Here is a 56,766-nt window from a genome sequence, read left to right on the forward strand (position 1 = left end):
GCCGATCGAGCGCATCGTCGAATTTTTCAGCCCGCCGGGCAGCACCTGGATTTCCCCGGACACGATGCAAATGCTCGGCTTGCGCGAAGGCGATACACCGCAAACCGTGAACGGCCAGACCCTGCCGCCGCTGCTCGCGCAGAAGGACATGGCGCCGGGCCTGTTACTGGTCGATATCGGCGTAGCGCAAAGACTGCTCGACCAGCCTGAGCAATTGTCTCGGCTGCTGTTGCCCAAGGATTTTCATCAGGAATTACCAGCGAGTTTCACCGATCGCTTGCAGCTCAAAAGCAGCGGAGAAGAAAACAATCTCGCGCGGCTGACCGAGAGCTTTCACCTCAATCTTGATGCCCTTGGATTTTTGTCATTTCTGGTCGGCCTGTTCATCGTCCACGCCGCCATCGGCCTCGCTCTGGAACAGCGCCGAGCCTTGCTGCGCACGTTGCGTGCCTGTGGCGTCAGTGCGCGAATGCTGATCGCGTGTCTGGTGGTTGAACTGGGTGTGCTGGCGCTGATCGGTGGATTGTTCGGTGTGATCAGCGGCTATTGGCTGGCCAGCGTGCTGCTGCCGGACGTCGCCGCCAGCCTGCGCGGTCTGTATGGCGCGGAAGTGGCGGGGCAGTTGCGTTTGAGCCCTTGGTGGTGGTTCAGCGGCATCGGTCTGAGCCTGCTTGGCGCCTTGCTGGCCGGGGCCAACAGTCTGCTGCGGGCGGCGCGCCTGCCGTTGCTGGCGGTGGCTGATCCGCAGGCGTGGCATCAGCAATATTCGCGCTGGTTGCGCCGACAGGGTTGGCTGGCGACAGCGCTGCTGATGATTGCGCTGGCGGCGCTGATCTGGGGCGACAGCCTGAGCAGCGGTTTCGTGCTGATGGCCGGGCTGTTGCTCGGTGCCGCGCTGGCCTTGCCGGTGCTGCTCAGTGCGTTGTTGAACCCGTTGCTCGGGCGTAGTCGTTCGGTGCTCGGCCAATGGTTTCTCGCCGACTGCCGCCAGCAACTGCCAGCCCTGAGTCTGGCGCTGATGGCGCTGCTGTTGGCGCTCGCCGCCAACATTGGCGCCGGCAGCATGACCGCCGGTTTTCGCCAGACCTTCAACGACTGGCTCGAACAACGCCTGAGCGCCGAGTTGTACGTCAACCCGGCCAACCCGGCGCAGGCCCGCGAGATGCACAGTTGGCTCAAGCAGCAGCCCGACGTGACCGCTGTGCTGCCCAACTGGCAGGTTTCGGTGACGCTTCAAGGCTGGCCGGCCGATGTCTACGGCATCATCGACCACTCCTACTATCGCCGGCATTGGCCGTTGCTCGACAGCAGTGGCAGCGATCCGTGGGGCAAACTGGCCACGGACGATGCGGTGATGCTCAGTGAACAACTGGCACGACGCCTGAAGTTGCGGCCGGGCGAGCATCTGAACATTCCCACGCCGAACGGCACATGGTCGCCGCGCATCGTCGGCATCTACGCCGACTACGGCAATCCGAAGGGGCACGTGCTGATCAGCAGTGAGCACCTGCTGCGCGGCTGGCCGCAACTCACGCCGAACCGCTTCAATTTGCGTATCGATCCAGCGCAGATTCCGGCGCTGCTCAACGCCTTGCAGGCGCGCTTTGCGCTGGATGACAACCGCATCGTCGATCAGGCGCGGCTCAAGGGCTGGTCGGTGCAGGTCTTCGAACGCACCTTTGCCGCGACGGCGGCGTTGAACAGCCTGACCCTGGCCGTGGCTGGCGTGGCGCTGTTCATCAGTCTGCTGACCCAGAGCCAGAGTCGCCTCAGTCAGCTCGCACCGCTGTGGGCGCTGGGCGTGACGCGCAAACAATTGATGCTGCTCAACCTCGGCCAGACCTGGCTGCTCGCCGTATTGACGTTGCTGTTGGCGCTGCCGTTGGGCATTGCTTTGGCATGGTGCCTGGATGCGGTGATCAATGTGCAGGCGTTCGGTTGGCGCTTGCCGTTGCGGGTGTTTCCGTTGCAGTTGTTGCAACTGATGGGCCTGGCCTTGCTGGCGACTCTGTTGGCTTCGGCATGGCCGATGTATTCGCTGTACCGCACACAACCGGCGGACTTGCTGAGGACGTTTGCCCATGAGGACTAAATGGCTCGTGCTGATGATTGCGCTGCTGCTCGGTGGCTGCGATCAGCCTGCACCCGAGGAGAAGGGTTTTGCCGGCATGGGCGATCAGGCGCAATCGTTCACCCCGGTGGTGCCCGGTCGGGTTTTCAGCTTCCCCGCCGATCACGGCGCGCATGATGGTTTTCGCATCGAGTGGTGGTACGTCACCGCCAACCTCAAGGATCAACAGGGCAATGATTTCGGCGTGCAATGGACGCTGTTCCGTAGCGCCCTGAAACCAGTCGCCGAGCAGGCCGGTTGGGGCAACCAAACGATCTGGCTGGGCCATGCGGCAGTCACTTCGCGCTCGGTGCACCACGCCGCCGAGCGCTACGCCCGGGGCGGAGTAGGCCAGGCCGGCGTGCGCCTGGCGCCGTTCGAGGCGTGGATCGATGACTGGATGTTTGCCAGTCAGGCGCAGGATCCGTTGCGCGATATGCAACTCAGTGCTCGTGACAAGAATTTCGCTTATCAACTGCGCCTCACCTCCAGCCGCCCGCTGGTGCTGCAAGGCGACAACGGTTTCAGCCAGAAATCCGAAGAAGGCCAGGCGTCGTATTACTACAGCCAGCCATTTTTCCAGGCCAGCGGCACGCTGCAGATCGACGGCCAGACCTATAACGTCAGCGGTCCGGCATGGCTCGATCGCGAGTGGAGCAGTCAGCCACTCACCGCCAATCAGACTGGCTGGGACTGGTTTTCCCTGCATCTGGACAGTGGCGAACATGTGATGCTTTACCGCATGCGGCAGAAGGACGGCGCGCCTTATCTGACCGGCACCTGGATCGCCGCCGATGGGCAGATTCAGACGTTGCACAGCGAGCAGATCAGCCTTGTACCGCAGGACACGGCCAAGGTGGCGGATCGACCGATGCCGGTGAAATGGTCGATCCGCATTCCCGACAAGCAACTCGATATCAGCGTTGATGCGCTCAATCGCAATGCGTGGATGAATTTGCGTATCCCGTACTGGGAAGGGCCGGTGAAGATTGATGGCAGCCATCCTGGCCAAGGCTATCTGGAAATGACCGGATATTAACGGTAGGTGCAGTTTCCCTGTGGGAGCGAGCTTGCTCGCGAAGGCTTTTTGTCGAGCGATGATTTGTTCTGCTTGACCGGGTACATATCCGTTGCTGCGGTAACGGCTGCTTAGGGTTTCGCCCTTACGGCGACTTACTTTTTTACAAGCGCCAAAAAAAGTAAGCAAAAAACGCTAGCTCCTACGTTCGGCCCTCGCAGGCTCGGGTTCCTTCGCTGCGGGATCGATCCGGGCGCAGCGGCTACGGTTTGCTTCGCTGCACCTCCTTCCGCTGTGTCTGGCTTCGCCAGACGGTCGCTGCGCTCCCACGCCCGGATCAATCCCTCCACTCAGCCTTCCGACGTCGCCGGTGGATCAAGATCAAGATCAAGAGCAGGCGAGCTGACACTCGGCCTATAGGTGAACGTGGGACTGTAGGAGCTGCCGAAGGCTGCGATCTTTTGCTCTTGCTCTTGCTCTTGCTCTTGCTCTTGCTCTTGCTCTTGCTCTTGCTCTTGCTCTTGTAGGAGTGAGCCTGCTCGCGATAGCTATCTCAAAAACACCGATGAATTACAGCTTAACCCCAATCCCTGTGGGAGCTGGCTTGCCAGCGATGGCGTCAGCAAGGTCACCACTAATCAAACCGCTCGGAACTCTCCCTTCGCCAATACGCTCTACCCAGAAACCCGCCATTTTCGGACTCACCCATGAGCGACGACGTGCAACTCCCAGACCTCGACACCTGGCAGCGCCTGTTCGACGATCAAGCCTACTGGCAGAACTCCCCTGACGCTCACTACCTCCATCTGCAACGCATCGCCGATGACCTGCTCGGCCAAGGCGCAATCGATCTTGAGCAATGGCAGTTGATGCGCGCCAAAGCCGACGATCTGCACAAGCAGTCACCCGAGGTCAACGTCGCCCGCGAACTTGAAGATCCCGAAGCCTGAGGACTCCTGCCATGAATACCACCAGCAACCAGAACGACAACCCCGACGAACCACGCCCGGCCGGTGAAACCGAGCGCGACAATGATGCCCTGCGCCCGACCGATCCCAAGCAGCGGCAGGACAGCGGCAAGGACACGCCGAGTGGCGAATCCACTGCGCAAGAGACCGCCAAGCCACATACCCGTGGGCCACAAACCCAAGTCAAGCCCTGAACAGCGTCTATGCTCACTGGCACGCCCGCCGCTGAAGTGTTTTCGGTGGCGGGTGTCGCCATTTCATCACAGGGAAAGTAATGCATATGAAGCTCGACGCTCTGGCCAAGGCCATCACTCTCGCAACGCTGCTTTCTGCTGCCAGTTTCGGCGCTTTAGCTGCCGACATTCCGTTATCCGCCGTCGTTGAGGCCGATTCCGTTACCACCAAAGTGCTCGCCGTCGACCCGGCCCATCACCAGGTCGTGCTGGAAGGCCCCGAGGGACGTCAGGTCCACGTTCAGCTCAGCGACAAAGCGAAAAATCTTGCCAATCTCAAAGTAGGGGACCTGGTGAAGATCGAGGTGCAGCGATCTGTCGCCGCTTATCTCGATACAGACGTGGATAAAGGTCTGCCAGGCACCACCGAACGTACCGGCGAACTGCGCAAGGCCCCGGGCAGCGATAACCCGGGCGGCGAGGCCTATCGTCAGGTTCAGGTGCAGCTGAAAATCAGCAAAATCGATTTGAAGACCAATCAGGTCACCCTCCAAGATCCGTCCGGACAATCGAAGACGCTCGATGTGAAGAAGCCGGAGATTCAGGCCAAGTTGAAAGATCTGAAAGTAGGGCAGAGCGTTATTGTCACTTATACCGATATCCTGAAAGTGACCAGTCAGCACGATAGTTGAGTATTAACTCTACAAGTTTATTGCTCTTGTACAACTTTATGTATGAGAGCAATCATATAAAGGTTTTTGTAAGACAATTCCCGGGATAAATCGGTAAAACACAGTTTTTAACTTTTCAGTGCAAAAATTTCATGTTTGCCCATGACGACAGGTCCACTTGTTTGAATTAAAATCCTCGGCGTTCGCCCAGTGTCAGGGCTCTTTACCGGTGCAAGGATTGCCAGGCCGTAACACTGGGCGAACTCCACTACTGGCGAAAGTTGTATACAGAATCTGCAAACAAAAAGGGCGACTTTGCAGTCGCCCTTTTTTATTGTTTTCGATCAAGTCGAAGCCTGCATACCGGTTTTGCCATGCTGCCCCTGCAAGCGCTTGAGTGTCTGCTGGTACATTTTTGTACGGCGATGATCCTTGCCATATGTGCCTGCCGCCGCGACGGTGCCGGCCTGGATGTGATCAAGGTAGCGGAAGATCTTCCGCGGCGAGAGAAACCTGACGCCATAGCCCAACCCGACCATTCGATCCTGAAGCGTGTAACCAGGCACCTCCTCATCCATGCAGAAGTGCAGCCCGAGCGACTTCATCAAACGCGCATTCCACAGCGTACAGAAACTTTTCAGATGCGTTTCTTTATACGGGCGTGGTGGTTTCGAACGCAGGCCGAAATGAACTTTTAGCCGACGAACATGATGTTTGCAGAACCGCGAAGTTAACCGCCAGGTATCACGCAGTAACCCACGATCAAGTTGCTCAACACAACCGACCGCCGCCATGTCCGCACTTTTCGTGCATTCGCGCATCATCATCGCGAACACTTCCATGTCGTAGACAAAGGTATCGGTGTGCAGCAGAAACAAATAATCGGTCTCAACTTTCGCCAAGGCCAGATCCAGCGCCTTGCCATGGGCAATATGCCCCATTTCCTTACCGGGCGACGGCCGCTCGATCAGATTGATCCAGTCCAGCGAACGCAAATAATCGAGGCTGGCATCCGCCGAATCGTTATCCACCACCCACACTGGAATGCCCTGCGCCTGAACATGCTCGCGCAACAGTTCCAGACACATGCGGGTGATGTCCGGGGTTTTGTAATTGACCAGAACAAGACTGAAGTCGGGATGCGGCTGGGTAGGCAGATCGAAGGCTTTCATGTCGGAGGGACTCATCACGGCTCAAGACGACAGGTTGATGAGCCGGGATGCTAGCGAGGGAAGCTTAGGTGAAGCTTAATTTGCCGATCTGATTGGTTTGTGAAAACAAGCGGGATAATTCAGATCCGACATTGTTTTCCAATAGATGCAGCGACCATTTGGTTTTGTCGCTTGTCCTGAACGGCGGTCCATCCGCAAAACCTGTGGGAGCGAGCCTGCTCGCGAAGGCGTCTTTCCACTCACATCATCGGCGACTGTTACACCGCTATCGCGAGCAGGCTCACTCCTACAATAGAACGGCGCAAATTCAGGTCAGTTTGATCCGCAGCACTTCGGCACATTCCTCAATCGACCGCCGTTGCGTCTCGGCATACAACCCCAACTCATCAATGGTCGAACGCCCCAGCGCCTGTTCGAAAGCATGTCGATTGGAGTGTTCGGCGTAATGCGCCTGTGCGGCATCCCCCAGGTTCGACTGAAAAATCCCCGCCGCGCTCACCGGCAGGAAATCTTCGTACACCAGCGGCTCCGCTTTCACGTAGCCTTCGCGCAATAAATCCTCCAGTGACGATTCGCCAAGTCCGTGCGCCGCGATGCCCTTTTCCGTAGCGAAATAACGAAAGTACGCCAGCCCCTGTTCGCGCATGCCCTCGATGCTGTCAGGAAATTCGGCAAAGTGCTGCGTCATCAGCGCGTCGTAGCGTGCGGCATTGGCTTCATTGGGGAAGTCGCCCAGTTCATCGCGAGCGGCATTCAACAAGCGGTCATACAGCGCGCGACCCTTGGGTGTCAGAGCTGCGCCGCGTTGTTCGATTTCGCCGAAGCGCGCGCTGTGGCTGCCACGGGTTTCGGGCTGATCGGTGAAGGCGATCGGCTCGTCCAGCGCTTTGAAGCTGGTCTGGCGCAGCAGGATCGGGCAATTGCGGCGTGGTGGACCTTCGATCACCGCTTTGGGTGTGATGCCATGGGCAGGCATCTGCTCCTGAACGGTGTCGATGTCCAGCGTGCGTGGGGTCAAGTGGTTGATGTGCGGGCCTTTGAACGCAACGACATCGGCGATCAAGCGGTGCTGGGCGCTGAGTTTCTGGTACTGCGCGGCGCTGACGGTGGCGCTGTGGTGCCAGCGAAAAGTCTCCAGTGCCTGTCGGACGAATTCTGCGGCTTCGTCGTCATTCAGTCCGCCTGCCGTTTCCGCCTGTTCAATCAGGCGCAACGCCTCTTCAGTAAAAATCGAACGACGGGCCAGTACCGACTCGGCAAACGAACGCAATTCGGCGTCTTCAATCAGCTCCAGGCGCAGCAACGAGGTGAACACGCGAAACGGGCTGACCTGCAGCGCTTCTTCATGCACCGCGCGAAACGCCGTTGAATGCACCGGCACACCGGCCGGGGTCAGGTCGTAATAACCCACTGGTTGCATGCCCATCACCGCGAACAGGCGGGCGAGGGTAGCCAGTTCGCTTGCGGTGCCGACGCGAATGGCGCCGTGGCGTTCCATGTCCAGGCGTTCGATTTCGCCGGTGCGCTTGAGCTGTCCGGCGATGTCAGGCTGACGTGCCAGCACTTCGCGGTTGGTTTTTTCCACCAGTTCCATCAGCGCACCGTACAGCGGCACCTCTTCGCGGTACATGTCGGACATCGCTCGGGAGAAGCGTTGGCGGATCAGGTCGGGGCTGACGAACGGCTGCACGGTCATGAAAAAAATACCTGCCACGGTGACGAAATGGATGCCGGAAAAGATCGCAGCCTTCGCCCACGCGGGCAAACGAAGAATCCTACGAACTTCATTCTGCCAACGACTGATCCACCAGCTCGATCCAGTGTCTGACCGGCGTGCGCCCGGCGCTCGCCAGATGGCTCTGACAGCCCACATTGGAAGTGACGACCAACTCCGGTTGGCCGCTTTCCAGGGCGTTGAGTCGATGGTCACGCAGTTGCCGCGCCAGCACCGGTTGGGTCAGCGAGTAAGTGCCCGCCGAGCCGCAGCACAAATGGCCATCCGGTACCGGCGTGAGGTTGAAGCCGAGTCGGGTCAGCACTGTTTCCACGGCGCCGCCGAGTTTCAGTGCGTGCTGCAAAGTGCACGGGCAATGCACGGCGATGCGCCGTTCGCTGGCGGCGCAGACCTGTTCCAGCGGTTCCTGCGCGATGACTTGCACCAGGTCCCGAGTCATTTCGCTGATCTGCCGGGCTTTCAACGCGTAGATCGGATCGTCCGCAAGCAAATGCCCGTAATCCTTGATGAACGCGCCACAACCGCTGGCCGTTTGCACGATGGCTTCGGCGCCATTCTGCAAGTGCGGCCACCAGGCGTCGATGTTCTGTCGAGCGCGGTCGAGACCTTTGGCCTGGGCGTCGAGGTGATAGTCGAGCGCGCCGCAGCAACCCGCCTCGCTCACCGGAGTGACGCTGATGCCCAGACGATCGAGCACCCGCGCGGTCGCGTCATTGGTGTTCGGCGACAGACCCGGTTGCACGCAGCCTTCGAGCAACAACACCCGGCGCGGATGCCGAGGAGCGGGGCGCGACCCCATAACACCCAAGTGCTGCGGCAATTTGCTTTCCAGCAGGCGCGGCAGCAGTGGTCGAAAGGTCGCGCCCATGCGCAGCAAGCCTTTGAACAGCCCCGGATTCGGCGCCAGCGCGCGCAAGCCTTCGCGCAGCAAGCGCTGAGCGGCAGGGCGCGTCACCGCGCTGTCGACTACCGCGCGGCCAATGTCGAGCAGGTTGTGATAATCGACGCCGGACGGGCAGGTGGTTTCGCAGTTGCGGCACGACAGGCAGCGATCCAGATGCAGTTGCGTCTGCTCGGTGGCCGGTGCGCCTTCCAGCACTTGCTTGATCAGATAAATGCGCCCGCGCGGCCCATCGAGTTCATCGCCGAGCAATTGATAGGTCGGGCACGTCGCGTTGCAGAAGCCGCAATGCACGCAGGTGCGCAGGATCTTTTCCGCTTCGCCAGCCCGGGGCAATTTTCGCGATTGCTCGCTGAGGGTGGTTTGCATGGCTAGACCTCCGCGTACATGCGCCCGGGGTTGAACAGCCCTTGCGGGTCGAGTTGTGCCTTGAGTTGCCGGTGGTAGCGCAACAGGGTTGGCGCCAAGGGTTGAAACGGCGAGTCGGTGGCACCGTGGGTAAAGCACGTTGCATGGCCGCCCAAGGAATGGGCGAGTGCGTGAATCTCAGAGCTTTCGGATTTCACCCAGCGTTGCGCGCCGGCCCAGTCGATCAGTTGCTCGCCGGGCAACTCGAGAGGGCCGAGATTGTTCGGCAATGACAGGCGCCACAGCGGCAAACCTTCGTCGAAAAAACTCAGGCGCTGTTCGTTGAGGTCGCGCCAGAAAACCGAGTCCAACGGCTCACCACCGAGCCGTTGATGCGCCGCCGTTACCGAACCTTCGCCGCCTTCCAGACGCAGATACAGACTCTGGCCATCGTGACATGCCGCGCTGATCGGCAGCGGTTGCTGGCCCCATTCGGCAAGTTTGCTCAAGGCCCGAGCGCAGTCGATATCAAGGCGAATGCTCAAGCACTGGCGCGGTTTCGGCAGGACTTTCAGCGACACTTCGGTGAGCACGCCGAGGCAACCGAAACTGCCGGCCATTAGTCGCGACAGGTCATAACCGGCGACGTTTTTCATCACTTCGCCGCCGAAGCGCAGATGTTGACCGAGGCCGGTGATTACCCGCGTGCCGAGAACGAAGTCGCGTACCGAGCCGGACCACGGCCGGCGTGGCCCGGACAGTCCCGTGGCGACCATACCGCCGACCGTGGCGCTGTCGGCGAAGGACGGCGGTTCACAGGGCAACATTTGCCCGGCCTCATCCAGCGCCGCAAGCAGCTCGGACAACGGCGTGCCGGCACGTGCGGTGACCACCAACTCGGTCGGATCGTACTGAACGATGCCGCGATGAGCACGGGTGTCGAGCACTTCGCCGGCCACCTCGCGACCGAGAAACGCCTTGCTGTTGCCGCCCTGAATCTTCAGCGGCGTGGCATTGGCCCGCGCGGCGTTGACCTGATCGAGCAGGGCGTTGGCGGCATCGAAATCAGCCATCAGAATCGCTCCAGCTCGGGGAAGGGCAGTTGCCCGGCGTGAATGTGCATCGCGCCGAATTCGGCGCAGCGATGCAGGGTCGGAATGTTCTTGCCGGGATTGAGCAGGCCCTGCGGATCGAACGCGGCTTTCACCGCATGAAACAGCAGTAACTCGTCGCTGTTGAACTGCGCGCACATCTGATTGATTTTTTCGCGGCCGACGCCGTGCTCGCCGGTGATGCTGCCGCCTACCTTGACGCACAGTTCGAGGATCTTGCCGCCCAACGCCTCGGCCCGATGCAGCTCCCCTGGCTGGTTGGCGTCGAACAGAATCAGCGGATGCATGTTGCCGTCGCCGGCATGGAACACGTTGGCCACGCGCAAGCCATATTCCTCGCCGAGGCTAGCGATACCTTGCAGCACAGCGGGCAATTCGCGGCGCGGGATGGTGCCGTCCATGCAGTAATAATCCGGCGACAACCGGCCGATCGCCGGAAACGCGTTTTTGCGCCCGGCCCAGAAACGCACACGCTCGGCCTCGTCCTGGGCCTGGCGCACTTCAGTGGCGCCGGCCGCTGTCATGACTTCCCGTACGCGCTGGCAATCGTCGTGCACGTCGGCTTCGACGCCGTCGAGTTCGCACAACAGAATCGCCTCGGCGTCGACCGGGTAACCGGCGTGGATAAAGTCTTCGGCGGCGCGAATGGCCAGGTTGTCCATCATTTCCAGACCACCCGGAATGATCCCGGCAGCGATGATTTCGGCAACCGCGCGGCCGGCCTTTTCCACTGAATCGAAACTGCCGAGCAGGACCTTGGCGACTTGCGGTTTGGGCAGCAGTTTCACCGTGACTTCGGTGATGATCCCCAGCAGGCCTTCGGAGCCGGTGAACAAGGCGAGCAGGTCAAAACCGGCTGAATCGAGCGCCTCGGAGCCCAGCGTCAGACGTTCGCCCTCGATGGTCAGTACTTCGATTTTCAACACGTTGTGCACGGTCAGGCCGTACTTGAGGCAATGCACGCCACCAGCGTTTTCCGCGACGTTGCCGCCGATCGAACAGGCGATCTGCGACGACGGATCCGGTGCGTAATACAAGCCAAATGGGGCCGCCGCCTGGGAGATAGCAAGATTGCGCACCCCCGGCTGAACCCGCGCGATACGTGCAGCGGGGTCGATGTGCAGAATGTTGTTGAATCGCGCCATCACCAGCAGCAGGCCCTTTTCCAGTGGCAGGGCGCCGCCGGACAACCCAGTGCCGGCACCCCGCGCGACCACGGGCACGTTGTACTGATGGCAGAGTTTCAGCAGGGTTTGCACTTGCTCCAGGCGCCGGGGCAGGGCGACCAGCATCGGCGTGGTGCGGTAGGCGGAGAGACCGTCGCATTCGTAGGGTTTGAGTTCATCTTCGCGCCAGAGGATGTCCAGGTCCGGCAGGGCTTGTTGCAGAGCCTTGAGCAATTCGCCCTTGTTCACCTCGGGCAACGGACCGTCGAGGCGTTCGTCGTAAAGGATGTTCATGGGAACTCCAACCTTCTGTCTCCGCTGATCGTTCCCACGCAGAGCATGGGAACGATCAGGTGCGCAACCTGGGGCATTGCGAGTATCCATCTTCATCGCTGTCGTTCCAGAAACTCCCCGTACCGCCGCGCGGTATTTCCCGGCTGTTCGACCATCGGCATGTGCCCGACGTGATCCCACACATCCACTTCGAGATTGGCGATGCCTTTGCTCCACACCGGCACGCTGCTGACGTCGATCAGGCGATCCTTGCGCCCCCACAGCAACAGCGCCGGGCATTTGATCTCGGCCAGTTTCGGCTCCATCGGCGGGCTGGCGCGGAAGTCGCGGAAGATTTCTTCGAGCTCGTCACGTTGTTGCTCGTAGCGCTGGGCGACGGCGTCCAGCACCAGCTTCGGCACCCACGGCGGCGACTCCATGGTCATCGCGTAGAAGCGCTGAAATTCTTCGCGGGAGTTGATCAGGAACGGGTTGTGCCCGCGCGCCAGATGGCGCTCCATGTCGCTTGGCTCCGGAGCGGTGACGCCGGCCGGGTCAATCAATGCCAGCGAGGCGATTCGCTCCGGATAGGTCGCTGCCAGCCACGCGGCAATGTAGCCGCCCATGGAGTTGCCAATGACGTGGACTTTCTCTACGCCGCAGACATCGAGCAGCTGAATCATGCGTTTGGCCTGAACCGCAATGTCGTAACCGCCGCCAGCCTTGAAGCCAGTCTCACCGTGGCCGGCCAGATCCGGAATGATCACCCGATACTGACGGACGAAGTGCCGGGCGCAGCGCAGCCAGAGGTTTTTATCGGCGCTGAAGCCGTGCAGCATCAGGATCGCGCTGGACGCCTCGTACGGCCCGCCTTGCCAGGTCGACACGGTCATCTCGGCGATCGGCACTTCGATCTTGTGCAATTTGTACAACCTGGCCTCGCTGGCCATGGCCAGGTCGTACAGCCAATGGCCGACCGCCGGGTAACTCAACCAGCTCCAGGCCACGAAAACCGCGAGTGCGACAAACAGCAAAAGCATCGACGTCTTCCTTTTACGTGTTCAGGACAAAATATGGTCGGCCGGTTTCAGCGCCCGGGTCAGCAGGTGATAGCTGAAACTGAAGCCGGGAAACATCGCGATCACATGACCGCTCTTGCTCTGGTACCAACTGTGGCAACCACCGGACTTCCACACCGTGCGCTGCATTTCCCGGTGGATCATTGCAGTGTAGGTACGTTCTGCGTCACGGCGCACTTCGATGCTGCGCAGGCCTTTGGCCCGTACGGTGCGGATGCAGTCGAGGATGTAATTCATCTGCGATTCGATGATGAACAGCGCCGAGGTGTGGCCAATGCCGGTGTTCGGCCCGGTGACGATAAACAGGTTGGGGAAATCCGGCAGGCTGGTGCCGAGGTACGCGCGCGGGTATTCGGCCCAGACATCTCTGAGTTGCACCGCGTTTTTGCCGCTGACCGGGTAAGAAATCACCCCGTCGGTGGCGTCGTAACCGGTCGACCAGACGATCAGATCAACATCGAGATGCTCACCGTCCACGGTGTTGATCCCGCTTTCGTCGATCGAAGCGATGCCGTGCTCGCGACTGTGCAACGTGACGTTGGCGCGGCTCAGCGCCGGGTAGTACGTGCTGGACACCAAAACGCGTTTGCAGCCGATGGTGAAGTCCGGAGTGAGTTTTTGCCGCAGCAGCGGGTCCGGAACCTGGCGCTTGAGAAAACGCAGCGCATGTTGTTGGACCAGATGAATCGCCGGTCTCGAGTATTTGAAGGCGATCACCCGGGTTTCGAATTGCCAGTAGATCAGCCAGCGCAGCAGCTTGTACGCCGGCTTCAGACCGAGCAGCCAGCGTTGGAAACGGCCGAATTTGCGATCGGCACGCGGCAGCACCCAATGCGGCGTGCGCTGGAATACATGCAGGTGTTCGACTTGTGGCGCAATCGCCGGGATCACCTGCGCGGCGCTGGCACCACTGCCGACGATCGCCACGCGTTTACCGCGATAGTCGTAGCTGTGATCCCAATTGTTTGTGTGAAAAGTCTTGCCTTGAAAGCGATCCATCCCAGGAAAGTTGGGGATGACCGGCTGACTCAACGGCCCGGAAGCATTGATCAGGAATTGGGTTCGGAAAGTACCTCTGGCGCGGGTGTGCACCAACCAACGCTTTTCCGCTTCGTCCCATTCGACCCGCTCGACATCGGCCCCCAGCTCCACGCGGTCGCGCAAACCGAACTGCTCGATCAGCTGTTCGGTGTAGCGACGCAGTTCCGCCTGTTCGGCGAACATCTGCGACCAGCGGTAGGGCGCGAATGACAGCGAATACAGCGGCGACGGCACGTCCACCGCTGCGCCGGGGTAGGTGTTCTGGCACCAGGTGCCGCCGAAAAAATCGCGTCGCTCGAGAATGCGAAAGTCGTCGATTCCGGCCTTGAGCAGGTTGACCGCCGCGCACTGGCCGCCGAAACCGCTGCCGATGATCAACACAGCGTAGGTATGCATGTGCCCCCTTTTTATAGTTGTTTTTCCATTTCCCCTCTTTCATTTATAGCCAACTCTGGGCCGCGCGTGCGGCGCTGATAGCGCTCTATTCAGGCCGCTGGCCGGTGATGGCTATTTAGCGGCGCCCTGATAGACTCCGGACACATCCTTGTCGGGATGTAACCATGCATCGCGCGGTCGAGGCCCTTATGGGAAATACGCGAGGAAAGGGACTTTCACTGGCCAGGAGGCTGTACAGGTCGCGGGTGTTCGGGCTGCTGCTCGGGCTGATGTGTGTCAGCGTGGCGATGCACGCGCTCGATCCGCCGCTGTGGGTGTGGGGCCTGATGCTGTTCAACGGCCTGGTCTGGCCGCATCTGGCCTTTCTATGGGCGCGAAGCTCGAGCGTGCCGTTTCGCGCCGAACACCGCAATTTGCTGATCGATGCATTCATGGGCGGCTTCTGGGTCGCCGCCATGCAGTTCAATCCCTTGCCCAGCGCTACCACGATTTCGATGATGGCGATGAACAACGTCGCCATCGGTGGCGGGCGGTTTTTGCTGGCGGGCACGGCGGTGCAGTTGCTCGGTATGGGCGTAGGGCTGGTGGTGTTTGCGCCGGCGTTCATCCCGCCAACAACGCCGCTGCAGCTGTACGCCTGTTTGCCGTTGCTGTTGCTGTATCCGCTGGCGCTGGGCTGGATCTGCTTTCGCCAGGCCTCGACCCTCGGTCGGCACAAGCGCGAGCTATTGGCGTTGAGTCGCACCGACAGCCTCACCGGCCTGCTCAATCATGGCGCGTGGAAGGATCAGCTGAACCTCGCGTTCCAGCGCTGCAAACGCCAGCAGCAGGGCGCGGCGATTGCGCTGATCGACATCGACCACTTCAAAGCGATCAATGACACCTATGGGCATGTCGCTGGCGATATCGTCCTGCGCCAGTTGAGCAAACTGCTCAAACAGAATCTGCGCGCCACGGATGTGGCCGGGCGCTATGGCGGGGACGAGTTCTGCGTGATTTTGCCGGAGCTGCCACTGTTCAACGCGGCTCAGGCGATGGAAGCCTTGCGCGAGCGTTTTGCGGTGATGGGCTACGAGCAGAACCCGGCGTTGAAGGTCAGTCTGAGCATTGGCCTGGCCGCGTACGACCCGAGCCATGCCGACGCCACGCGTTGGCTGGATGAGGCCGATCAGGCGTTGTACGAAGCCAAGGCCAGTGGGCGCAATCGGGTGATCTGCAACAGCGACAACAAGCCGAGGCAGGCGCTGCTGGATTCGGTCTGACGGGCGAGCTGATACCTGTGGGAGCGAGCCTGCTCGCGAAAGCGCTGGGTCAGGCGGTATCAATATCGTTTGCCACGACGCCTTCGCGAGCAGGCTCGCTCCCACCGGGGTATGTGTTGTCGGTTAGATCAGTGTCGCATCCGCTATAGAGCCTCGTGCCGATGTCGGTTACGGTTGAATCCCTCCGACACGAAACAAGGACTGCTTCATGACGTTCTCCTTTCCCCGCTCTCTGCTGGCCGCCAGCCTCGGTCTGTCCCTCGCATTCTCGGCCGCAAACGCCGCCGAACCGCACAAACAAGTGCTCGCCGATGCCCAGCAGTATCAGCCCGAAGCCCTGAAAATGTTGGAGCGACTGGTCAATATCGACTCCGGCTCAGGTTATGAGCCGGGCCTGAAACAGGTCAGCGACATTGCCATCGATGAACTGAAAAAACTCGGCGCCACCATCGAACTGGTGCCCAACACCCCGGAAAAATCCAACCACGTGCTGGCCACGCTCAAAGGCACCGGGAAAGCGAAGATTCTCCTGATGGCTCACATGGACACTGTGTTCAAGGAAGGCTCCGCCGCCGAGCGGCCTTTCCAAATCAAGGACGGCCGCGCCTACGGGCCGGGTGTAATGGACGACAAGGGCGGCATCGTCGCCGGCATCTACGCATTGAAAGTGCTGAAGAACCTCGACTTCAAGGATTACGCGCAGATCACCTTCCTGCTGGATGCCAGCGAAGAAACCGGCTCGGACGTCGCCACCGACCTGATCAAGAAAACCGCCAAACAGCACGACGTCACCCTCAACCTCGAACCGGGGCGCCCGGCCGATGGCCTGGTGGTGTGGCGCAAGGGCAGTGCGACGGCGCTGGTCGAAGTCAAAGGCAAGGCCGCCCACGCCGGCGTCGCGCCAGAGTTGGGACGGAACGCGGCGATGGAAGCGGCGCATCAGATTCTGCAACTGGGCAAGCTCGGTGACGAGGCGAAGAAGACCACCATCAACTTCACCGTGCTCAAGGCCGGCGATCGCACCAACGTGATTCCTGATCAGGCCACGGCCAAGGCGGATGTGCGCGCGGCAGTGCCGGAGGAATTTGATCGCATCGAGAAGGATCTGGCGCGGGTCTCGCAGGACAAGTTGATTGCCGATACCGAAGTGAAAACGTCCTTGCAGCGCGGTTTGCCGCCGATGCCGCAGACCGCTGAGTCCGATCGCTTGATGGCCATGGCTCAAGGCATTTACGGCGAAATTGGCCGCAAGCTGACCGAGGAGGGCAGTGGTGGCGCGGCGGATGCCAGTCTGTCCGCAGGCGTAGGGACGCCGACGCTGGATGGCTTCGGCATTGTCGGCGGCAATATTCATACGCCGGAGGAATATGCCGAAGTGGCGAGCGTGGCGCCGCGGATTTACCTGTTGTCGCGGATGATCATGGAGTTGGCCAAGCCGCGGTGATGGGGTTGGTGGTGTGAATGCTTGGGATGGGGTGTCAGTTGACTCACCCCTCACCCTAGCCCTCTCCCCCAGGAGAGGGGACTGACCGTGTTGTTTATAGTCAATGCGGCAAGCTTAAGATTTTCTGCTGAATTCAATTTCGCATTCAACACGGTCCACCACGTCGGCGCAGATCCAGAGCATTCCCCAATCAGTCCCCTCTCCCTCTGGGAGAGGGCTAGGGTGAGGGGCTTTTGTGGGAAAAGTGGCAGTCGAGGACGGCGCACAAAAAATACCGAAAAGTCCGACAGAAGCTCTCGTTGCGGCCGTCGGGCGCGGCTCTTATAGTCTCGGTTCGCAGATAACTCTGCGACGATCTTGGCCGGTCGAATACAGAACCTGACCTTTCTGGAGTGAACTCTATGACCGACCAAGTAATGCCGCGCTATCTCCCCATCGACACCTACGACGCCGAATCGCCGGTGCTCTTCATCAATACCCATACAGAACTCAGCGACATGGCCGCCTGTGCGATGCACCGGTTTGTGGTCGTGCGCGATCTGGCCGACACTTTCGCCAGCCTCAACCTCAAGGGCATCTCCGATTGTGATCTGACGCGGGTGACCAGCGCGGTTCATCTGCTGATGCGCGAGGGCTGCGCGATTCTGAATGTGATTCAGGCGCGGGCGGCGCAGCGGGAGGAGGGGTATAAGACGCCGGTTTAGCGGTGCCGCAATAGACGCTTTCGCGAGCAGGCTCGCTCCCACAGGGGACCGCATTTCAACTGTGGGAGCGAGCCTGCTCGCGAAGGGGCCGGTGCAGCGAATGCATCACTCCTTGACGCTCATGTATTCCTTGGCCCAGAGAATGTATTCCTCCGGCTGGGTATAGGTGTGGGTCAACTCGGTCGCGCTCAGATCGGAGGCCTGGGTGAAGATCTGCCGCTGTTCGCGCAGGCTGTCGTAGGTTGCTTTGATCGCGGCGAAGTAGGCGCCATGGCCGTCGATGGTCACGCGTACGCCGAGTTCGGCCAGGCGTTTGTCGTCGCGCAGGGCCGGGTTGCCGTAGGTGACCAGCATCAGCGGCACGGTCAGATGCTCGGCGATCTGTTCCAGCTGATCGAAGTCCTGCACGCCGACCATGCAGATACCGTCAGCGCCCGCCGCCTGATATTGGCGGGTGCGGCTGATGATTTCCTGATTCGGCAGAATGCCGGCGTTGGTGCGGGCGATGATGGCCATCTCGGTGTCGACCCGGGCTTCCAGCGCCGCGCGGATCTTGCCGACGCCTTCGGCCACGGTGATCAGGTCGGTGGATTTGCGCCCGAATTGCGCGGGCAGCAGGGTGTCTTCGATGGTCAGTGCAGCGACGCCCGCGCGTTCCAGTTCGACGATGGTGCGCATCACGTTAAGAGCGTTGCCATAGCCGTGGTCGGCGTCGGCGATCACTGGCAATTGGGCGACGCGGCCAATGCGCGTGGCCTGTTCGGCGAATTCGCTGAGGGTGATCAGGGCGAAGTCCGGCGCGCCAAGCACCTGCAGGGAGGCCACGGAACCGCCGAGGATACCCACTTCAAAACCCAGGTCAGCGGCGATGCGGGCGGACATCGGGTCGAATACCGAAGCCGTGTGGTAGCAGGTGTCGGAGGCCAGCAGCTGACGGAAGTTACGGCGCAAATCTTGATGGGAAAGCCTGGTCATACGAGTTCCACCAATACATAAGGAATGGAAAGGCTTGAGCAAAGGTGTCAACGCCGAAGAGTGAAAAGGCTATCACGCGAATGGGTCAAGAATCATGACGAATTTGCGCGGCAGGACTGGCGGCTGAAAGGTTTAATCTCCCGTGCCGGAAATATCAGGCCGCCACGGCATGTTGCTGTTGATGGGGCAGGAGCACTGCGCGCACTGAATTGCCCGGCTGCAGTTGCAGGCGTTTGGCAGTGAGGCGATCGACAACCAGGCTGTTGCCCACCAGTCGCCCGGGGGCCACGGTGATACGGCAGTTTTCCAGCCGGCGGTTGTGAATCAGCCATAGCGGCGCCTGCTCGTCCGGGGGGCCGAGGCTCAAGGTCAGTTCGAGGCTGTCGCGCACCGTGCGGATGCTGCGGATCGGCGCTTCGATGACCGGGCCACCGTCGAAAATGTCGATATAGCCTTTGTGCGTGAAGCCCTCGGCCTGAAGAATCTTCAACGCCGGCTGGGTGTTCGGGTGAGTCTGGCCTATCGCCGCCTGCGCCTGTTCGGTGAGCAGGCAGGTATATAGTGGCTGGCGCGGCATCAGTTCGGCGATAAAGGCTTTGTTGCCCAGACCGGACAAGTGATCGGCGTGGGTGAAATCCATCTGGAAGAAGTGCCGGCCAAGGCTGTCCCAAAATGGCGAGCAACCGTTTTCATCGGCACTGCCGCGCAACTCGGCGATCATCTTCTCGCCAAACAGGTGCGGAAATTCGGCGACGAACAGTAGACGACCCAGCGACAACAGGCGGCCATTGCTGCCGTTGCGCTGGTCATGGCGCAGGAACAGCGAGCACAGCTCCGATTGGCCGGTCAGTTCGTTGTTGAGGAACAACGTTGGGATCTGCCGCTGAATGCCCAGGTCCGGTGCCGAACTGACGGTCACCCCAAGCCGATAGTTGTACCAGGGCTCGCGCAGGCCAACGGCGCCGGCCATTGCGCTGACACCGACCACGCGCTGCTCATCATCCTCGAGGACAAACAGGTAATCGGCATCGGCGCGCTCCACCTGTTCGGCGAACGCCCGTTGCGCCCAGCGCACCCGGTGCGCAAGTCGGTCCTCGTTGGCCGGAAGGGTGGTGAAACCTGGTCCAGCCTGTTCGACGAGGGTCATCAAGGCAGGCAGGTCGCTGACTTTTACCGGACGGACAATCATGCTCCAACTCCTTTGGCGTACCGATTCAGGCGCGGATGGCTAACGCGGCTCACAGAGCGACCAGCCGTATCGAGCTGCCTTCGCTGACTTTCAGTGCCGCGCAGATGGCGGGTGTCAGGGGCAGCGGTTGATCAGGGTGATAGTCGAGTTCGGTGACAATCGCGCGGTAGTCATGCAGGGCGTCGTTGCTGAGCAGGTAACGGCCACGGGCGTCGGTCGATACTTGTTGGCGGACAATGGCCGTTTGGCTGTCAGCGATCGAGCGAATGTTTGCGGTACGCGCATACAGGGTCGGGCCGGCGTCGAACAGGTCGATGTAGCTGTTGGTTTCGAAGCCTTCCCGCGCGAGGATGTCGAACGCTTCCTGGCCGTCCGGGTGCACGCGGCCGATGCAATCCTGCGCCGCTTGCGGCAGCATCGGTACGTAGATCGGGTATTGCGGCATCAGTTCGGCGAGGAACGTGCGGCTCTGCAACCCGCAGAGGCGCTCGGCTTCCGCGTACGGCAGGTCGAAAAAGTGCTTGCCCAGCGCATCCCAGAACGGCGAGTGACCCTGCTCGTCGCTGTAGCCGACGATCTCGGTGATCACCGCTTCGGAGAACCGCTGTGCATGCGCAGCAATGAACAGCAGGCGCGCTCGCGACAACAGTTCGGAAAACGGCGTACGCACCAGCGCGGCGTCAATGTGGAAACCGCGCAGCAAGGTATGCCCGCTGAGGTCATGGCACAGCGACAGCGCCGGCACGCCATGCTCGATGTTCAATTCCCGCGAAGCACTGGTGAAGTGGCGATTGCGCAAGCTGTAGAACGGCTCCTTGAAACCGGCGGTGGCAAGGATTTCCGAGCAGCCGACCAATTGCTGGCGTTCGAGATCTTCCAGTACAAAGAAATAGTTTTCCGGCCCCTGGGCTGTGGCGGCGCTGTCGAAAGACGCGCACGACGCGGCGATTTTTTCGCGCAGGTGTTCGCTGTCATCCGGCAGCGAAGTCACACCGATCAGGCTCTCGCGGGCCAGGCGCTGTAGCTGGGGCAGATCATTCTGCTCGACTGGGCGTAAGACCAGCATGGATGTACTCCTGTATCAAAAGGTTCGGCCGATTCGCCGAACCTGACTATCACTGTCGGTGTCCACGCGTTGAATCGGCGGTCGCCTGATTTGTTGTCAGACGCCGCTCTTTTTCTTGTCAGCCTTTGCTCGGATCGGGCAGCGCTGTGCTGGCGCCGAGCTTGTTGAGGAAGAACAGGTACACCAGGCCCACGGCAATCCAGATCAGGCCGAGTTTCTGCGCATCGACGCCCATGTTGTACATGATGGCGGCGACGATGATGAAGCCGATCACCGGGCAGAGCAGATGGCGCACAAACTGCCCCGACTTCTGCCGACGCCAGTAGTGGTTGATCACCGTCAGGTGCAGCAGCATGAAACCGCTGAGGGCGCCGAAGTTGATCAGCGAGGTGAGGATGTCGACCGCGTCGATGAACAGGTAGCAGATCAGCAGCGACAACGCCGCCACCAGATAAATGCTCAGGTACGGCGTGTTGTGTTTCGGGTGGACCTTGGCCAGCACCTTCGGCAGCTTGCCGTCGCGGGCCATGCCGAACAGCAGGCGCGATACGGCGGCCTGCGAGGTGATTGCCACGGCCACGCCCCAGGCCAGCGCCGTGGCGACGGCTGTCAGGGTCGCCAGCCAGCTGCCAGCGGCGATTTCAGCGATTTCATAGAACGCGGTGTCGGCGGATTTGAAGCCCATGCCCGCCGCCAGATCGGTGGCAATCCAAGTCTGTACGACGAAAATCGTGCCCATCACCGCCAGGGTGATCAGCGCTGCCTTGCCGACGCTGCGGCCCGGATCTTCCTTGATTTCTTCGGCGAGGGTGGAGATCGCGTCGAAGCCGAGGAACGACAGCACGGCGATCGACACCGCTTGCATCAGCAGGGCGAAGTTGAAGGTTTGCGGGTGATACAGCGGCGCCAGCGTCAGCTCACCGTTACCGCCACCGTTGTGCAGGGCGTTCCAGGCGTAGAACAGGAAGATGCCCAGCACCACCAGTTGTGCCAGCAGGAACAGCATGTTCATCCGCGCGGTGAAGGTGATGCCGCGCAGGTTGACGAATGTTGCGCTGACCAGAAACGCCAGAATGAAGCCGACCTTGGGAATGTCCGGGTACAAATGGTTGAGCGCCATCGCCGAATACAGGTACAGCAGCGGCGGAATCAGCAGGTAATCGAGCAGCATCAGCCAGCCAGCGATGAAGCCGACGTGTTGATTAAGGCCGCGTTGCGCGTAGGAATATACAGAGCCGGCAACCGGAAAGGCCTTGGCCATGCTGCCGTAACTCAGCGCGGTGAACAGCATCGCCACCATGCCGATGATGTACGCCAGCGGCACCATCCCCGGTGCTTCGGCGTTGACGTAGCCATACACACCGAACGGGGCGATGGGGATCATGAAGATCATCCCGTACACCACCAGATCGGTCAGCGTCAGGCTACGTTTCAACTCTTGCTTGTAGCCGAATTCTTCAATTTCCATGAAGCGCAACTCCTTGTCAGCCATCGGTCGGTTTATGTTTTATCGGTCCGTCATTTACAGCAAAGGTGCGAGGTAGCCGGCCCAGCGCGACACTGCTTCGGGGCTGCGCAGCAGATCGTTGCGCACCTCGATCAGCACCGCCTCAAGCCCCCGGGCATCGCCGTGCACCGGCACGGTCATGTCGCCCAAGGGATCAATTCTGTACGGTTGGTTGCCCGCCACTTTCAACGGTTGCGCTTGCAGGCCGTCGAGCAAACGCAGGGCATAGTCTTTGGCCTGGCCGAACAACACGCCGACTTCCAGCGGTCGCGGCTGGCCGTAATACACCGGGGTGAAACTGTGAATACCGACCACCCGCACCGGCAGACCTTTGGCAATGCGCTCGTCGATCAACATCTGCAAGCGCGCATGAAACGGTTTGAACAGGGTCTGCCGGCGGTACTCGCGGGTCGCTTCGTCGAGTTCGCGGTTGCCGGGTATCGGGTAGATCTCGCTCTGCAGCGGGATGCTGTCCGGCGCATGGCGCGGTCGGTTGAGGTCGATCAGCAGCCGTGAATAGTTGGCGCTGAGCAGGGTAGCGCCAAGCTGTTCCGACAACTGTTCGGCCAGTTGCAGCGCGCCGATGTCCCAGGCGATATGTTCGCGTGCGGCCGCCTCGTCCAGGCCCAGATTGTTCAGGGCGTCGGGGATGTATCGACTGGCGTGTTCGCACACGAGGATCAACGGATTCGTCGAGTCCTCGCGGCTCAGGGTGTAGACCGGGCGGGTATACAACCCAAGCTCGGCGGATTCAGTACAGGCGTGCATAGTGCTCACACAGGTCAGCGGGCGAGAGCTGTTCCGTCAGCGCCAGTTCCTCGGTTTTCAGGGCGTAATACGTGTCGAGCAACGGCTTGGGCAGCCATTCATTGAACGCTGCACTGTCGCGCAGGCAATCCAGCGCCTGGGCCAGCGAGGCGGGCAGGGCGACGATGCCCCGGGCCTTGCGTTGCTCGTCGTTGAGTGAATCGGGAATTTCATCGGTGATCGCGTTCAGCGCCAGACGTTGTTCGATGCCCAGCCGCCCGGCAATCAGCAGCGCGGCCATGGCCAGATGCGGCGAGGCGGTGGCGTCCATGGCGCGGAATTCCAGGTTGAACTGCTGCGCAGCGGATTTACCCCCCAGGGTCACGGTCGGGCAGATGCGCAGCGCCGCTTCACGGTTCTGCTGCCCCAGACACGCATACGACGCGCTCCAGTGGTGCGGCTGCAAACGCTGGTATGACGGCGGCGTCGGCGCGGTGAAGGCGCACAGCGCCGGTAGAAAATGCAGGACTCCGGCAGCCCAATGCTGGCCGATGCTCGACAGGCCGTTGCTGGTGCCGGCGTCGTACAACATCGGCTGGCCGGCCAGGTCGAGCAGGCTGACGTGCAGGTGCACACCGTTGCACACCGCCTCGGCGGCAGTCTTCGGCGCAAAACTCAGGTCGAGGCCCATTTGCCGGGCGATTTCCCGGGTGATTTCGCGCACGTTGACCGCACGATCCGCCGCCGCTACGCCAAGAGTCGGGCGGCAGGTGATTTCGTATTGGTGCTTGCCGTATTCCGGCAGAAACATTTCCGGCTCGACGCCGCCGGCGCGCAGGGCGCTGAGCAGCCAGCCGCCGAATTCGGCGCCCTGGCGCTGCGCTTCGAGAGAGAACGCCGCGTGTTCGGCAATGCCTGCGTGCAGGTTGAATTCATGTTCGAAGGCGGCGTTGACTTGCAACCCCAGCTCATCGTGATAGCGCTCGATTTCATCGCGCAGCAATGTGCGTGGGCAGGCGCCCCACGCCTGACCGTCAGTCTCGCGAATATCGGAATGGATGAAATCCAGCACCGGTGCATTGGCGTCCGGGCCGCTGCCGACAGTGACGCGGCTGCTCAGATCCGGAATCAGCCGCAGGTCGCCATACGCGCCCCACGGACTGCTCGAAGCGATGATGTCCTGCGGCGTCAACGCGCTGTTGGCGGGGACCCAGCCGCAACCCGCTGCCTGGTAATGCTCCAGCTCATCGGTAGGAAACGAGCGGCCCCGGGTGATGCCGATCAGGTCAGTTGTCACCAGCGTGGTCATCGGTAAAGGCGTCAGGCGCGGGCTCATGGCTGCATCTCCCGCAGACGACCGAGCACGGTGTCGGTGTCGGTGATCCAGCAGTAACCCTTGATCGCGTTGAGGCAGGCGTGATGGCGTTCAGCTGTGTAAGTGGCGCAGGCATCCTCCACCAGCGTGACCAGATAGCCACGGTCGGCGGCATCGCGCACGGCCATGTCCACGCATTGGTCGGTGACGATGCCGGCGATGATCAGATGGCGGGTCTGCAGATTGCGCAGCACGTAATCGATGTTGGTTGAATTGAACACCCCGGAGGAGGTCTTCGGCAGCACGATTTCGTTTTCGGTCGGGGTCAGTTCAGCGATGACCTGAGCTTGCACGCTGCCCTTGGGCAGGTGCATGTCCGACAGTTTGTGATCCAGCGAGCGGTCGCGACCGTCGGCGGTCAGGCTTTCGATAATCGTGTGCAGCACGTTCTGCTGCGCCTGACGAAAGGCGCCAAGCAGCCGTTGCTGATTGGGCACCACTTGGCTGCGCGTGCGCTGGAGAAAATATTCGGCATCCGCCCCGCTCAGGTGCGGGTCGAATTGCGGTTCGAGCCAGGCGCGCTGCATGTCCACCAGCAGCAAAGCGGTGTGGTCGACCACAAACGGCAAGTCTCGCGGCGAACGGTGGGGAAGGCTGAACATCCTTATTTGTCCTCCAGCAGGTGAGTCGCAAAATCGTTGCGCAGGGCATCGATGCCTTCCAGGCGATCGGCCGGGTCCGGCACGCGCAAGGTCAGGCAGGCGATCAACGCCTCGACCTGCGCCAGCGCCGGCACCATGGTGTCGAACGGCGACGCCGATTCCACCGGCGCGCTGATGATCAGGTCGGCCAATTCGCGCAGCGGCGAGGCGTAGACATCGGTGAACAGCACCACCCGCGCGCTGTTGTTCTTCGCCGCCTGCGCAACGCGCAAAGCCTGGGTCTGGTAGCGCCGGTAGTCGAACACCAGCACCACGTCCTGACGTTGCAGATCGTACAAACGGTCGGGCAGCAGGGCGTTATCTTCCAGGGCGAAACAGCCGGGACGCAGCAGACGCAAGTGGTTGAGCAGGTAGTTGGCGAGCAGAATGCTGAAGCGGCCACCGAAACAGTAGACCTGATGGCGGCTGTCGAGCAGCCATTCCACGAGGATGCGCACGTCCTCAGGCTGGGTCAGGGCTTGGGTGTCGACCAGCAAACGCTGGCTGTCGGCCAGGTAATGCGCCCAGGCATCGTCCTTGTTCTGCTGCGAGCGCGGCTGCAACAAGGTGCGCGGTGAACGCAGGCGATGGTCCATGTCGCTGAGCAGGGCTTCCTGGAATTCGGCATAACCGCCGAAACCGAGCTTTTTCACCAGACGCACGATGGTCGGATCGCTGACACCGGCATGTTCGGCCAGTCGCGCCATAGGCCCGAGACCGTTGCGTGGATACTGATCGAGCAGGGCGCGAACGACTTTGCGCTCCGACGGCGTCAGGTCCAGGCCGGGGTCGGTGATCAGGTCTCTGAGAGGGGGCATCCTGGCTCCTGCTGGATGGGGTGTCGAATTCGTTTCACAATCCGTTAAACGAGTATTTATGTAATGGGTGCTACATGTCTAGCTAATTTTTGTACAGGTTTTCCGAGCACCAAAAGTGTGCAAGGTGCCCGTGTAATAAGGGCTACGTCGAAGTAACGCGCTGTTGTAGTCCTTTGCCAATTGTTGTGTCAGACATTGCCTATCCCAAGCTCAGCGACGGGCCGGTGACAGCCCTGAACGCCGAGGTTTTACGGCACAATGCGACGCGTATCGGCTGTGTGCCATTGTTTGTTTTATCTTTCGACCGAGAACCTGCTTGTGCCAAGTAGCCGTTTGACACTGATTTGCCATGCGCGAACCATCGCACAGAAACTGGCGCGTTTTCCTACGAACGAGCCTGTTGAAGAGTTGCATTTAGCTTCTGACGCGTGGAGGGCGCGATTCGCCCCGCCACGGCGACTGATTTGCGCGCCTGAACTGCGTACCCGGCAAACGGCAGCGTGGTTTGGCGTCGATGCGCAGATTGATCAAGCCCTGCGCGATTGCGATTGGGGACGCTGGCACGGCCAATCGATCAAGGATCTGCAAGCCAATGAAAACCAGGCTGTGCAAGCCTGGCTAGCCGATCCTGAAGCCGCACCCCATGGCGGCGAATCGGTCAGGCAACTGACGCAGCGGGTCTCAATGTGGCTGGACTCCATCGCCGAAACCCCTGGACATGTAGTGGCAGTCACCCATCCGTTCGTCATGCGCGCGGCGCTGATGCAGGTGCTGCAAGGCGCGGCGTTCAATGCAATCGACATCGAGCCACTGGCGATGATCGACTTGCGCTTCAATGGCATCTGGCGGCTACGCTTGCCGGGCATGGCCCTTGACGAGGAATTCTGATGAAACAGCTGCTGGTCATCGGCATTGGCGCCGGCAATCCGGACTACATCACGATGCAGGCGGTGAAAGCGCTGAATCGGGTCGATGTGTTCTTTTTGCTGGATAAAGGCCAGAGCAAGCAGACGCTGATCGATCTGCGCCGCGAGATCTGCGAGCGCTACATCACTGACCACGCTTATCGCTTTGTCGAAGCCAGCAGTCCGGAGCGCGAGCGCGGCGATGTCGACTACAGGGCGAGCGTCGATGCACTGAACCTCGCCAAGCAGCAGACCTTCGAACGGCTGATCAATGAAGAATTGTCCGACGGCCAGTGCGGCGGATTCCTGATCTGGGGCGATCCGGCGTTATACGACAGCACATTGCGGATTCTTCAGGCGATTCAGGCATCAGGCCGCTGTGAATTCGACTATGAAGTCATCCCCGGGATTACCAGTGTTCAAGCCTTGGCTGCGCAGCACAAAATACCTTTGAACACGATTGGTCGCTCAGTAGAAATCACCACAGGCCGGCGATTGGCGGCGGGGCAGGTGAGTGAAGCGGACAGTCTGGTGGTAATGCTCGATGCCGAGGATTCGTACCAGCGGGTGGCGGATCGGCAGACCGAGATTTTCTGGGGCGCTTACCTGGGCACGCCGGACGAGATACTGCTCAGCGGCCGGCTGGCGGAAGTGGCCGATGAGATCGAACGGGTGCGCAAGGCGGCGCGAGCGGAGCATGGGTGGATTATGGATACCTATCTGTTACGCAAGCCTTGAGTGGTTGGCGCCTGATCAAGCGCTTTCGCGAGCAGGCTCGCTCCCACAGGGAAATGCGTTGCAGAATGTGGGAGCGAGCCTGCCCGCGAAGGGGGCAGAACATTCACCACCGATTGTAGACAGGCAAAAAGAAACCCGGTGCAACGCAAATCGCACCGGGTTTTTTGTTGCCAGCCAACAGCGGATGTCGTGGATCCGCCGTCAACCTAGAACTCCGTATCAGCCGCGTTCCAGCGCCAAAGCCACGCCCTGACCGCCGCCGATGCACAAGGTCGCCAGACCTTTTTTCGCATCGCGCTTGAGCATTTCGTGCAGCAATGTCACCAGCACGCGGCAACCTGATGCGCCGATCGGGTGACCGAGGGCGATGGCGCCACCGTTGACGTTGACCTTGTCCAGATCCCATTGCAGGTCTTTGGCCACGGCCAGCGATTGCGCAGCGAACGCTTCGTTGGCTTCAATCAGGTCGAGCTGGTCGATGTTCCAGCCGGCCTTGTCCAGGCAGCGGCGGGTCGCCGATACCGGGCCGATGCCCATGATCGCCGGGTCGACGCCAGCGTTGGCGTAGGCGGCAATCCTGGCCAGAACCGGCAGGCCCAGCGATTTGGCTTTCTCGGCACTCATCAGAATCACGGCGGCGGCACCGTCGTTCAGCGACGAGGCGTTGCCAGCGGTGACGCTGCCGTCCTTTTTGAACGCCGGACGCAGTTTCGCCAGAGATTGTGCGGTGGTATCGCCGCGTGGCTGCTCGTCGACCTTGAACGCGACCGGATCGCCTTTGCGCTGGGGGATCAGGATCGGCGTGATTTCATCAACGAAGCGCCCGGCCTCGATCGCAGCGGCGGCTTTCTGCTGAGACGCGGCAGCAAAGGCGTCCTGCTGTTCGCGGCTGATCTGGTATTTGTCGACCAGATTCTCGGCAGTGATGCCCATGTGGTAATCGTTGAACGCATCCCACAGGCCATCGCTGATCATGGTGTCGACGATTTGCGCGTGGCCCATGCGCAGACCGGTGCGCGCACCCGGCATGATGTAGTTGGACAGGCTCATGTTTTCCTGACCGCCGGCGATGATCACCTCGGCGTCGCCGCAACGGATCGCTTGCGCGCCCAGGTGCAGAGCCTTGAGGCCGGAACCGCAAACCTTGTTCAGGGTCATGGCCGGTACGGCGTGGGGCAGGCCAGCCTTGATTGCGGCTTGACGTGCCGGGTTCTGGCCAGCGCCAGCGGTGAGCACCTGGCCCATGATCACTTCATCGACCTGCGCACCGTCGAGGCCGGTCTGCTCGAGCAACTGGCGGATCACCGCCGCGCCCAGGTCTACTGCGGATACATTGGCCAGGGAGCCCTGAAAACTGCCGATCGCAGTACGCGTGGCGGCAACAATGACGACGTCTTGCATTTTCGAATTCCTCACTGGGCAGCGAACTGCATTTCCGGTACGTGATCCGGGACGATCAGTTTACCAGCGGTTTTGGCGACGATTTCCTCAACACTGACGCCAGGTGCGCGTTCCTTGAGGACAAAAGCGCCATTTTCGATTTCCAGATACGCGAGGTCGGTCAGCACGCGCTTGATGCAGCCGGCACCGGTCAGCGGCAGGCTGCATTTGGCCAGCAGCTTGGACTCACCATCCTTCGAGGCGTGGGTCATGATGACAATGATGTTGTCGGCGCCGGCCACCAGATCCATCGCGCCGCCCATGCCCTTGACCAGTTTGCCGGGGATCATCCACGAAGCGATGTTGCCTTCCACATCCACTTCGAAAGCGCCGAGCACGGTCAGGTCGACATGGCCGCCGCGGATCATTGCGAAGGATTCGGCGGAATTGAAGATCGACGCGCCGATCCGCGCAGTCACCGTTTGTTTGCCGGCGTTGATCATGTCGGCATCGATGGTTTCTTCGGTCGGGAACGGACCCATGCCGAGCAGGCCGTTTTCCGATTGCAGCATGACTTCCATGCCTTCGGGGATGTAGTTGGCGACCAGGGTCGGAATGCCGATGCCGAGGTTCACGTAGTAGCCGTCCTGCATTTCGCGGGCGACGCGCTGAGCCATTTGTTCGCGGGTAAGTGCCATGTTGTTGTTCTCCGAAGGCCTGAATTATTTGCGGATGGTGCGCTGTTCGATGCGTTTTTCGAACGTGCCGCAAATGACTCGATCGACGTAGATACCCGGGGTGTGGATCTGCGTCGGGTCGAGTTCGCCGGGCTCGACGATTTCTTCGACTTCGACCACGGTGATCTTGCCGGCGGTAGCGGCCAGCGGGTTGAAATTCTGCGCGGTGTGACGGTAAACGACGTTACCGAAATGGTCCGCCTTCCAGCCTTTGACGATGGCGAAATCGCCGGTGATGGATTCTTCCATCAGGTATTTGCGCCCCTTGAACTCGCGCACTTCCTTGCCTTCAGCAACCGGGGTGCCAACGCCAGTGGCGGTGAAGAACGCCGGAATGCCGGCGCCGCCTGCGCGCATCTTCTCGGCGAGGGTGCCTTGCGGGGTAAGGATGACTTCGATCTCGCCCTTGAGCAGTTGCTCTTCAAACAGTTTGTTCTCGCCGACGTAGGAGGCGATGACTTTGCTGATCTGGCGGTCGGTGAGCAGCACGCCAAGGCCGAAACCATCAACGCCGCAGTTGTTGGAAACCACGGTGAGGTCACGGGTGCCCTTGCGCTTGATCTCGGCGATCAGGTTTTCCGGAATGCCGCACAGACCAAAGCCGCCGGCGATGACTGTCATGCCGTCTTCCAGCCCGGCCATCGCTTCCTCGTAGGAATACACACGCTTGTCGAAACCTGCCATAGGCACCTCTTTTATTATTTGCGGGCGGCTGGCTAGCCGAATGACTGGAGTGTCTCTCTGCTGGATATATTTGTTAAGTTGATTTTTAAGGTGGATTGATTGATAAATCTCACCAATACGCGTTCGGCGATGATCGTTCCCACGCAGGAGCGTGGGAACGATCAGGGCCATCGCATCACGGCTTGCAGCTTGACGCTTGCAGCTTGCAACTGGAGCAAAGCGACCATGACCATCAAACAGATCCGGGCCTTTCTCGCCGTGGCCCATAGCCTCAGTTTTGCTGTGGCCTGCGAGCGTCTGCATTTGTCGCAATCGGCGCTCAGCCTGACCATCAAGGCGCTGGAAGAGGGCCTGGGAGGGCGTCTGTTCAGCCGTAACACGCGTAACGTGGCGTTGACCCCGGAAGGCGAGTCCCTGCTGCCGCTGGCGCGCCGCTTGATCGCCGACTGGGACAATGCCGAAGACGAAATGCGCCAGCGTTTCAGCCTGCAGCGCGGACGCGTGACGCTGGCGGCGATGCCGTCATTTGCCGGCAATCTGCTGCCGCCGATCCTCAAAAGCTTTCGCGCGCGTTATCCGAACGTCAACGTGACGGTCAACGACGTGATCAACGAGCAAGTGCTGGAAATGGTCCGCGATCGTCAGGTTGAACTCGGTGTGGCGTTCGCGCCGATGCAGAGCACGTCGATGACATTCACGCCTTTGTATGTCGATCGCTTTGTCGCCGTGGTGCCGGCCGATTCAGCGCTGGCCGGTCGCGCCGACATCGATTGGCAGACCTTGCTGGAGCAACCGTTCATCACCCTGCAGCGGCCATCAACGGTGCGGGTGATGCTGGAAGAGCATTTGCAGGCGCGCGGAATGAAGTTGCCGGTGGAGTTCGAGAGTCATCAATTGGCAACGGTCGGGCGAATGGTTGCCAGCGGGCTTGGGGTCAGCGCGGTGCCGGCATTGTGCGCGGGGCAAATGTGCGAGCTCGGTGCGCATTGCCTGACCTTGAATGATTCTGTGGAGCGGGCGATTGGTGTGTTGACCGAGCCGGGCAATGACCTGTCGGCGGCGGCGCAGGCGTTATTCGAGATTCTCAAGGCTGAGGATTTGCAGCGACAGTTCGATTTTCCCCTCACCCTGGGAGCGCGGAAACAGAGCGCCGAACGCTGATTCAGTGTGGGAGCGAGCCTGCTCGCGAAGAACGATAATGCGGTCTAAGCCTTGGCCACGCGCCACAGATACCAGGCCGCGACCGTCCGATAAGGCTTCCACGCCTGGCCAATCCCGATCATCTGTTTGCGCGTCGGCTGCACCTCCAGTCCCTTCAAGCGCCGATATCCCTCACGTACGCCAAAATCATCCGCCGGCAGGATGTCCATGCGTTCGAGGCTGTAGATCAACAGCATCTCCACGGTCCAGCGGCCGACACCGCGCAAACTGGTCAGGCGTTCGATCAGGGTTTCATCGTCCATCGCCCGTGCAGTCGGGTAATCCGGCACCACGCCGTCCAGCGTCGCCTGGGCGATCCCTTGAATCGTCGCAATCTTGCTCGCTGAAAAGCCACAAGCACGCAGTCGCTCGACCTCAGTCGCGAGAATCTGCTCCGGGCGTGGAAACACCTGACCGGGAAACAACCCCACTAAACGCCCAAGGATCGCATCGCCGGCCTTGGCGTGCAGTTGCTGATAGGCAATCGCCCGTACTAGCGATTCATACGGGTCGCGCGCTGGATGTGGTTGATGCAGGCACGGGCCGACGGCGCTGACATGGCGCAGCCAATCAGCGTCTATCGCGGCCAGAAAAGCGCTGGCCATCTCATACGTGTCAGCCATGTTGCGGTGATACGGACGTACTCATCGAAATCCCTGTTTGCGCGTTGGATCGCATGGCTCAAAAAGCCAATTGTTGAGTCATTTGCAGCGCGGCGTTTTCCAGCCTGAGCAGGAACGCCTTGCGCGGTTGTCCGCCACCATAACCGGTCAGCGAACCGTCTGCGCCGATCACTCGGTGGCACGGCACCACGATCGACAGCCGATTGTGCCCGTTGGCCAGCCCGACGGCACGGCTGGCGCCGGGTTTGCCCAGGCCTGCCGCGATGGCGCCGTACGTGCTGGTGTGGCCATAGGGAATTTGCAGCAGCGCCGCCCACACCTCACGGGCAAAAGCGCTGCCGGGCAGGTGCAGCGGCACGCTGAACTGAGTGAGTCTGCCGGCAAAGTAATCCGCCAGTTGCACCTCGATCTGCTGCAAGTGGGCGTTATGCCCCGGTGCAATCGCGTAGCCGTTACGGTTTTGCAGCGCTTCAACTTCACGGGTCAGCGCCGGGCGATCGAGAAATTCCAACAACACCAGCCCACGGCGCTCGGCCATGGCGATCATTGGCCCCAGCGGCGTGGTCAGGCGGGTGAACAGCAACGGTTCACTATTGGCCGCGCGGCCCGGGGTGATGTGGAAGGACTTCTGAAACGCATCGCGAAAACCGCTGAGCGACTCGTAGCCGGAGTCGAACGCCGCGTGATCGATCGACGTGCCTTGCCTGATCCCGCCCAGGGCCATGCCGAGGCGCCGTGTGCGCAGCCAGGCGTGGAAGGTCATGCCAAAATGCTGCTTGAACCAGCGCCGCAGTTTCAGCGGTTCGATGCCCTCGGCGAGCAATTGCGCATCGCTCCAGCGCCGTTCGGGATCGGCGTCCACCGCGTTGAGCAGGCGCTGCACCCAGTCCGGGGCAATGGCTGCCGCGTCTAGCGGTTTGCAGCGCAGGCAGGCGCGATAACCGGCGCACAGGCATTCGTCGGCGTGGGCGAAGAATTCGACGTTCTCCGGTTTCGGCTTGCGCGCCGTGCAACTGGGGCGGCAAAAGATCCCGGTGGTTTTCACGGCGGTGAAGAATACGCCTTCATAGGCAGTGTCGCGCTCGAGCATGGCGCGAACCATTTCGGCGTGGGGCGGCAGGACAGCGGCTGGTATGTTCATGACGTGAGAGTAAATCCGCTTTGTCGATGGCTCCACCGAAAAATCGACAGTGAATTTTTTCCCTTGTGCAGCACAATGAGCGGGTCGCCGCTTTCGAGGAAGCCAACTCATGCATCCCTTTTCCATTCAGCACATCGATCATATCGTCCTGCGCGTCGCCGACCTGCAGTGCAGCATCGATTTCTACGCCAGGGTGTTTGGCGCCGAAGTGGTCAGGCATAACCAGCCGCTGGGGCTGGTGCACCTGCGGGCCGGTACGTCGATGATCGATCTCGTCGATTTGGCGGGCGAACTCGGGCGCAAGGGCGGCGGCGCCGCTGATGCGCACAAGCGCAACGTCGATCACTTCTGTCTGCGCATAGAGCCGTTCGACGAAGCCGCGCTCATCGCCCATCTGCAATCGTTCGGGCTGACCGTTGAACAAGCCGCCAGGCGTTTTGGCGCCGAGGGTTACGGCTTGTCGCTTTACTGTTTCGACCCGGACGGCAATCAGGTCGAACTCAAAGGCCCGTCCGAGAGCGATCAGCCAGCGGTTTCCTGAAGCAGCAGCTCGGCCACTTGCCCGAGGGCCGAGCGGCCGTTTTGCGGTTGTTCAGACGCCAGATTGAACAGCGCCAGTTGCCGATCGGCGCTGGTGCCGCTGTCGATGATCGTCCGCGCACGCTCGAACAGCTGCGCTGCACCCAGTATCTGCGCCGTCTCGGCAAAGCGCTGCTCGGCCAGTTCCAGCCATTGCGCGAGCGAACAGTCGCCGTCGATGCCTTCGACCAAATAGCGCCCATGAATTCCCAAGCGTTTGGCCCGCCAGCGATTTTCCTCCAGCATCGAACGTGCGGTCTGGTCATAGAGCAATCCTGGCCGCCGCTGCGCACTGGCGTGAGCCACCAGAACGCGAAAGAACGCCGCAAGGGTCAGCGCATCCTCGACCCGAGGGCAAGCGTCAGTCATACGCAGTTCCAGGGTCGGAAAACGCGCGGCCGGGCGCACGCCCCACCAACACTCGCCGGGCTGGCTGATCGCGCCGATACGCATGAGAAACGCCAAGTGTTCTTCGTAATGGCGCTGATCGGCAAACAGCGGCGGGATGCCCATGCGTGGCCACTCGTCACACGCGGTCTGCCGATAGCTCATGAAATCGCTGGCGGCGCCATCCCAGATCGGCGACGAACAACTCAGCGCCAACAGCAGCGGCGTCCACGGCAGGACTTCGTTCATCACGGCGATGCGATCCAGCGGCTCGATCACCTCGACGTGCACATGCAGCCCCGACAACACGCTGCGCCGGGCAACATGGCCGTAGCGCTCGAACAGATGATGGAAATGTTCCTCGTCGGTCGGAACCTGCTCGCGCCAGTCGGCCAGCGGATGACTGCCGGCGCTGAGCACGCCCAGAGCAAACGGTTCAAGGGCTGCACCCAAGGCCTGACGGCTGCCACGGAGAAAATCGCCAGCGTGCACAAAGTCGCTGAACACCGGCGAAGCCACTTCGATCTGCCCCTGAAACATCTCCGTGGCAAACCACACACCCAGCGCCGCCCTGCAAGCCTCGATGGCCTGTGGCGGCGGACTGCCGACCATGCGCAGGCTCTGCAGGTCAGTGAGAAAGTACTCTTCCTCAATGCCGAATCGCGGGTGGCTCATGACGGTGCTCGAGCAAGTGTTTCTCTTGAGAACCGTGCGCCGTTGCGGTGGTTCACGCCAGGCGACCAGTGCCCCGCGAATGCACCGTTGGTCTTGTCCATTGCACTTGAGCGGCCAAGGCGTTTCCAAACAAGTCCGATCAACGTGTTCTGGAGGCAGACATGAGCAACCCATCCAGCAACGACAAAGCGCTTAATCAAACCGTCAATCCCAACGACGACGGCTTCGCCATCGGCACGGCCGGGCGCGATGAAGACCCCAACGCCACCACCGACTGGGATGTCAGCCGCGATAACGAGGATGTCATGACGCCGGACGATACTCGCGGTCTGCCCGGTTATCCCGGCGCCGAAAAAAACAATCCTTCGAAACCCGTTGCCGACAGCAGCGTACCGGCCAACGGCGATCCATCGGTGCAGAACGACGGCGCTGATTGAGGTGGTCAGCAGTGGCAGGATAATGGCGTCGGTCGAACTTTTCTGATCCGGCGCCACTCTGAACCTGTCATAGGGTCGCAGTTCGACAGAAAAAACGCTTCGGCAGGCAGAAAAAGCCGCGTGGCGTGATAAATTCCCCCCACGTCGAGCCCACCCAGAATGGCCCCTGCCGGGTCCCACCAAGAGCGATCTACATGCAAGCAAAGGCCCGTGAGGTTTATGTGCCACCGGTGCTGCAAGATCTGCGGGCCGGCACAGCCGAACTGCACATCGCACTGGAAAAACGCCTTCCTTTTTTTACCGATACCCTCGATACCCCCGCATTCGAGCGCTTGATGGCGGCCTATTACGGTTTTTATCAGCCGCTGGAACGGGCGTTGCTCGCCAGTGGCGCTGTCCCGGATGATTTCGATCTGACGCCTCGTTTGAAGGCCGAGACCTTGCACGCCGACCTGCGCGCGCTGGGCGCGACGACCAATGATTTGCCGCTGTGCGAGGACTTGCCGGTGATCGACTCCAGCGCCGCCAGTCTCGGTGTTTTGTACGTGCTCGAAGGCGCCACTCTCGGCGGGCAGATCCTGCGTCGGGAGATCGCCGCGCGGCTGAATCTGGACGCCGACAATGGCGCTGCCTTCCTCGACGTCTACGGCGCGGCCACCGGGCGGCGCTGGCGTGAGTTCATCGAATACCTGAGCAACCGGCCCATGGCGGCCAGCGAACGCGCGGCCGTGGTCAGCGCAGCACAAACCACATTCAGCTGTTTCGAGCAGTGGCTCGAGCGCCAGGAGGTACTGGCATGAACCCGCAAGACCCACAAGCCTTTGAAGAACTGCTGGCCAACTGTGCCGACGAGCCGATCCGCTTTCCTGGCGCGATCCAGCCCCATGGTTTGCTGCTGACCCTGACCGAGCCTGCGCTGCAGATCATTCAGGTCAGCGCCAACGTCGAAACCCTGCTGGCCCGCGCGCCCGAATCGCTGATCGGCCAGCCGCTGCACAGCCTGATCGGCGCCGAACACACCGCGCACGTGCTTGAAGCCTTGCAGCAGACAGCGTTTTCCGAGGCGGCGCCGCTACGATTCGAGCTCAACGGCACTGAATTCGAAGGTTTGCTGCACCGCCATCAGGGCGTGCTGATTCTCGAGCTGGAAATCCATGTGAAGAATTTCCAGCCGCGCAACGTCGCCGGCGTCAATACCCACCTGGGCCGCATGCTCCAGCGCCTGCAAGCGGCGACCACGCTGCAGGCCCTGTACGACATCAGCGTCAAGGAAATCCAGGCGATGACCGGTTACGACCGGGTGCTGATCTATCGCTTCGAGGAAGAGGGCCACGGTCAGGTCATCGCCGAAGCGTCCGATCCGTCGATGGAAGTGTTCAACGGCCTGTTCTTCCCGGCTTCGGACATTCCCGAGCAGGCGCGCGAGCTGTACCGCACCAATTGGCTGCGGATCATCCCCAACGCCGATTATCAGCCAGTGCCACTGGTGCCGAAGCTGCGCCCGGACACGCAAACGCCGCTGGACCTCAGTTTCGCCACGCTGCGCAGCGTCTCGCCGATTCACTGTCAGTACATGAAGAACATGGGCGTGCTGTCGTCGATGAGCATTTCCCTGCTCAAGGGCGACAAGCTCTGGGGCCTGATCAGCTGCGGCAATCGCCAGCCGCTGCACGTGCCGCATGAATTGCGCATGGCTTGCCAGACCATCGGCCAGGTCCTGTCGTTGCAGATCAGTGCCATGGAAACCCTTGAACTGACCCGCCAGCGTGAAGAGAAGGTCGAAGCGCTGGCGCGGCTCAATCAGGCGATGGTCGATTCGCCGCAAAATGTTTTCGACGGCCTCGCCCAGCAGCCAGCGACGCTGATGGCGCTGGTCAATGCCGGCGGCATCGCGATCATCGAAGACAAGCAGTTGCACCGTTACGGCAACTGCCCGGCGCCGGAAGAAATTCGCGCGCTGCACAAGTGGTTGCAGGCGCGCGGCGAGCCGGTGTTCGCCAGCCATCACCTGTCCAGCGTTTACCCGCCGGCGGCGCAGTATCAGTCTGTGGCCAGCGGTGTGCTCGCCATGAGCCTGCCCAAACCGGTGGACAACGGCGTGCTGTGGTTCCGTCCGGAAGTGAAGGAAAACATCAACTGGAGCGGTGACCCGCGCAAGCCGCTGGATCTGGAAAACTCCGACGCCGGGATGCGCCTGCGTCCGCGTACTTCGTTCGAGATCTGGAAGGTTGAGATGGCCGGGATCTCCACCAAGTGGAGCCACGGTGACCGGTTCGCCGCCAATGACCTGCGCCGTTCGGCGCTGGAAAACGATCTGGCCCGTCAGGTACGTCGCGAGCAGGCGGCTGTGCAGGCGCGCGATGATCTGGTGGCGGTGGTTTCCCACGACCTGCGCAACCCGATGACGGTGATTTCGATGCTCTGCGGCATGATGCAGAAAGCCTTCAGCTCGGAAGGCGCGCACACTTCGCGGCGTATCTCCACTGCAATCGACACCATGCAGCAGGCCACGGCGCGGATGAACACGTTGCTGGAAGACCTGCTCGATACCTCGAAAATCGACGCCGGGCGCTACTCCATCACCCCGCAGGCGCTGGAGGTCGGGCACATCTTTGAAGAGGCACAAGCGTTGCTGTCGCCGCTGGCCCATGACAAGGACATCAGCATTTCCTTCCAGGCCGATCCTGACCTGCGCATCCACGCCGACCCTGAGCGGTTGTTTCAGGTGCTGTCGAACCTGGTGGGCAACGCCATCAAATTCACCCCGCGCATGGGCACGGTCGGCGTGCACGCCAAATCGGTGGGTGACGAGATCGTGTTTATCGTGCGTGACAGTGGTGAAGGCATTCCCAAGGAGCACTTGCCGCATGTGTTCGACCGCTACTGGACGATAAAGGAAGGCAACCCGACCGGCACTGGCCTGGGTTTGTACATCACCCAAGGCATCGTCGAAGCCCATGGCGGCCAGATCGTCGCCGAGAGCGAGCCGGGGCAGGGCAGCGAATTCCGCTTCACCGTGCCGCGCCTGGCCTGAGTGCCCCTGTAGGGGGAGTTTGCTCGCGATGGCGTCAGTCCTGACAAGTCTGTTGTGACTGACCGAACGCTTTCGCGAGCAGGCTCGCTCCCACAGGTCTTGTGGGGGGGGCGAGATTTGAGTCTCACGCAAAACCTTGTGGGAGCGAGCCTGCTCGCGAAGACGTCAGCTCAGCCAACACTGGGCGACTGACCCACCGCTCCCTCAGAAGATTCGCAGCCTCAGGGTCATTTTCTTCAATACCGCAAATCCCCCGCCCGCTACCGTAGCCACCTCGTTCCTCGTTTGAAGCAGGTGTGCAATGAGTCTGATTCTTTCCATGGCGGCGTTTGCCCTCGCCGCATCCATCACCCCCGGGCCGGTCAATATCGTCGCCTTGAGTTCCGGCGCGCAGTACGGTTTCCGCGCCAGCCAGCGGCACGTGGCCGGGGCGACGTTGGGGTTTGTGCTGTTGCTGGTGCTGATGGGCTTGGGCCTGCATGAGGTGCTGCAATTGTGGCCGTTCATGACCCGCGTGGTGCAATGGGCCGGGGTGGCGTTCCTGTTGTTCATGGCCTGGAAACTGGCCAGCGATGACGGCCAACTGAACACCAGCGAGTCCGGCCGTGCGCCGTCGATGCTCTATGGCGCGGTGATGCAATGGCTCAACCCCAAGGCCTGGCTGGCATGCGTCGCCGGCATGGGCGCGTTTGTCGCCGACGGCGAGGCGCGGCTGGTCTGGCAATTTGCGGCGGTGTATCTGGTGATCTGCTATCTGTCGGTGGGCTGCTGGGCGTATGCCGGGACGTTTTTGCGCGGGTATCTGAGCAATGCGGCAGGGATGCGCTGGTTCAATCGGTTGATGGCGTTGTTGCTGGCGGTGAGTGCGCTTTATTTGCTGTTCACTTGACTGACAGGCCCACCACAACCCCCTGTGGGAGCGAGCCTGCTCGCGAATGCGGTGGATCAGTCAGTGAAGTGTTGAATGACACACCGCTTTCGCGAGCAGGCTCGCTCCCACAAGGGGGGCAGTGTTCAACTTTGAGTATGAAGTCAGCCGCGATACTGCCCCGGCGTTGCCGCCAGATGTTGTTTGAACGCTCGCTGAAAATGCGCCTGATCGGCAAACCCGGCCTGGAGCGCGACATCGGCAATCAATTGGCCGCTGCGCAAGCGCTCGCGGGCGAACTGGATGCGCTGGTTGACCACGAACGCATGGGGCGTCATCCCGTAACGCTGCTTGAACGCGCGAATCAAGTACGACGGCGACAGCTGCGCCGCCGCGCAAATTGCCTCGAGGCTGAGCACTTCTGTGCAATGTCCACGGATGAAATCAGCGGCGCGTTCCAGCTTGAAATTCGGCTCATCGACGGGCTCATCCGCCGGATTCAGGCGGACCTGCAAATCACTGAAAAACTCTACCGCCGCGCTTTGTTTCACCAGCGCCTCCATTTGGTCGTCGAGCAAAACCTCATACAACCCCATCAACTTGCCGAACAGCTCGGCATCAGCCAGATGCGTGTCGCTAAACCGCCGAAATTCCAGCTCCCCGGCAAACCCCAACTGATGTTGCAAATCCGCCAGCCACGGCGTTTCGACATACAACATCACGTACGACCAAGGCTGATCATCGATCGGATTGCAGGCGTGTACATCGCCGGGATTCATCAGCACCACGGTGCCTGCTGCCACTTCATACTGCGCCTGCTCATGCACATAGGTGCTGCGCCCGGCGGTGATTGCTCCGATGGAAAAGTGCGCATGGGAATGCCGCGCATAACAGACTTCACGCCCATCCGCGATCGCCCGCGCTTCGATGAAGGGCAGGGCGTCGTCGCGCCAGAAGCGCGGGGCTTTCTCGGGGTTTTTCGCTGTGGCGTGTTTCATCGTGATCGTCCCGGCAGGTCAGCGTCCGAGTGTATTAGCTCTGGCCGGCGAATGCCCGTTGCAGTGCGGCAACATTGAGTTCTTTCATCTGAAACATCGTCTGCATTGCAGCGCCGACTGTTATAGGCTCTGGGGGCGTGACACCACGAGCGCGATGGAGCTGAACCATGACTGCATTTACCGGCGGATGCCTGTGCGGCGATGTGCGTTTTGAAGCCTCTGGCGAGCCTTACCGGGTCGGGCTGTGCCATTGCCTGGACTGTCGCAAGATCCACGGTGCGCTGTTTCATGCCTCGGCGATTTTTCCTGAGGACGCGGTGACCATCAGCGGTGAAACCCATGAGTATCAAGGGCGGCACTTTTGCCCGCGCTGTGGTTCGTCGGTGTTCAATCGCAGTGGTGATGAGGTCGAGGTGAGCCTCGGCGCGCTGGATGCGCCGGATCAGTTGAAGCCGACCTATGAGAGCTGGATTGTGCGGCGTGAATCGTGGCTGCCGGATTTTCCGCTGGCCAGGCATTACCGTGGTGATCGTGAAGGCGAAGGGCGGGCAGAGGGATAGGGGATTGATTCAGCCTTCAGCACGCTTGCGATTTCTGTGGGGGCGAGTCTGCTCGCGAAGGCTTGTTGTCAGGCGGTGGGGGTGTTTTTGAGTGGGTACATATCCGTTGCTGCGGTAACGGCTGCTTATGGTTCCGCCCTTACGGCGGGTCACTTTTTCCAAACGCCGAAAAAGTAACCAAAAAGGCTTGCTCCTGCGTTCGGCCCTCGCAGGCTCGGGTTCCTTCGCTCCGGGACTGATCCGGGCGCAGCGGCTCCGGTTTGCTTCGCTGCACCTCCTTCCGCTGTGTCTGGCTGCGCCAGACGGTCGCTGCGCTCCCACGCCCGGATCAATCCCTCCGCTCAGCCTTCCGACGTCGCCGGTGGATCAAGATCAAAAGCAGGCGAGCTGACACTCGACCTAAGGCGAACGCGGAGACTGTAGGAGCTGCCGAAGGCTGCGATCTTTTGCTCTTGCTCTTGCTCTTGCTCTTGCTCTTGCTCTTGCTCTTGTAGGAGTGAGCCTGCTCGCGATAGCTATCTCAAAGATACGAATGAACAGCAGATCTACCCTGATCCCTGTGGGAGCTGGCTTGCCAGCGATGGCGGCCTTCCAGCCGACCAGTCTCTGACGGATATACCCAATCCCAACTGTGGGAGCTGGCTTGCCAGCGATGGCGGCCTTATAGCCGACCAGTCTCTGGCGGATATACCCAATTCCAACTGTGGGAGCTGGCTTGCCAGCGATGGCGGCCTTATAGCCGACCAGTCTCTGGCGGATATACCCAATTCCAACTGTGGGAGCTGGCTTGCCAGCGATGGCGGCCTTATAGCCGACCAGTCTCTGGCGGATATACCCAATTCCAACTGTGGGAGCTGGCTTGCCAGCGATGGCGGCCTTATAGCCGACCAGTCTCTGGCGGATATACCCAATTCCAACTGTGGGAGCTGGCTTGCCAGCGATGGCGGCCTTGTAGCCGACCAGTCTCTGACGGATATACCCAATCCCAACTGTGGGAGCGAGCCTGCTCGCGAAAGCGGAGTGTCATTCGCAGATAATTGGACTGGAGAGACGCCTCGCGGGCAAGCCCGCTCCCACAGGGGATCAGTGTTTGCCGATTGCAGTAAGCCTGATTGAGGCGGTTACCCGCGAATAAACGCCAACAAATCCGCATTGATGGTTTCCGCTTGCGTCGTCGGCATGCCATGCGGAAATCCCGGGTACGACTTCAGTGTGCCGTTGGGCAGCAGTTTCGCCGATAACGGTGCGGAGTTGGCGTAAGGCACGATCTGGTCATCCTCGCCGTGCATCACCAACACCGGCACGGTGACTTTTTTCAGGTCTTCGGTGAAGTCGGTCTGCGAGAAGGCGATGATGCCGTCGTAATGCGCCTTGGCCCCGCCGATCATGCCCTGGCGCCACCAGTTGGCGATGATCCCTTCCGCCGACTCGGCGCCCGGGCGGTTGTAGCCGTAGAAAGGTCCGCTCGGCACATCGCGATAGAACTGCGCGCGATTCGCCGCCAACTGCGCCTGAAAGCCATCGAACACCGATTTCGGCAAACCGCCCGGGTTGCTTTCGGTCTGCACCATCAACGGTGGTACGGCGCTGATCAACACCGCTTTGCTGACCTTGTCCTGACCATGCCGGGCGATGTAATGGATCACTTCGCCGCCGCCGGTGGAATGGCCGACGTGGACAACGTCGCGCGTACCCAGATGATTAACCACTGCCAGCACATCGTCGGCGTAGTGATCCATGTCGTGGCCGTCCCAGACCTGGCTCGAGCGGCCATGCCCGCGTCGATCATGAGCAATCACCCGAAAGCCCTGTGCCAGGAAAAACAGCATCTGCGCGTCCCAGTCATCCGAGCTGAGCGGCCAGCCGTGGTGGAAGTGGATCACCGGCGCGTCGCGCGGCCCCCAGTCCTTGTAGAAGATGTCGACGCCGTCTCGAGTGGTGACAAAGCCCATATTCGTTACTCCTGACCTGTGATGGACAACCGCGAGGTTCGCGGACCGGTTGCGCAGAGATACGACGACTCAGTGCGAGCCGTTATCAACTGTAGGAGCAATGCCGGGGTCTGCATGACCGCTGGTCACAACGTGTGGCTTGCTGCGCAAATTAGGCTTTGCTGAAAGGGATAAGCGCGGGCGTCCGTAGGTTTTTGCGACCACAGCGACGCCCCTTCGCACCACCGTGAGCCTGAGGAAATCCGCTGATGCTGACCCTGAATATCAATGGCAAGGACCAAGAGCTCGATGTACCCGCCGACATGCCGCTGCTCTGGGTTCTGCGCGATATCGCGCACCTGACCGGGACCAAGTTCGGCTGCGGCATGGCCCAGTGCGGCGCCTGCACCGTGCACGTCGACGGCGCGCCCTTACGCTCCTGCATTACCCCGGCGACTGCCGTCGCCCATGGGCAGAAAATCCTCACCATCGAGGGCTTGTCCACCGATGGCTCGCACCCGGTGCAGCAGGCCTGGGCCGAGCTGGACGTGGTGCAGTGCGGTTATTGCCAGTCCGGGCAGATCATGTCCGCCGCCGCGTTGCTGGCGAAAATTCCCAAGCCCACCGACAGCGATATCGATCAGGCGCTCTCCGGCAATATCTGCCGCTGCGGCACCTATCCGCGCATTCGCGCTGCGGTCAAACGCGCCGCCGAAATCGGCTGAGTCATTCTCTGGGAGAGGAACGATGAACAGTCCTGTATCGCGTCGCGGGTTTCTCAAGGGCAGCGCACTGTTAAGCGGCGGCCTGATGGTGGCGTTTGTGGTGCCCGGGGCCAACCGCTTTGCCCGGGCGGCAGAAAATCAGAACAAGACGTTCGCACCCAACGCGTTTCTGCGCATCGCGGCGGACAACAGCGTCACCGTGCTGCTCGGTCATTCGGAAATGGGCCAGGGCATCTGGACCGGCCTGACCATGCTGATCGCCGAAGAACTGGACGCCGACTGGTCGAAAATCCGCGTCGAGCACTCGCCAGCCTCGGCGGCGGATTACGGCTTGCCGGCATTTGGCGGCATGCAGATCACCGGAGGTTCGACATCGACCTGGATGGAATTTGACCGCTATCGACTCGCCGGGGCGACGGCGCGGCAGATGCTCGTGGAAGCGGCTGCGAAACGCTTCGACGTCGCGCCGTCGACGATTCGCACGGAGTCCGGCGTGGTCATCGCCGGGGACCAACGCGCGACCTACGGCGAACTGGCCGATGCCGCCGGGCAACTGCCGGTGCCGGACCCGAAAACCATCACTTTCAAGGAAGCCAAGGACTGGAAAGTCATCGGCAAACCGACCAAGCGCCTCGATACCCCGGAGAAGATCACCGGCCGCGCCAAGTTCGGCATGGACGTGCAGTTTGAAGGCCTGATGACCGCGATGGTCGCCCGCGCGCCGGTGTTTGGTGCCACGGTGAAATCCTTCGAAGGCGCCGCAGCGCTGGCCATTCCCGGCGTACACAAGGTTGTGCAGGTGCCCAGCGGCGTAGCGGTGGTGGCCGAGCATTTCTGGGCGGCGAAGCTGGGCCGTGATGCGCTGAAGGTCGATTGGGACCTGGGGCCGTTGGCCGACATGAGCAGTGAAAAACTGCTCGAGAGTTTCCGCAAACTGGCGGCGACGCCGGGCACTTCCGCCACTCAGGCGGGGGACGCCAAGGCCAATTTCGGCAAAGCCGCGAAAAAAATCGAGGTCGAATACAGCGTGCCGTATCTGGCCCACGCGCCGATGGAACCGCTCAATTGCACGGTGAAAATCAGCGCCGGAAAATGCGAGATCTGGACCGGTACGCAATTTCAGACGCTGGACCAAATGGTTGCCAGCAAGATCACCGGGCTCAAGCCCGAGCAGGTCGAAATTCACACGGAATTTCTCGGCGGTGGCTTCGGTCGCCGCGCCAATCCGACTTCGGACTTCGTCGCCGAAGCGGTGCAAGTGGCGAAAGCGGCGGACCTGCCGGTGAAAACCGTGTGGGCGCGCGAAGATGACATTCGCGGCGGCTACTACCGCTCGATGTACCTGCACAAGGCGCAGGTCGGACTGGGTGCTGATGGTTTGCCGATGAGCTGGCAGCATGTGCTGGTCGGCCAGTCGATCATGGCCGGGACGATGCTCGAGGCAGCGATGGTCAAGAACGGCATCGATGCCACCTCGGTCGAGGGCGTGGCCGACAGTCCGTATATCAAGGATCTGCCTCATCATCAGGTCGAGCTGCATTCGCCGCAGACCGGCATCAATGTGTTGTGGCTGCGTTCGGTGGGCCACACCCACACGGGTTTTGTCATGGAATCGCTGATCGATGAACTGGCGACGGCGGCGGGCAAGGATCCGGTGGAGTACCGACGAACGCTGCTCAAGGCGCACCCGCGCCACCTCGGCGTGCTCAATCTGGCGGTGGAGAAGGCCAATTGGGGCGCACCGTTGCCGGACGGCCATGCCCTCGGCGTGGCGGTGCACGAGTCGTTCGGCAGCTACGTGGCGCAAGTGGCCGAGGTGTCGCAAGACAATCTGGCGATCCGCGTACATCGGGTGGTCTGCGCAGTGGATTGCGGCATTGCGGTGAATCCGCAGAGCATCGCCGCGCAGATGGAATCGTGCATCACTTTCGGCCTCGGCATGGCCCTGCACAGCAAGCTCACCGTCAAGGATGGCGGCGTCGTGCAGTCCAACTATCACGATTATCAAGTGCTGCGGCTCAACGAAATGCCGGTGGTGGAAGTGCACATCGTCCCCAGCAGCGAAAAACCCGGCGGCATCGGCGAGCCCGGCGTGCCACCGACCGCGCCGGCGGTGGCCAACGCAGTGTTCGCCTTGACCGGGCAGCGCCTGCGCGAACTGCCACTGCAATTGTCGGGGGTGTGAGATGAAACGACATCTTGTGTTGGGCACCGTCGTGTTGCTGGGCATCGGTGGCTATGCCTCGGACCTGTTTGCCGAGGATCAGCAGGCCTTGAAAGCCTTCGACACGGTGCAGAAAGTCTTTCAGAGCCCGCGCTGCCAGAACTGCCACATCCCCGGCGATTCGCCGTTGCAGTTCGACGCCGGCATCCCTCACGCGATGAATGTAGTGCGCGGCATGGATGGCAAGGGCGCCGCTGGTTTGCCCTGCGCCACCTGTCATGCTGAAAGCAATCCGCCGGCCAGTTATGGCCCCCATGCGCCGCCGGGTGCGCCGCACTGGAGCCTGCCGCCAGCGGCACACAAAATGGCCTGGATCGGCCTGCCCCCGGACAAGCTCTGCGCGCTGATCAAGGACCGCGCGAGCAATGGTGATCGTGATTTCGCCGCGCTGTTAAAACACGTCAGCGAAGACAAACTGGTGCTCTGGGGCTGGAATCCCGGGGCAGGGCGCGCACCGGTGCCAGTGCCGCACGATATCTTCGTCGCGCAATTCAAACTCTGGGCCGATGCCGGCGGGCCGTGTCCGGTGGCGCAAATGTGAAGCCTCGGCGATTTAGCGCTACGCTCAACGCATGACTGTCTACGGAGTGTGCGCATGCTGGTGCCCGGAAAACCTGCCAACGAAGCTTCCCGAATTGACGCGCTGCATGGCCTGAATCTCAATTCGGAGCCGGAGGAACGTTTCGATCGCCTGACGCGCTTGGCCAAGCGTTTGTTCAACGTGCCGATTGCTCTGGTCACGCTGGTCGACAAGGATCGCCAATGGTTCAAGTCATGTGTGGGGCTGGATGCCACCGAGACGTCCCGCGATGTCTCGTTCTGCGGTCATGCGATTTTGCAGAACGAGCTGATGCTGGTCCCCGATGCGCTGGAAGATTTGCGCTTTCATGACAACCCGTTGGTTACCGGAGCGCCGAATATTCGCTTTTACGCCGGTTATCCGTTGACGGTCCCCGATGGCAACAAGTTGGGCACCTTGTGCCTGATCGACACCAAGCCTCGGCATCTCGATGACGAAGAGCGCGCGCTGCTGCGCGACCTCGCGGAGATGGCCGAGCAAGAGCTGACGGCGGTGCAGATGGCAAGCATGGATGAACTGACGCTGCTGTCCAATCGCCGTGGTTTCAAGCAACTGGCCCAGCATGCGCTGGATGCCTGCGCACGTTTGAACCGACCGGCGACGCTGTTGTTTTTCGATCTCAACGACTTCAAGCAGATCAACGATCTGTACGGGCATGCCGAAGGCGACAGTGCGCTGAAGACCTTCGCCGATGTGTTGCGCATTGCCTTTCGCGAGAGCGATGTGGTCGGGCGCTTGGGTGGTGATGAGTTCGTCGCGTTGCTGACCGGCTCGAGCCACGTTGAAACCACGCGGATCATGGCGCGGCTCAAGGAAATCCTCGAAGAGCGCAACGCCACGCTGCACCGTGGTTACGCGATTCGTTTCAGCGTCGGCCAGATCGAATACGACCCCAAACGCCACGAAACCGTTGATCGCCTGCTTGCCGATGCGGATGGCGCGATGTATGCGCACAAGCAAGCTCTGAAAGGCTGTTAGTAACGGCACCATCGCTGGCGAGCCAGCTCCCACAGAGTCCAGTGACGTTAATGAGGTGTGAGTTCACCTTGAATTCCTGTGGGAGCGGGCTTGCCCGCGATGGCGGTGGGTCAGGCAGTTTGATGCTGGCTGATGGAATGTCTTCGCGAGCAGGCTCGCTCCCACAGGTCTCGATGGCGCGGAGGATTTTTCAGTTCAGCACGATCTCTGTGGGAGCGAGCCTGCTCGCGAAGGCGTCAGTCGATCTATCGCCGGATTCGCCAGTGCTCAGCGCTTGGGCGGGCTCAGCTTCTGGTAAAACGTCAGCCATTTCTCGTGACTCGCAACGGCATCCTCGAGTTCGGGCACGCGCAATGCGTCTTGCAAGGCTTGTGCTTTAAAGGCATCGAACAGATGCCGGACAGCGGTGCTGGCGATGGCGTTGACTGTGTTGGAGGCGAAGGTATCGGGCACGGCGGCGCGCTCCTGTTGCGCCAGGGGTGCGCCCTGAATATCGAGGCGAGTAATGAACGCGTTACAAGTGGCATTCAAGCGAGGCTGGTAGCCGTGCCTGTAGGCTTCGGCGTCGACGGGCAGCGATTTCGCCGCATCATTTGCCCCCGATGGTTTGAGTAATGCAAGGTCGATATCGCGACGCAGCACCACTTCATTCCTGCCAGTGAAAATCTCGAAGACTCTGGCTGGACTCCCACGCAGCAGCGCCAAGATGCCGAATGGCGCAGTGCTGGCGTCAGCCAGCTTGTCCGTGGCTGCCGATACTGGCCGCAGGGCGAGCAGTTCCAGCTCGTGATCTTCGATGTCGATTCGCTGCGCGAACGGCAAGCGACAGAACGCTTCCTTGAGAAATGCGATATGTGCGTCCTTCATTTGCCTCAGGCGTGCGCTCAGTGCCGCATGGAAGTAGGTTGCCACATTGTGCAGTCTGGGCAACGAGGCAAGCATGGGGGCCAGTTGCAACTGTGCATTGCTCGATTGCCATCCCGCCAGCTTCCCTGTCAGCTTGCCGGCGACATGCAATTCGCTCAGCGAGTAATGCGCTGAAAAGGTCTGCGGGTTGGCGTCTGCAACAAACAGCGCCTTCTCCGTGAGGTAGGGGGAATCGCTGAACACCTTGCGCAGATCGGCCAGGGCAACCGTGACGGGAGTGGGCGGTGCCGAAAGGAACGCCCGCCGATAAAGATCGTTCAACAGGCGATTGTGGTTGCGGAACAGGACATCGGCCTGCTTCAGCGTCGTGGCGTCATAAACAGTCACCGGAAATTCGGCATTGCGCTGGATCAGCCCTCTGGCAACCGCCCAGTCAACGACCAGTGAGGCACAGGAATCCTCGCGCAGAAATTTGTAGAAGTGCGTGGGGGCCGGGCCTTTGGTCAGTTGGTTCAGTTGCTCATAGCTCATCAGGCGTGCCACACCCGGCATTTGGCTTTCGATATACAGCACGACCTGCTTCAGCCTGACCCAACGCGAACAACTCATGTAACAGAGTGATGGCGGAATATGCCGGGTCAGAAACTCCGGCGCTATACCGGACAACAACAGATGGGTGGCCAACGTCTTGTTTTTGACCGATGCAAGAGCGGGCTGCCGATCAATGAAGCGGCGTACCTCGTCATAGCTGTCGCCCCAGAAATCACGCCCCTCCAGACGTTGCTCGACAATACGGTTCAAATCTTCACCCGCGTTCGGCTCCAGGCTGAGAATCAATGCAGCGAGCAACAGGCGATCGCGGTTGGTGGCCAGCAGGCGTTTCTCCTGCGCCGGAGCGCCCAGAGTCTTCACCAGCAGATTGCCCAGCGTTTGCGCGCGCGGTGTGATCAGAATACGGCTGATCAGGTAGTCGGCTTTTGCCTGGAGCGTTTTGAGCGGCAGATCGGTATCGACACCCTCACTGAGGTAGTCGATCAACGGCGGCGAGTCTACGGGTAAAAACGCCTGTGTGGTGTCGATGATGCTCTGACGCTGTTGCGCCGTGAACCGTTCGGTTTGTGTCCACGGCTGGCCGAGCAGATACCAGTGATTCATATGCCCGGGGCGGGTGTGCAGATTGATCCTGAACCATTTCACCAGCGCGAGGGCTTGCTCGACAGTGTTCGGCAAAAGCAGATTGTAGAAGCGCAACATTTGCCCAAGGGTGACTTTACCGCTCGAGCGCAGGGCGCCGCCGGCTTTGCTTGCCTTGGCCTTGAGCTGGTCGCGAAAGAGTTTCAGATCAGCCTGTTTTTCCACCTGCGCCGTCAGGGTGACCCAGCCCTTTACGCTGGCAGTACCGACATGACCGGATTCGGTGACGAGCAATTGACTGTCGGCAGGCAGTCCGTGCTGCTGCAGGATGGCTTGAAAATCCTCATCGGCGCTGAGTGTCTGCAATTGACGCTGGCCATACTTCATCCGTCCCGCCAGCGCGGAATCCGGATGGGGCTCGCTGATTTCCTCGTAATCGATCTTGGCCTTGGGCGCTTTGTTCCAGCTCAGCGCTTCAAGGCGTCGCACGATGTGCCGGTTATCTTCCAGAGCGCCAAATTCTTCACGATAACTGCGGATGGGGTCGTTGCTTTGCACGTAATCGCTGACGTAGGGCAGCGCCGGCCAGCTTTGCTGGCGCAGGCGTTGCGCAAGTGCCCTGGCTTCGCGAGCATCTTGCGGCAACGCAAACTCATAGCGGCCCAGAAGCTCGCCCAGTTTGAGGCGCGGCCCTCTGGCCGGCGCGGAAACAGAGGCCGAAGTGAGGGTTACCGGCGTGTCGAGAAAGCCTCGCTGCTCGAAAGGGTCGCTCGCCAGCAACACTTCATCGATTCGATCGGCGATCGCCCGAAAGTCTTCCAGTTGCGCGTTGCGTTCCTTCACTAGCGCCGACGTGCTCTGGCCGTTTTCATCGATGGCCGCCAGACCGGTTTTCTTCAGCTCGGCGAGGATGACTCGGGCCTGAATCTGGTTTTGCGGTTCCGGGTAACCGTAGAACGCCAGCACCACTTGCCGTGGAAACCGATACAGCGGGTTGGCGGATTTACCGCCGATGTAGGGCAGGCCCAGCCCCGCAGGATCGATACGCTGGGAAATCGATAGCAGCATCGGCGCCATCTGCCACCAGCCCGAATCATCTTCCAGCGTGAACGTGCGGACATCGCTGGAGCCGTTCGAGGGTGTCTGCGCTTGCAGGGTATCGCCCTTGATCTGCAGGGTATCCAGATCGATGTTAAAGCCACTGGCCCAATCGAGAAATTCAGGGCGTTCGAGGGCGCTCCAGTAAAGCTCCATCCATTCGCGCAGCCGGCATGCACGGGGAACCTCCAGCGTGCGCGCCGGTGTGGCGGCGCTGACCACCGGTACGGCGGTCAATTCTGCGATGAGATTGTGAATCAGCGTCTGTTCATGTACCGGTGTGTCGTCCATCTGCGCCTCCCTGGCGGCTGATAAGCATCGAGCGCCGAGTATCAAAGGCAGGGCAGGGTGGTTGGCGGTACATATGTAGTTGGGCGAGCTTTTCTGCAGGCATAAAAAAACCCGCCGGATCCGGCGGGTTTTTTAACGGCTACAGGAAGATCACTCTTCGATGTTGCCCATCGCGGTGGTGTTGAAGCCGCCGTCGACGTACATGATTTCACCGCTGATGCCCGACGCCAGGTCGGAGCACAGGAAGGCGCCGGCGTTGCCGACTTCTTCGATGGTGACGTTGCGGCGCAGCGGAGTCTGCGCTTCGTTGGCGGCCAGCATCTTGCGGAAGTTCTTGATGCCGGATGCGGCCAGGGTGCGGATCGGGCCAGCCGATACGCAGTTGACGCGGGTGCCGTCCGGACCGAGGGAACCGGCCAGGTAGCGGACGCCGGCTTCAAGGGAAGCCTTGGCCATGCCCATCACGTTGTAGTTCGGCATGGTGCGCTCGGCGCCAAGGTACGACAGGGTCAGCAGGCTGCCGTTGCGGCCTTTCATCATTTCGCGACCAGCCTTGGCCAGGGCCACGAAGCTGTAGGCGCTGATGTCGTGAGCGATGCGGAAACCTTCACGAGTGGTGGCTTCGGTGAAGTCGCCGTCCAGTTGGTCACCCGGGGCGAAGCCGACGGAGTGGACGATGCAGTCCAGACCGTCCCACTTCTTGCTCAGCTCTTCGAAGACCTTGGCGATTTCTTCATCGCTGGCCACGTCGCACGGGAAGCACAGCTCAGGGCTCGAACCCCAGCCTTGTGCGAACTCTTCGACGCGACCCTTGAGTTTGTCGTTCTGATAAGTGAAGGCAAGCTCAGCGCCCTCGCGATGCATGGCGGCAGCGATGCCGGATGCGATGGACAGCTTGCTGGCGACACCGACGATCAGTACGCGCTTACCGGCGAGAAAACCCATGTGTTGCTCCTCTTTCAGGTTATTGCGCAGTGGCTGGTGCCAGAAAAGCGGCTTCCAGCAACTGCTGTGTATACGGATGTTCGGGGGCGGCAAAGATACTTTGCGCGTCTCCCTGTTCGACCACTTGGCCATGCTTGACCACCATCAGCTGGTGGCTCAGCGCTTTGACGACAGCCAGGTCATGGCTGATGAACAAATACGTCAGGTTGTACTTGGCTTGCAGTGAACGCAACAGCTCCACCACTTGCCGCTGCACCGTCCGGTCGAGCGCCGAAGTCGGCTCGTCCAGCAGGATCAGCGCCGGTTTCAGCACCAGAGCCCGGGCAATGGCGATTCGCTGCCGTTGCCCACCGGAAAATTCGTGGGGGTAGCGGTGCCGGGTTTCCGGATCCAGACCTACCTCCTTCAATGCCGCAATGATCGCCGCTTCCTGTTCGGCTGCGGTGCCCATTCTGTGTATCCGCAGGCCTTCGCCAACGATGTCATTGACGCACATGCGCGGGCTCAGGCTGCCGAACGGGTCCTGAAACACCACCTGCATCTCCCGCCGCAGCGGCCGAATCTCGTTCTGCGTCAGGCAGTCTAGCTGCTTGCCTTCAAAGCGGATCGTGCCTTTGCTGCCGATCAGCCGCAAAATCGCCAGACCGAGGGTGGATTTGCCGGAACCGCTTTCGCCGACGATCCCCAGAGTCTGCCCCTGAGGCAGGCTGAAATTGATGCCGTCCACTGCCTTGACGTAATCCACCGTGCGTTTGAGCAGGCCTTTCTTGATCGGGAACCAGACTTTGAGGTCCTCGACTTCGAGCAGCGGCGCGCCGATTTCATTGCTCGCCGGGCCGCCGCTGGGCTCCGCGCCGAGCAATTCCCGAGTGTACGGATGCTGCGGCGAACGGAACAGCTCTGCGCACGATGCCTGTTCGACGATGCAACCGCGCTGCATGACACATACGCGATGCGCAATTCTTCGCACCAGGTTCAAATCGTGACTGATCAGTAGCAGCGACATGCCCAATCGAGCCTGAAGATCCTTGAGCAAATCGAGGATTTTCAGCTGAACGGTCACGTCCAGCGCCGTGGTCGGTTCGTCGGCGATCAGCAATTCCGGCTCGTTGGCCAGGGCCATGGCGATCATCACCCGCTGCCGCTGGCCGCCGGACAATTCATGGGGCAGGGCCTTGAGACGCTTGTGCGGCTCGGGAATGCCGACCATTTCCAGCAGCTCCAGCGTGCGTTTGGTCGCCACTTTGCCACTCAGGCCCTTGTGGATGCCGAGCACTTCGTTGATCTGCTTCTCGATCGAATGCAGCGGATTGAGCGAAGTCATCGGCTCCTGAAAGATCATGGCGATGCGGTTGCCACGAATATGGCGGATGGTCTTCTCGCTCAAATCCAGCAGGTTCTGCCCGGCGTAATTGATGCTGCCGGCCGGATGTCGCGCCATGGGGTAGGGCAGCAGGCGCAGGATCGAGTGCGCCGTTACCGATTTGCCCGAGCCCGATTCGCCGACCAGTGCCAGGGTCTCACCGCGCTTGATGTCGAAGCTCACGCCCTCGACCACGCGGTGCACGCGCTCGCCGAAACCGAATTCGACGGCGAGGTCGCGCACTTCGATCAGATTGTCCTGATTCATTTCACTTCCTCGGGTCGAAGGCATCGCGAGCGGACTCGCCGATAAACACCAGCAGACTCAACATCAGCGCCAGCACGGCAAACGCGCTCATGCCCAGCCATGGCGCCTGCAGGTTGGATTTGCCTTGGGCAACCAGTTCGCCCAGCGACGGACTGCCGGCCGGCAAGCCGAAGCCGAGGAAGTCCAGCGCGGTCAGGGTGCCGATGGCGCCGGTGAGGATGAACGGCATGAAGGTCATGGTCGAGACCATGGCGTTGGGCAGGATGTGGCGGAACATGATCGCGCCGTTCTGCATGCCCAGCGCGCGGGCGGCGCGCACATATTCCAGATTGCGCCCGCGCAGGAACTCGGCGCGCACCACATCGACCAGGCTCATCCACGAGAACAGCAGCATGATGCCCAGCAACCACCAGAAATTCGGCTGGACGAAACTGGCAAGGATGATCAGCAGATACAGCACCGGCAGCCCCGACCAGATCTCGAGAAAGCGCTGCCCGGCCAGATCGACCCAGCCGCCATAGAAGCCCTGCAGGGCGCCGGCAATCACACCGATGATCGAGCTCAGCACGGTCAGCGTCAGCGCGAACAGCACGGAAATGCGGAAGCCGTAGATCACCCGCGCCAGCACATCGCGGCCCTGATCGTCGGTGCCCAGCAGGTTGTCCGTCGAGGGTGGCGCCGGGGCCGGGACTTTCAGGTCGTAGTTGATGCTCTGGTAGCTGTAGGGGATCGGCGCCCACAGAATCCACGCGTCCTTGGCCTTGAGCAGCTCACGGATGTACGGACTCTTGTAGTTGGCTTCCAGCGGGAATTCGCCGCCGAACGCGGTTTCCGGGTAGCGCTTGATCGCCGGGAAATACCAGTTGTTGTCGTAATGCACGACCAGCGGCTTGTCGTTGGCAATCAGCTCGGCGCCCAGGCTCAGGCCGAACAGGATCAGAAACAGCCACAGCGACCACCAGCCACGCTTGTTGGCCTTGAACAGTTCGAAGCGTCGGCGGTTGAGAGGGGACAGGTTCATCTCAATGCTCCCGGCTGGCGAAGTCGATGCGCGGATCGACAAAGGTGTAGGTCAGGTCGCCGATCAGTTTCACCACCAGCCCGAGCAGGGTGAAGATGAACAGCGTGCCGAACACCACCGGGTAATCGCGATTGATCGCCGCCTCGAAACTCATCAGGCCGAGACCATCGAGAGAGAAGATCACTTCCACCAGCAACGAGCCGGTGAAGAAGATACCGATGAATGCCGACGGAAAACCGGCAATCACCAGCAGCATGGCGTTGCGGAACACGTGGCCGTAGAGCACGCGATGGCGGGTCAGGCCCTTGGCCTTGGCGGTGACCACATACTGCTTGTTGATTTCGTCGAGAAAGCTGTTCTTGGTCAACAGAGTCATGGTCGCGAAGTTGCCGATCACCAGCGCGGTGACCGGCAATGCCAGGTGCCAGAAGTAATCGAGGATCTTGCCGCCCAGGCTCAGCTCATCGAAGTTGTTCGAAGTCAGCCCGCGCAGGGGGAACCAGTCCAGATAACTGCCGCCGGCAAACACCACGATCAGCAGGATCGCAAACAGAAACGCCGGGATCGCATAGCCGACGATGATCGCAGAACTGGTCCAGACATCGAAGTGGCTGCCGTGCCGCGTGGCCTTGGCGATGCCCAGCGGGATCGACACCAGGTACATGATCAGCGTGCTCCACAGCCCCAACGAGATCGACACCGGCATCTTTTCCTTGATCAGGTCGATGACCTTGGCGTCGCGGAAGAAACTGTCGCCGAAATCCAGCTGCGCGTAGTTCTTGACCATGATCCACAGACGTTCCGGGGCCGATTTGTCGAACCCGTACATGTGCTCGATTTCCTTGATCAGCGCCGGATCCAGCCCCTGCGCGCCACGGTAGGACGAGCCGGCCACCGCCACTTCGGCACCGCCGCCGGCAATCCGGCTGGTGGCGCCTTCGAAGCCTTCGAGCTTGGCGATCATCTGCTCGACCGGCCCGCCGGGCGCGGCCTGGATGATCACGAAGTTGATCAGCAGAATGCCGAACAGGGTCGGGATGATCAGCAGCAGTCGCCGAAAGATATACGCCAGCATCTGATTACTCCGTGCCCGCAGGGTCGGCTTGCAGTTGGGTTTCGACTTCTACGGCAGGCTTGGCGTCAGGCTTGACCCACCAGGTGTTGATGCCGATGTCGTACTTGGGCGAGGTTTTCGGGTGGCCGATGTGGTTCCAGTAAGCCACGCGCCAGCTCTTGATGTGCCAGTTCGGCACCACGTAGTAGCCCCATTGCAGAACACGATCCAGCGCCCGAGCGTGGGCAACCAGACTTTTGCGCGAGTCGGCGTTGATCAGGCTTTCCACCAGTTGATCAACGGTCGGGTCTTTGAGGCCCATGCTGTTGCGGCTGCTCGGTTTGTCGGCGGCGGCGCTCATCCAGTACTCGCGCTGCTCGTTACCCGGCGAATTGGACTGGGGAAAGCTGCCGACCATCATGTCGAAATCCCGCGAGCGCACGCGGTTGATGTACTGCGAGACGTCGACGCGGCGGATGACCAGATCGATGCCTAGGTCGCTGAGGTTGCGCTTGAACGGCAGCAGCACCCGTTCGAATTCGGTCTGGGCGAGGAGGAATTCGATCACCACCGGTTTGCCAGTGGCGTCGACCATTTTGTCATCGACGATTTTCCAGCCGGCCTCTTGCAGCAGTTGATAGGCCTCACGCTGCTGGGTGCGGATCATGCCGCTGGCGTCGGTCTTGGGATTTTCGAAGGCTTCGCTGAACACCTGGGCCGGCAGTTTGCTGCGAAACGGTTCGAGGATCGTCCGTTGCTCGGCGTCGGGCAGGCCGGTGGCGGCCATTTCCGAGTTCTCGAAGTAACTGCGGGTGCGCACGTAGGCGCCGTTGAACAATTGCTTGTTGGTCCATTCGAAGTCGAACAGCAGCCCCAGCGCCTGACGCACGCGCACATCCTGGAACACCGGGCGGCGCAGGTTGAAGACGAAGCCCTGCATGCCGGTCGGGTTGCTGTTGGGGATCAGTTCCTTGATCAAACGCCCCTCGGTGACCGCCGGAACGTTATAGGCGCTGGCCCAGTTCTTCGCGGTCATCTCCAGCCAGTAATCGAACTGCCCGGCCTTCAGTGCTTCGAGGGCGACGGTGTTGTCGCGGTAATAGTCGGTGGTCATCGTGTCGAAGTTGTAGAAGCCACGGTTGACCGGCAAGTCCTTGCCCCAGTAATCCTTGACCCGCTCGTAACGTACCGAACGGCCGGCCTTCACTTGGGTGACCTTGTACGGGCCGCTGCCCAGCGGGATTTCCAGATTGCCCTTGTTGAAGTCGCGACTGGCCCACCAGTGTTTCGGCAGGACCGGCAACTGGCCGAGGATCAGCGGCAGCTCGCGGTTGTTGCTGTGCTTGAACTTGAACAAGACTTTCAACGGGTCTTCGGCAATGGCTTCGGCGACGTCGTTGTAGTAGCCGCGAAACATCGGCGAGCCTTCCTTGGTCAACGTCTCGAAGCTG

General features: G+C 60.9%; 50 protein-coding genes (2 of these 50 running past the window's edge). 21 read left to right on the forward strand and 29 right to left on the reverse strand.

Annotated features, from left to right (window positions below):
* The 5 genes from AB4N41_RS18690 to AB4N41_RS18710 all read left to right on the forward strand — a co-directional run.
* A protein-coding gene (locus tag AB4N41_RS18690) for an ABC transporter permease (RefSeq protein ID WP_460137875.1) crosses the window boundary here: on the forward strand, window positions 1-2,092 show its 3' portion. 377 nt of this gene lie to the left of the window's left edge; only the last 2,092 of its 2,469 coding nucleotides appear in the window; the start codon falls outside the window, past its left edge; its stop codon occupies window positions 2,090-2,092.
* Window positions 2,082-3,149: a lipocalin-like domain-containing protein gene (locus AB4N41_RS18695; protein ID WP_252877844.1), complete on the forward strand. Its 1,068-nt coding sequence runs from the start codon at window positions 2,082-2,084 to the stop codon at window positions 3,147-3,149. Before AB4N41_RS18690 ends, AB4N41_RS18695 begins: the two co-directional genes overlap by 11 nt.
* A gap of 686 nt (window positions 3,150-3,835) precedes the next feature.
* A complete protein-coding gene (locus AB4N41_RS18700; RefSeq protein WP_252877845.1) occupies window positions 3,836-4,078 on the forward strand; it encodes a hypothetical protein in 243 nt (80 codons plus the stop codon).
* Between the two features lie 11 nt (window positions 4,079-4,089).
* Complete coding sequence (locus AB4N41_RS18705) at window positions 4,090-4,290, forward strand: hypothetical protein (protein ID WP_252877846.1); 201 nt, start codon at window positions 4,090-4,092, stop codon at window positions 4,288-4,290.
* An 86-nt stretch (window positions 4,291-4,376) separates the two neighbouring features.
* Window positions 4,377-4,961: a hypothetical protein gene (locus AB4N41_RS18710; protein WP_056784570.1), complete on the forward strand. Its 585-nt coding sequence runs from the start codon at window positions 4,377-4,379 to the stop codon at window positions 4,959-4,961.
* Window positions 4,962-5,284: 323 nt separating this feature from the next.
* Here the strand turns inward: AB4N41_RS18710 and AB4N41_RS18715 are convergent, their stop codons facing one another.
* From AB4N41_RS18715 to AB4N41_RS18745, 7 genes are all read right to left on the reverse strand, one after another.
* The gene (locus tag AB4N41_RS18715; protein WP_056784574.1) at window positions 5,285-6,112 is read right to left on the reverse strand and encodes a glycosyltransferase family 2 protein; all 828 of its coding nucleotides are present in this window, start codon (window positions 6,110-6,112) and stop codon (window positions 5,285-5,287) included.
* Between the two features lie 307 nt (window positions 6,113-6,419).
* Window positions 6,420-7,808 carry a 2-oxoadipate dioxygenase/decarboxylase HglS gene (gene hglS, locus AB4N41_RS18720; protein ID WP_252878167.1) on the reverse strand — a complete coding sequence of 463 codons (1,389 nt, stop codon included), beginning with the start codon at window positions 7,806-7,808 and terminating at the stop codon, window positions 6,420-6,422.
* 88 nt (window positions 7,809-7,896) lie between these two features.
* Window positions 7,897-9,117 (reverse strand): glycolate oxidase subunit GlcF, encoded by a 1,221-nt coding sequence (gene glcF / locus AB4N41_RS18725; protein ID WP_460137876.1) that lies wholly within the window; start codon window positions 9,115-9,117, stop codon window positions 7,897-7,899.
* Window positions 9,118-9,119: 2 nt separating this feature from the next.
* Window positions 9,120-10,169, reverse strand: a complete 1,050-nt coding sequence (gene glcE, locus AB4N41_RS18730) for a glycolate oxidase subunit GlcE (RefSeq protein WP_252877848.1) — start codon at window positions 10,167-10,169, stop codon at window positions 9,120-9,122.
* Complete coding sequence (gene glcD / locus AB4N41_RS18735; RefSeq protein ID WP_252877849.1) at window positions 10,169-11,668, reverse strand: glycolate oxidase subunit GlcD; 1,500 nt, start codon at window positions 11,666-11,668, stop codon at window positions 10,169-10,171. Before glcD ends, glcE begins: the two co-directional genes overlap by 1 nt.
* Before the next feature lie 92 nt (window positions 11,669-11,760).
* Entirely contained in the window at window positions 11,761-12,687 is a 927-nt protein-coding gene (locus tag AB4N41_RS18740) for an alpha/beta fold hydrolase (RefSeq protein ID WP_423662810.1), read from the reverse strand.
* Between the two features lie 21 nt (window positions 12,688-12,708).
* Window positions 12,709-14,163, reverse strand: coding sequence for a flavin-containing monooxygenase (locus AB4N41_RS18745; RefSeq protein ID WP_252885745.1), 1,455 nt, complete (start codon window positions 14,161-14,163; stop codon window positions 12,709-12,711).
* 188 nt (window positions 14,164-14,351) lie between these two features.
* On the opposite strand from AB4N41_RS18745, the gene AB4N41_RS18750 reads away from it, so the two are divergent.
* From AB4N41_RS18750 to AB4N41_RS18760, 3 genes are all read left to right on the forward strand, one after another.
* Window positions 14,352-15,425, forward strand: coding sequence for a diguanylate cyclase (locus AB4N41_RS18750; RefSeq protein ID WP_095180274.1), 1,074 nt, complete (start codon window positions 14,352-14,354; stop codon window positions 15,423-15,425).
* A gap of 208 nt (window positions 15,426-15,633) precedes the next feature.
* Entirely contained in the window at window positions 15,634-16,869 is a 1,236-nt protein-coding gene (locus AB4N41_RS18755) for a M20/M25/M40 family metallo-hydrolase (protein ID WP_460137877.1), read from the forward strand.
* 401 nt (window positions 16,870-17,270) lie between these two features.
* Window positions 17,271-17,573, forward strand: coding sequence for a hypothetical protein (locus AB4N41_RS18760; RefSeq protein ID WP_016774122.1), 303 nt, complete (start codon window positions 17,271-17,273; stop codon window positions 17,571-17,573).
* 105 nt (window positions 17,574-17,678) lie between these two features.
* On the opposite strand, the gene AB4N41_RS18765 is transcribed toward AB4N41_RS18760, so the two are convergent.
* The 8 genes from AB4N41_RS18765 to AB4N41_RS18800 all read right to left on the reverse strand — a co-directional run bounded on the left by AB4N41_RS18765 (window position 17,679) and on the right by AB4N41_RS18800 (window position 25,891).
* Window positions 17,679-18,548 (reverse strand): isocitrate lyase/PEP mutase family protein, encoded by an 870-nt coding sequence (locus AB4N41_RS18765; protein ID WP_016774123.1) that lies wholly within the window; start codon window positions 18,546-18,548, stop codon window positions 17,679-17,681.
* Between the two features lie 154 nt (window positions 18,549-18,702).
* The gene (gene astA / locus AB4N41_RS18770; RefSeq protein WP_460137878.1) at window positions 18,703-19,737 is read right to left on the reverse strand and encodes an arginine N-succinyltransferase; all 1,035 of its coding nucleotides are present in this window, start codon (window positions 19,735-19,737) and stop codon (window positions 18,703-18,705) included.
* 49 nt (window positions 19,738-19,786) lie between these two features.
* The gene (locus AB4N41_RS18775) at window positions 19,787-20,803 is read right to left on the reverse strand and encodes an arginine N-succinyltransferase (protein ID WP_041478622.1); all 1,017 of its coding nucleotides are present in this window, start codon (window positions 20,801-20,803) and stop codon (window positions 19,787-19,789) included.
* Between the two features lie 118 nt (window positions 20,804-20,921).
* Window positions 20,922-22,271, reverse strand: a complete 1,350-nt coding sequence (locus AB4N41_RS18780) for an APC family permease (RefSeq protein WP_460137879.1) — start codon at window positions 22,269-22,271, stop codon at window positions 20,922-20,924.
* Between the two features lie 54 nt (window positions 22,272-22,325).
* Complete coding sequence (locus AB4N41_RS18785; protein WP_252877853.1) at window positions 22,326-23,078, reverse strand: N-formylglutamate amidohydrolase; 753 nt, start codon at window positions 23,076-23,078, stop codon at window positions 22,326-22,328.
* Window positions 23,062-24,393 (reverse strand): type I glutamate--ammonia ligase, encoded by a 1,332-nt coding sequence (locus AB4N41_RS18790; RefSeq protein WP_460137880.1) that lies wholly within the window; start codon window positions 24,391-24,393, stop codon window positions 23,062-23,064. The genes AB4N41_RS18785 and AB4N41_RS18790 overlap by 17 nt, the downstream gene beginning before the upstream one ends.
* Window positions 24,390-25,034, reverse strand: coding sequence for a cysteine hydrolase family protein (locus AB4N41_RS18795; RefSeq protein WP_252877855.1), 645 nt, complete (start codon window positions 25,032-25,034; stop codon window positions 24,390-24,392). The genes AB4N41_RS18790 and AB4N41_RS18795 overlap by 4 nt, the downstream gene beginning before the upstream one ends.
* Before the next feature lie 2 nt (window positions 25,035-25,036).
* Window positions 25,037-25,891 carry a MurR/RpiR family transcriptional regulator gene (locus tag AB4N41_RS18800; RefSeq protein WP_315435674.1) on the reverse strand — a complete coding sequence of 285 codons (855 nt, stop codon included), beginning with the start codon at window positions 25,889-25,891 and terminating at the stop codon, window positions 25,037-25,039.
* Between the two features lie 258 nt (window positions 25,892-26,149).
* Here AB4N41_RS18800 and AB4N41_RS18805 point away from each other — a divergent pair, with 258 nt between their 5' ends.
* Both AB4N41_RS18805 and cobF read left to right on the forward strand, forming a co-directional pair.
* A complete protein-coding gene (locus AB4N41_RS18805) occupies window positions 26,150-26,779 on the forward strand; it encodes a histidine phosphatase family protein (RefSeq protein WP_371857494.1) in 630 nt (209 codons plus the stop codon).
* Window positions 26,779-27,534, forward strand: coding sequence for a precorrin-6A synthase (deacetylating) (cobF, locus tag AB4N41_RS18810; RefSeq protein WP_252869192.1), 756 nt, complete (start codon window positions 26,779-26,781; stop codon window positions 27,532-27,534). Before AB4N41_RS18805 ends, cobF begins: the two co-directional genes overlap by 1 nt.
* Window positions 27,535-27,753: 219 nt before the next feature.
* Here cobF and AB4N41_RS18815 read toward each other — a convergent pair whose 3' ends face one another.
* From AB4N41_RS18815 to AB4N41_RS18825, 3 genes are read right to left on the reverse strand one after another with little or no spacing between them, the layout of a single operon-like run.
* A complete protein-coding gene (locus tag AB4N41_RS18815) occupies window positions 27,754-28,935 on the reverse strand; it encodes an acetyl-CoA C-acetyltransferase (RefSeq protein WP_252869193.1) in 1,182 nt (393 codons plus the stop codon).
* Window positions 28,936-28,946: 11 nt separating this feature from the next.
* Window positions 28,947-29,612: a CoA transferase subunit B gene (locus AB4N41_RS18820; RefSeq protein WP_016774134.1), complete on the reverse strand. Its 666-nt coding sequence runs from the start codon at window positions 29,610-29,612 to the stop codon at window positions 28,947-28,949.
* Between the two features lie 24 nt (window positions 29,613-29,636).
* On the reverse strand, window positions 29,637-30,335 hold the full coding sequence (locus tag AB4N41_RS18825) for a CoA transferase subunit A (protein ID WP_016774135.1): 699 nt from the start codon (window positions 30,333-30,335) through the stop codon (window positions 29,637-29,639).
* A gap of 225 nt (window positions 30,336-30,560) precedes the next feature.
* On the opposite strand from AB4N41_RS18825, the gene AB4N41_RS18830 reads away from it, so the two are divergent.
* Window positions 30,561-31,496: a LysR family transcriptional regulator gene (locus tag AB4N41_RS18830; protein WP_252869194.1), complete on the forward strand. Its 936-nt coding sequence runs from the start codon at window positions 30,561-30,563 to the stop codon at window positions 31,494-31,496.
* Window positions 31,497-31,540: 44 nt separating this feature from the next.
* Here AB4N41_RS18830 and AB4N41_RS18835 read toward each other — a convergent pair whose 3' ends face one another.
* Entirely contained in the window at window positions 31,541-32,158 is a 618-nt protein-coding gene (locus tag AB4N41_RS18835) for a DNA-3-methyladenine glycosylase family protein (protein WP_252869195.1), read from the reverse strand.
* A gap of 58 nt (window positions 32,159-32,216) precedes the next feature.
* A complete protein-coding gene (locus AB4N41_RS18840) occupies window positions 32,217-33,299 on the reverse strand; it encodes a bifunctional transcriptional activator/DNA repair enzyme AdaA (RefSeq protein ID WP_460137883.1) in 1,083 nt (360 codons plus the stop codon).
* Between the two features lie 109 nt (window positions 33,300-33,408).
* Here AB4N41_RS18840 and AB4N41_RS18845 point away from each other — a divergent pair, with 109 nt between their 5' ends.
* Window positions 33,409-33,840 (forward strand): VOC family protein, encoded by a 432-nt coding sequence (locus AB4N41_RS18845; RefSeq protein ID WP_460137884.1) that lies wholly within the window; start codon window positions 33,409-33,411, stop codon window positions 33,838-33,840.
* Here AB4N41_RS18845 and AB4N41_RS18850 read toward each other — a convergent pair.
* Complete coding sequence (locus AB4N41_RS18850) at window positions 33,822-34,940, reverse strand: carboxylate-amine ligase (protein WP_460137885.1); 1,119 nt, start codon at window positions 34,938-34,940, stop codon at window positions 33,822-33,824. The genes AB4N41_RS18845 and AB4N41_RS18850 overlap by 19 nt on opposite strands.
* 161 nt (window positions 34,941-35,101) lie before the next feature.
* Here AB4N41_RS18850 and AB4N41_RS18855 point away from each other — a divergent pair, with 161 nt between their 5' ends.
* The 4 genes from AB4N41_RS18855 (at window position 35,102) to AB4N41_RS18870 (ending at window position 39,300) form a co-directional block, all read left to right on the forward strand.
* Window positions 35,102-35,377: a hypothetical protein gene (locus tag AB4N41_RS18855; protein WP_122746962.1), complete on the forward strand. Its 276-nt coding sequence runs from the start codon at window positions 35,102-35,104 to the stop codon at window positions 35,375-35,377.
* Between the two features lie 194 nt (window positions 35,378-35,571).
* Window positions 35,572-36,177 (forward strand): biliverdin-producing heme oxygenase, encoded by a 606-nt coding sequence (locus AB4N41_RS18860; protein WP_041478637.1) that lies wholly within the window; start codon window positions 35,572-35,574, stop codon window positions 36,175-36,177.
* Complete coding sequence (locus tag AB4N41_RS18865) at window positions 36,174-38,411, forward strand: ATP-binding protein (RefSeq protein WP_460137887.1); 2,238 nt, start codon at window positions 36,174-36,176, stop codon at window positions 38,409-38,411. Before AB4N41_RS18860 ends, AB4N41_RS18865 begins: the two co-directional genes overlap by 4 nt.
* A gap of 301 nt (window positions 38,412-38,712) precedes the next feature.
* Window positions 38,713-39,300 carry a LysE family translocator gene (locus AB4N41_RS18870; protein ID WP_122750638.1) on the forward strand — a complete coding sequence of 196 codons (588 nt, stop codon included), beginning with the start codon at window positions 38,713-38,715 and terminating at the stop codon, window positions 39,298-39,300.
* 143 nt (window positions 39,301-39,443) lie between these two features.
* On the opposite strand, the gene AB4N41_RS18875 is transcribed toward AB4N41_RS18870, so the two are convergent.
* On the reverse strand, window positions 39,444-40,277 hold the full coding sequence (locus tag AB4N41_RS18875; protein WP_460137888.1) for an AraC family transcriptional regulator: 834 nt from the start codon (window positions 40,275-40,277) through the stop codon (window positions 39,444-39,446).
* 167 nt (window positions 40,278-40,444) lie between these two features.
* On the opposite strand from AB4N41_RS18875, the gene AB4N41_RS18880 reads away from it, so the two are divergent.
* Entirely contained in the window at window positions 40,445-40,837 is a 393-nt protein-coding gene (locus AB4N41_RS18880; RefSeq protein WP_460137889.1) for a GFA family protein, read from the forward strand.
* 1,121 nt (window positions 40,838-41,958) lie between these two features.
* Here AB4N41_RS18880 and AB4N41_RS18885 read toward each other — a convergent pair.
* Window positions 41,959-42,789 (reverse strand): alpha/beta fold hydrolase, encoded by an 831-nt coding sequence (locus AB4N41_RS18885; RefSeq protein WP_150635694.1) that lies wholly within the window; start codon window positions 42,787-42,789, stop codon window positions 41,959-41,961.
* A gap of 248 nt (window positions 42,790-43,037) precedes the next feature.
* Here AB4N41_RS18885 and AB4N41_RS18890 point away from each other — a divergent pair, with 248 nt between their 5' ends.
* From AB4N41_RS18890 to AB4N41_RS18905, 4 genes are read left to right on the forward strand one after another with little or no spacing between them, the layout of a single operon-like run.
* Window positions 43,038-43,493 carry a (2Fe-2S)-binding protein gene (locus AB4N41_RS18890; RefSeq protein WP_041478642.1) on the forward strand — a complete coding sequence of 152 codons (456 nt, stop codon included), beginning with the start codon at window positions 43,038-43,040 and terminating at the stop codon, window positions 43,491-43,493.
* Window positions 43,494-43,515: 22 nt separating this feature from the next.
* On the forward strand, window positions 43,516-45,678 hold the full coding sequence (locus AB4N41_RS18895; protein ID WP_460137890.1) for a xanthine dehydrogenase family protein molybdopterin-binding subunit: 2,163 nt from the start codon (window positions 43,516-43,518) through the stop codon (window positions 45,676-45,678).
* A gap of 1 nt (window position 45,679) precedes the next feature.
* On the forward strand, window positions 45,680-46,258 hold the full coding sequence (locus AB4N41_RS18900; protein WP_460137891.1) for a hypothetical protein: 579 nt from the start codon (window positions 45,680-45,682) through the stop codon (window positions 46,256-46,258).
* 54 nt (window positions 46,259-46,312) lie between these two features.
* Entirely contained in the window at window positions 46,313-47,275 is a 963-nt protein-coding gene (locus AB4N41_RS18905; RefSeq protein WP_460137892.1) for a sensor domain-containing diguanylate cyclase, read from the forward strand.
* Between the two features lie 267 nt (window positions 47,276-47,542).
* On the opposite strand, the gene AB4N41_RS18910 is transcribed toward AB4N41_RS18905, so the two are convergent.
* The 6 genes from AB4N41_RS18910 to AB4N41_RS18935 all read right to left on the reverse strand — a co-directional run.
* Window positions 47,543-50,665 carry a hypothetical protein gene (locus AB4N41_RS18910; protein ID WP_460137893.1) on the reverse strand — a complete coding sequence of 1,041 codons (3,123 nt, stop codon included), beginning with the start codon at window positions 50,663-50,665 and terminating at the stop codon, window positions 47,543-47,545.
* 150 nt (window positions 50,666-50,815) lie between these two features.
* Window positions 50,816-51,610, reverse strand: coding sequence for an enoyl-ACP reductase FabI (gene fabI, locus AB4N41_RS18915; protein WP_003202751.1), 795 nt, complete (start codon window positions 51,608-51,610; stop codon window positions 50,816-50,818).
* Between the two features lie 19 nt (window positions 51,611-51,629).
* A complete protein-coding gene (locus AB4N41_RS18920) occupies window positions 51,630-53,240 on the reverse strand; it encodes an ABC transporter ATP-binding protein (RefSeq protein ID WP_236169534.1) in 1,611 nt (536 codons plus the stop codon).
* 1 nt (window position 53,241) lies between these two features.
* On the reverse strand, window positions 53,242-54,261 hold the full coding sequence (locus AB4N41_RS18925; protein ID WP_252885760.1) for an ABC transporter permease: 1,020 nt from the start codon (window positions 54,259-54,261) through the stop codon (window positions 53,242-53,244).
* 1 nt (window position 54,262) lies between these two features.
* Window positions 54,263-55,336 (reverse strand): microcin C ABC transporter permease YejB, encoded by a 1,074-nt coding sequence (locus AB4N41_RS18930; protein ID WP_016774154.1) that lies wholly within the window; start codon window positions 55,334-55,336, stop codon window positions 54,263-54,265.
* 4 nt (window positions 55,337-55,340) lie between these two features.
* A protein-coding gene (locus AB4N41_RS18935; RefSeq protein ID WP_252883565.1) for an extracellular solute-binding protein crosses the window boundary here: on the reverse strand, window positions 55,341-56,766 show its 3' portion. Its footprint extends 416 nt past the window's final position; 1,426 of the gene's 1,842 nt are visible here — the last part of the coding sequence; its start codon lies beyond the right edge, outside the window — the gene reads right to left on this strand; its stop codon occupies window positions 55,341-55,343.

The sequence above is a fragment of the Pseudomonas sp. S2_A10 genome (assembly GCF_054668465.1).

What these genes read in the sequence shown, in the direction of transcription:
- AB4N41_RS18695 (WP_252877844.1), top strand. Translation starts at nt 2,082, where the DNA reads ATGAGGACTAAATGGCTCGTGCTGATGATTGCGCTGCTGCTCGGTGGC.
- AB4N41_RS18700 (WP_252877845.1), top strand. Translation starts at nt 3,836, where the DNA reads ATGAGCGACGACGTGCAACTCCCAGACCTCGACACCTGGCAGCGCCTG.
- AB4N41_RS18705 (WP_252877846.1), top strand. Translation starts at nt 4,090, where the DNA reads ATGAATACCACCAGCAACCAGAACGACAACCCCGACGAACCACGCCCG.
- AB4N41_RS18710 (WP_056784570.1), top strand. Translation starts at nt 4,377, where the DNA reads ATGAAGCTCGACGCTCTGGCCAAGGCCATCACTCTCGCAACGCTGCTT.
- AB4N41_RS18715 (WP_056784574.1), bottom strand. Translation starts at nt 6,112, where the DNA reads ATGAAAGCCTTCGATCTGCCTACCCAGCCGCATCCCGACTTCAGTCTT.
- hglS (WP_252878167.1), bottom strand. Translation starts at nt 7,808, where the DNA reads ATGACCGTGCAGCCGTTCGTCAGCCCCGACCTGATCCGCCAACGCTTC.
- glcF (WP_460137876.1), bottom strand. Translation starts at nt 9,117, where the DNA reads ATGCAAACCACCCTCAGCGAGCAATCGCGAAAATTGCCCCGGGCTGGC.
- glcE (WP_252877848.1), bottom strand. Translation starts at nt 10,169, where the DNA reads ATGGCTGATTTCGATGCCGCCAACGCCCTGCTCGATCAGGTCAACGCC.
- glcD (WP_252877849.1), bottom strand. Translation starts at nt 11,668, where the DNA reads ATGAACATCCTTTACGACGAACGCCTCGACGGTCCGTTGCCCGAGGTG.
- AB4N41_RS18740 (WP_423662810.1), bottom strand. Translation starts at nt 12,687, where the DNA reads ATGCTTTTGCTGTTTGTCGCACTCGCGGTTTTCGTGGCCTGGAGCTGG.
- AB4N41_RS18745 (WP_252885745.1), bottom strand. Translation starts at nt 14,163, where the DNA reads ATGCATACCTACGCTGTGTTGATCATCGGCAGCGGTTTCGGCGGCCAG.
- AB4N41_RS18750 (WP_095180274.1), top strand. Translation starts at nt 14,352, where the DNA reads ATGGGAAATACGCGAGGAAAGGGACTTTCACTGGCCAGGAGGCTGTAC.
- AB4N41_RS18755 (WP_460137877.1), top strand. Translation starts at nt 15,634, where the DNA reads ATGACGTTCTCCTTTCCCCGCTCTCTGCTGGCCGCCAGCCTCGGTCTG.
- AB4N41_RS18760 (WP_016774122.1), top strand. Translation starts at nt 17,271, where the DNA reads ATGACCGACCAAGTAATGCCGCGCTATCTCCCCATCGACACCTACGAC.
- AB4N41_RS18765 (WP_016774123.1), bottom strand. Translation starts at nt 18,548, where the DNA reads ATGACCAGGCTTTCCCATCAAGATTTGCGCCGTAACTTCCGTCAGCTG.
- astA (WP_460137878.1), bottom strand. Translation starts at nt 19,737, where the DNA reads ATGATTGTCCGTCCGGTAAAAGTCAGCGACCTGCCTGCCTTGATGACC.
- AB4N41_RS18775 (WP_041478622.1), bottom strand. Translation starts at nt 20,803, where the DNA reads ATGCTGGTCTTACGCCCAGTCGAGCAGAATGATCTGCCCCAGCTACAG.
- AB4N41_RS18780 (WP_460137879.1), bottom strand. Translation starts at nt 22,271, where the DNA reads ATGGAAATTGAAGAATTCGGCTACAAGCAAGAGTTGAAACGTAGCCTG.
- AB4N41_RS18785 (WP_252877853.1), bottom strand. Translation starts at nt 23,078, where the DNA reads ATGCACGCCTGTACTGAATCCGCCGAGCTTGGGTTGTATACCCGCCCG.
- AB4N41_RS18790 (WP_460137880.1), bottom strand. Translation starts at nt 24,393, where the DNA reads ATGAGCCCGCGCCTGACGCCTTTACCGATGACCACGCTGGTGACAACT.
- AB4N41_RS18795 (WP_252877855.1), bottom strand. Translation starts at nt 25,034, where the DNA reads ATGTTCAGCCTTCCCCACCGTTCGCCGCGAGACTTGCCGTTTGTGGTC.
- AB4N41_RS18800 (WP_315435674.1), bottom strand. Translation starts at nt 25,891, where the DNA reads ATGCCCCCTCTCAGAGACCTGATCACCGACCCCGGCCTGGACCTGACG.
- AB4N41_RS18805 (WP_371857494.1), top strand. Translation starts at nt 26,150, where the DNA reads ATGCGACGCGTATCGGCTGTGTGCCATTGTTTGTTTTATCTTTCGACC.
- cobF (WP_252869192.1), top strand. Translation starts at nt 26,779, where the DNA reads ATGAAACAGCTGCTGGTCATCGGCATTGGCGCCGGCAATCCGGACTAC.
- AB4N41_RS18815 (WP_252869193.1), bottom strand. Translation starts at nt 28,935, where the DNA reads ATGCAAGACGTCGTCATTGTTGCCGCCACGCGTACTGCGATCGGCAGT.
- AB4N41_RS18820 (WP_016774134.1), bottom strand. Translation starts at nt 29,612, where the DNA reads ATGGCACTTACCCGCGAACAAATGGCTCAGCGCGTCGCCCGCGAAATG.
- AB4N41_RS18825 (WP_016774135.1), bottom strand. Translation starts at nt 30,335, where the DNA reads ATGGCAGGTTTCGACAAGCGTGTGTATTCCTACGAGGAAGCGATGGCC.
- AB4N41_RS18830 (WP_252869194.1), top strand. Translation starts at nt 30,561, where the DNA reads ATGACCATCAAACAGATCCGGGCCTTTCTCGCCGTGGCCCATAGCCTC.
- AB4N41_RS18835 (WP_252869195.1), bottom strand. Translation starts at nt 32,158, where the DNA reads ATGGCTGACACGTATGAGATGGCCAGCGCTTTTCTGGCCGCGATAGAC.
- AB4N41_RS18840 (WP_460137883.1), bottom strand. Translation starts at nt 33,299, where the DNA reads ATGAACATACCAGCCGCTGTCCTGCCGCCCCACGCCGAAATGGTTCGC.
- AB4N41_RS18845 (WP_460137884.1), top strand. Translation starts at nt 33,409, where the DNA reads ATGCATCCCTTTTCCATTCAGCACATCGATCATATCGTCCTGCGCGTC.
- AB4N41_RS18850 (WP_460137885.1), bottom strand. Translation starts at nt 34,940, where the DNA reads ATGAGCCACCCGCGATTCGGCATTGAGGAAGAGTACTTTCTCACTGAC.
- AB4N41_RS18855 (WP_122746962.1), top strand. Translation starts at nt 35,102, where the DNA reads ATGAGCAACCCATCCAGCAACGACAAAGCGCTTAATCAAACCGTCAAT.
- AB4N41_RS18860 (WP_041478637.1), top strand. Translation starts at nt 35,572, where the DNA reads ATGCAAGCAAAGGCCCGTGAGGTTTATGTGCCACCGGTGCTGCAAGAT.
- AB4N41_RS18865 (WP_460137887.1), top strand. Translation starts at nt 36,174, where the DNA reads ATGAACCCGCAAGACCCACAAGCCTTTGAAGAACTGCTGGCCAACTGT.
- AB4N41_RS18870 (WP_122750638.1), top strand. Translation starts at nt 38,713, where the DNA reads ATGAGTCTGATTCTTTCCATGGCGGCGTTTGCCCTCGCCGCATCCATC.
- AB4N41_RS18875 (WP_460137888.1), bottom strand. Translation starts at nt 40,277, where the DNA reads ATGAAACACGCCACAGCGAAAAACCCCGAGAAAGCCCCGCGCTTCTGG.
- AB4N41_RS18880 (WP_460137889.1), top strand. Translation starts at nt 40,445, where the DNA reads ATGACTGCATTTACCGGCGGATGCCTGTGCGGCGATGTGCGTTTTGAA.
- AB4N41_RS18885 (WP_150635694.1), bottom strand. Translation starts at nt 42,789, where the DNA reads ATGGGCTTTGTCACCACTCGAGACGGCGTCGACATCTTCTACAAGGAC.
- AB4N41_RS18890 (WP_041478642.1), top strand. Translation starts at nt 43,038, where the DNA reads ATGCTGACCCTGAATATCAATGGCAAGGACCAAGAGCTCGATGTACCC.
- AB4N41_RS18895 (WP_460137890.1), top strand. Translation starts at nt 43,516, where the DNA reads ATGAACAGTCCTGTATCGCGTCGCGGGTTTCTCAAGGGCAGCGCACTG.
- AB4N41_RS18900 (WP_460137891.1), top strand. Translation starts at nt 45,680, where the DNA reads ATGAAACGACATCTTGTGTTGGGCACCGTCGTGTTGCTGGGCATCGGT.
- AB4N41_RS18905 (WP_460137892.1), top strand. Translation starts at nt 46,313, where the DNA reads ATGCTGGTGCCCGGAAAACCTGCCAACGAAGCTTCCCGAATTGACGCG.
- AB4N41_RS18910 (WP_460137893.1), bottom strand. Translation starts at nt 50,665, where the DNA reads ATGGACGACACACCGGTACATGAACAGACGCTGATTCACAATCTCATC.
- fabI (WP_003202751.1), bottom strand. Translation starts at nt 51,610, where the DNA reads ATGGGTTTTCTCGCCGGTAAGCGCGTACTGATCGTCGGTGTCGCCAGC.
- AB4N41_RS18920 (WP_236169534.1), bottom strand. Translation starts at nt 53,240, where the DNA reads ATGAATCAGGACAATCTGATCGAAGTGCGCGACCTCGCCGTCGAATTC.
- AB4N41_RS18925 (WP_252885760.1), bottom strand. Translation starts at nt 54,261, where the DNA reads ATGAACCTGTCCCCTCTCAACCGCCGACGCTTCGAACTGTTCAAGGCC.
- AB4N41_RS18930 (WP_016774154.1), bottom strand. Translation starts at nt 55,336, where the DNA reads ATGCTGGCGTATATCTTTCGGCGACTGCTGCTGATCATCCCGACCCTG.